The organism is Pseudomonas sp. P108 (genome assembly GCF_032613195.1).
In the GTDB taxonomy this organism is placed as follows: domain Bacteria; phylum Pseudomonadota; class Gammaproteobacteria; order Pseudomonadales; family Pseudomonadaceae; genus Aquipseudomonas.
The window spans coordinates 1-55,113 of the sequence record NZ_CP126692.1 but is presented as its reverse complement, the minus strand read 5'-3'; the positions used below and the strand labels follow the sequence as shown (position 1 = coordinate 55,113).

The 55,113-nt window shown below is 53.7% G+C and carries 62 protein-coding genes (1 of these 62 only partly in view); 21 read left to right on the top strand and 41 right to left on the bottom strand.

From position 1 onward, the window contains the following. The 4 genes from QOM10_RS29790 to QOM10_RS29775 form a co-directional block, all read right to left on the bottom strand. Window positions 1-272: the 5' portion of a hypothetical protein gene (locus tag QOM10_RS29790; RefSeq protein WP_316918489.1), read on the bottom strand. 226 nt of this gene lie to the left of the window's left edge; only the first 272 of its 498 coding nucleotides appear in the window; its start codon is at window positions 270-272; the stop codon falls past the left edge of the window. 325 nt (window positions 273-597) lie between these two features. Next, window positions 598-1,266 carry a hypothetical protein gene (locus QOM10_RS29785; protein WP_316918488.1) on the bottom strand — a complete coding sequence of 223 codons (669 nt, stop codon included), beginning with the start codon at window positions 1,264-1,266 and terminating at the stop codon, window positions 598-600. A 391-nt stretch (window positions 1,267-1,657) separates the two neighbouring features. Next, the gene (locus tag QOM10_RS29780) at window positions 1,658-2,161 is read right to left on the bottom strand and encodes a DUF6904 family protein (protein ID WP_410479238.1); all 504 of its coding nucleotides are present in this window, start codon (window positions 2,159-2,161) and stop codon (window positions 1,658-1,660) included. A gap of 420 nt (window positions 2,162-2,581) precedes the next feature. Continuing rightward, on the bottom strand, window positions 2,582-2,722 hold the full coding sequence (locus tag QOM10_RS29775) for a hypothetical protein (protein WP_165792949.1): 141 nt from the start codon (window positions 2,720-2,722) through the stop codon (window positions 2,582-2,584). 455 nt (window positions 2,723-3,177) lie between these two features. Between QOM10_RS29775 and QOM10_RS29770 the strand changes: the two genes are divergently transcribed. The 3 genes from QOM10_RS29770 (at window position 3,178) to QOM10_RS29760 (ending at window position 4,375) form a co-directional block, all read left to right on the top strand. Continuing rightward, window positions 3,178-3,672 (top strand): hypothetical protein, encoded by a 495-nt coding sequence (locus QOM10_RS29770; protein WP_057451376.1) that lies wholly within the window; start codon window positions 3,178-3,180, stop codon window positions 3,670-3,672. 34 nt (window positions 3,673-3,706) lie between these two features. Beyond that, window positions 3,707-4,009, top strand: coding sequence for a hypothetical protein (locus tag QOM10_RS29765; protein WP_057451377.1), 303 nt, complete (start codon window positions 3,707-3,709; stop codon window positions 4,007-4,009). 69 nt (window positions 4,010-4,078) lie between these two features. Next, the gene (locus QOM10_RS29760) at window positions 4,079-4,375 is read left to right on the top strand and encodes a hypothetical protein (protein WP_101165764.1); all 297 of its coding nucleotides are present in this window, start codon (window positions 4,079-4,081) and stop codon (window positions 4,373-4,375) included. Between the two features lie 225 nt (window positions 4,376-4,600). Here the strand turns inward: QOM10_RS29760 and QOM10_RS29755 are convergent, their stop codons facing one another. Then, entirely contained in the window at window positions 4,601-5,461 is an 861-nt protein-coding gene (locus tag QOM10_RS29755) for a hypothetical protein (RefSeq protein ID WP_057451378.1), read from the bottom strand. A gap of 112 nt (window positions 5,462-5,573) precedes the next feature. Here QOM10_RS29755 and QOM10_RS29750 point away from each other — a divergent pair, with 112 nt between their 5' ends. Beyond that, window positions 5,574-6,179: a hypothetical protein gene (locus QOM10_RS29750; protein WP_162893417.1), complete on the top strand. Its 606-nt coding sequence runs from the start codon at window positions 5,574-5,576 to the stop codon at window positions 6,177-6,179. A gap of 4 nt (window positions 6,180-6,183) precedes the next feature. Further along, entirely contained in the window at window positions 6,184-6,552 is a 369-nt protein-coding gene (locus QOM10_RS29745) for a hypothetical protein (RefSeq protein WP_057451380.1), read from the top strand. A gap of 377 nt (window positions 6,553-6,929) precedes the next feature. Here QOM10_RS29745 and QOM10_RS29740 read toward each other — a convergent pair whose 3' ends face one another. Beyond that, the gene (locus tag QOM10_RS29740; RefSeq protein ID WP_057451381.1) at window positions 6,930-7,424 is read right to left on the bottom strand and encodes a hypothetical protein; all 495 of its coding nucleotides are present in this window, start codon (window positions 7,422-7,424) and stop codon (window positions 6,930-6,932) included. A 186-nt stretch (window positions 7,425-7,610) separates the two neighbouring features. Between QOM10_RS29740 and QOM10_RS29735 the strand changes: the two genes are divergently transcribed. The 4 genes from QOM10_RS29735 to QOM10_RS29720 all read left to right on the top strand — a co-directional run bounded on the left by QOM10_RS29735 (window position 7,611) and on the right by QOM10_RS29720 (window position 11,162). Further along, window positions 7,611-8,345, top strand: coding sequence for an energy transducer TonB (locus QOM10_RS29735; protein ID WP_057451382.1), 735 nt, complete (start codon window positions 7,611-7,613; stop codon window positions 8,343-8,345). Window positions 8,346-8,537: 192 nt separating this feature from the next. After that, on the top strand, window positions 8,538-9,311 hold the full coding sequence (locus tag QOM10_RS29730; protein ID WP_082534438.1) for a S24 family peptidase: 774 nt from the start codon (window positions 8,538-8,540) through the stop codon (window positions 9,309-9,311). Continuing rightward, a complete protein-coding gene (locus tag QOM10_RS29725; RefSeq protein WP_234821207.1) occupies window positions 9,275-10,564 on the top strand; it encodes a Y-family DNA polymerase in 1,290 nt (429 codons plus the stop codon). The genes QOM10_RS29730 and QOM10_RS29725 overlap by 37 nt, the downstream gene beginning before the upstream one ends. A 52-nt stretch (window positions 10,565-10,616) precedes the next feature. Next, a complete protein-coding gene (locus tag QOM10_RS29720) occupies window positions 10,617-11,162 on the top strand; it encodes an RNA chaperone Hfq (protein WP_057451385.1) in 546 nt (181 codons plus the stop codon). On the opposite strand, the gene QOM10_RS29715 is transcribed toward QOM10_RS29720, so the two are convergent. Next, on the bottom strand, window positions 11,159-11,794 hold the full coding sequence (locus tag QOM10_RS29715; protein ID WP_057451386.1) for a hypothetical protein: 636 nt from the start codon (window positions 11,792-11,794) through the stop codon (window positions 11,159-11,161). The genes QOM10_RS29720 and QOM10_RS29715 overlap by 4 nt on opposite strands. 709 nt (window positions 11,795-12,503) lie before the next feature. Between QOM10_RS29715 and QOM10_RS29710 the strand changes: the two genes are divergently transcribed. From QOM10_RS29710 to QOM10_RS29695, 4 genes are read left to right on the top strand one after another with little or no spacing between them, the layout of a single operon-like run. Further along, entirely contained in the window at window positions 12,504-14,984 is a 2,481-nt protein-coding gene (locus QOM10_RS29710; RefSeq protein ID WP_316918486.1) for an autotransporter outer membrane beta-barrel domain-containing protein, read from the top strand. Between the two features lie 59 nt (window positions 14,985-15,043). After that, window positions 15,044-15,865 (top strand): alpha/beta hydrolase, encoded by an 822-nt coding sequence (locus tag QOM10_RS29705; RefSeq protein ID WP_316918485.1) that lies wholly within the window; start codon window positions 15,044-15,046, stop codon window positions 15,863-15,865. 37 nt (window positions 15,866-15,902) lie between these two features. Continuing rightward, window positions 15,903-16,355, top strand: coding sequence for a hypothetical protein (locus tag QOM10_RS29700; RefSeq protein ID WP_057451389.1), 453 nt, complete (start codon window positions 15,903-15,905; stop codon window positions 16,353-16,355). 23 nt (window positions 16,356-16,378) lie between these two features. Beyond that, window positions 16,379-16,927: an Arc family DNA-binding protein gene (locus tag QOM10_RS29695; RefSeq protein ID WP_057451390.1), complete on the top strand. Its 549-nt coding sequence runs from the start codon at window positions 16,379-16,381 to the stop codon at window positions 16,925-16,927. A gap of 1,096 nt (window positions 16,928-18,023) precedes the next feature. Here QOM10_RS29695 and QOM10_RS29690 read toward each other — a convergent pair. The 10 genes from QOM10_RS29690 to QOM10_RS29645 all read right to left on the bottom strand — a co-directional run bounded on the left by QOM10_RS29690 (window position 18,024) and on the right by QOM10_RS29645 (window position 24,494). Then, entirely contained in the window at window positions 18,024-19,109 is a 1,086-nt protein-coding gene (locus tag QOM10_RS29690) for a site-specific integrase (RefSeq protein WP_162893419.1), read from the bottom strand. A gap of 539 nt (window positions 19,110-19,648) precedes the next feature. Continuing rightward, window positions 19,649-20,536, bottom strand: coding sequence for a TonB C-terminal domain-containing protein (locus QOM10_RS29685; protein ID WP_316918484.1), 888 nt, complete (start codon window positions 20,534-20,536; stop codon window positions 19,649-19,651). A gap of 180 nt (window positions 20,537-20,716) precedes the next feature. Beyond that, window positions 20,717-21,040: a hypothetical protein gene (locus tag QOM10_RS29680; protein WP_057451395.1), complete on the bottom strand. Its 324-nt coding sequence runs from the start codon at window positions 21,038-21,040 to the stop codon at window positions 20,717-20,719. A 461-nt stretch (window positions 21,041-21,501) separates the two neighbouring features. Continuing rightward, window positions 21,502-21,897, bottom strand: coding sequence for a hypothetical protein (locus tag QOM10_RS29675; protein WP_156395688.1), 396 nt, complete (start codon window positions 21,895-21,897; stop codon window positions 21,502-21,504). 182 nt (window positions 21,898-22,079) lie between these two features. Further along, window positions 22,080-22,505: a hypothetical protein gene (locus QOM10_RS29670; protein WP_316918483.1), complete on the bottom strand. Its 426-nt coding sequence runs from the start codon at window positions 22,503-22,505 to the stop codon at window positions 22,080-22,082. A 109-nt stretch (window positions 22,506-22,614) separates the two neighbouring features. Beyond that, window positions 22,615-22,923, bottom strand: coding sequence for a hypothetical protein (locus QOM10_RS29665; RefSeq protein ID WP_101165783.1), 309 nt, complete (start codon window positions 22,921-22,923; stop codon window positions 22,615-22,617). 7 nt (window positions 22,924-22,930) lie between these two features. After that, window positions 22,931-23,155, bottom strand: a complete 225-nt coding sequence (locus tag QOM10_RS29660; protein ID WP_133125557.1) for a hypothetical protein — start codon at window positions 23,153-23,155, stop codon at window positions 22,931-22,933. Window positions 23,156-23,163: 8 nt separating this feature from the next. Then, window positions 23,164-23,340: a hypothetical protein gene (locus QOM10_RS29655; protein ID WP_156395689.1), complete on the bottom strand. Its 177-nt coding sequence runs from the start codon at window positions 23,338-23,340 to the stop codon at window positions 23,164-23,166. A gap of 262 nt (window positions 23,341-23,602) precedes the next feature. Beyond that, on the bottom strand, window positions 23,603-23,932 hold the full coding sequence (locus QOM10_RS29650) for a hypothetical protein (protein WP_133125558.1): 330 nt from the start codon (window positions 23,930-23,932) through the stop codon (window positions 23,603-23,605). Window positions 23,933-24,005: 73 nt separating this feature from the next. Beyond that, the gene (locus tag QOM10_RS29645) at window positions 24,006-24,494 is read right to left on the bottom strand and encodes a hypothetical protein (protein WP_133125559.1); all 489 of its coding nucleotides are present in this window, start codon (window positions 24,492-24,494) and stop codon (window positions 24,006-24,008) included. A 248-nt stretch (window positions 24,495-24,742) separates the two neighbouring features. On the opposite strand from QOM10_RS29645, the gene QOM10_RS29640 reads away from it, so the two are divergent. Beyond that, window positions 24,743-25,840 (top strand): DNA-binding protein, encoded by a 1,098-nt coding sequence (locus tag QOM10_RS29640; RefSeq protein ID WP_057451401.1) that lies wholly within the window; start codon window positions 24,743-24,745, stop codon window positions 25,838-25,840. 65 nt (window positions 25,841-25,905) lie between these two features. On the opposite strand, the gene QOM10_RS29635 is transcribed toward QOM10_RS29640, so the two are convergent. The 9 genes from QOM10_RS29635 to QOM10_RS29600 all read right to left on the bottom strand — a co-directional run bounded on the left by QOM10_RS29635 (window position 25,906) and on the right by QOM10_RS29600 (window position 33,222). After that, the gene (locus QOM10_RS29635; RefSeq protein WP_057451402.1) at window positions 25,906-27,216 is read right to left on the bottom strand and encodes a tyrosine-type recombinase/integrase; all 1,311 of its coding nucleotides are present in this window, start codon (window positions 27,214-27,216) and stop codon (window positions 25,906-25,908) included. Between the two features lie 255 nt (window positions 27,217-27,471). Then, entirely contained in the window at window positions 27,472-28,224 is a 753-nt protein-coding gene (locus QOM10_RS29630) for a prepilin peptidase (RefSeq protein WP_057451403.1), read from the bottom strand. 62 nt (window positions 28,225-28,286) lie between these two features. Then, complete coding sequence (locus tag QOM10_RS31440; protein ID WP_410479237.1) at window positions 28,287-28,718, bottom strand: prepilin peptidase; 432 nt, start codon at window positions 28,716-28,718, stop codon at window positions 28,287-28,289. Window positions 28,719-28,827: 109 nt separating this feature from the next. Then, window positions 28,828-29,217 carry a response regulator gene (locus tag QOM10_RS29625; RefSeq protein ID WP_162254886.1) on the bottom strand — a complete coding sequence of 130 codons (390 nt, stop codon included), beginning with the start codon at window positions 29,215-29,217 and terminating at the stop codon, window positions 28,828-28,830. 44 nt (window positions 29,218-29,261) lie between these two features. After that, the gene (locus QOM10_RS29620; protein WP_101165787.1) at window positions 29,262-29,699 is read right to left on the bottom strand and encodes a hypothetical protein; all 438 of its coding nucleotides are present in this window, start codon (window positions 29,697-29,699) and stop codon (window positions 29,262-29,264) included. Window positions 29,700-30,152: 453 nt separating this feature from the next. After that, window positions 30,153-31,277 (bottom strand): competence type IV pilus major pilin ComGC, encoded by a 1,125-nt coding sequence (locus QOM10_RS29615; protein WP_234821203.1) that lies wholly within the window; start codon window positions 31,275-31,277, stop codon window positions 30,153-30,155. 22 nt (window positions 31,278-31,299) lie between these two features. Beyond that, on the bottom strand, window positions 31,300-31,785 hold the full coding sequence (locus tag QOM10_RS29610; protein ID WP_101165791.1) for a hypothetical protein: 486 nt from the start codon (window positions 31,783-31,785) through the stop codon (window positions 31,300-31,302). Window positions 31,786-31,801: 16 nt separating this feature from the next. Next, a complete protein-coding gene (locus tag QOM10_RS29605) occupies window positions 31,802-32,776 on the bottom strand; it encodes an endonuclease (RefSeq protein ID WP_316918482.1) in 975 nt (324 codons plus the stop codon). A gap of 14 nt (window positions 32,777-32,790) precedes the next feature. After that, window positions 32,791-33,222 carry a hypothetical protein gene (locus tag QOM10_RS29600; RefSeq protein ID WP_057451409.1) on the bottom strand — a complete coding sequence of 144 codons (432 nt, stop codon included), beginning with the start codon at window positions 33,220-33,222 and terminating at the stop codon, window positions 32,791-32,793. A 10-nt stretch (window positions 33,223-33,232) separates the two neighbouring features. Here QOM10_RS29600 and QOM10_RS29595 point away from each other — a divergent pair, with 10 nt between their 5' ends. Next, the gene (locus QOM10_RS29595) at window positions 33,233-33,973 is read left to right on the top strand and encodes a hypothetical protein (RefSeq protein ID WP_316918481.1); all 741 of its coding nucleotides are present in this window, start codon (window positions 33,233-33,235) and stop codon (window positions 33,971-33,973) included. 298 nt (window positions 33,974-34,271) lie between these two features. On the opposite strand, the gene QOM10_RS29590 is transcribed toward QOM10_RS29595, so the two are convergent. The 4 genes from QOM10_RS29590 to QOM10_RS29575 form a co-directional block, all read right to left on the bottom strand. Further along, window positions 34,272-37,112: an autotransporter outer membrane beta-barrel domain-containing protein gene (locus QOM10_RS29590; protein ID WP_316918480.1), complete on the bottom strand. Its 2,841-nt coding sequence runs from the start codon at window positions 37,110-37,112 to the stop codon at window positions 34,272-34,274. 470 nt (window positions 37,113-37,582) lie between these two features. Then, window positions 37,583-38,617: a nucleotidyl transferase AbiEii/AbiGii toxin family protein gene (locus QOM10_RS29585; protein ID WP_057451412.1), complete on the bottom strand. Its 1,035-nt coding sequence runs from the start codon at window positions 38,615-38,617 to the stop codon at window positions 37,583-37,585. A 2-nt stretch (window positions 38,618-38,619) separates the two neighbouring features. Next, entirely contained in the window at window positions 38,620-39,213 is a 594-nt protein-coding gene (locus QOM10_RS29580; protein WP_057451413.1) for a DUF6088 family protein, read from the bottom strand. 176 nt (window positions 39,214-39,389) lie between these two features. Continuing rightward, entirely contained in the window at window positions 39,390-41,090 is a 1,701-nt protein-coding gene (locus QOM10_RS29575; protein ID WP_316918479.1) for a DUF4942 domain-containing protein, read from the bottom strand. Between the two features lie 311 nt (window positions 41,091-41,401). Here QOM10_RS29575 and QOM10_RS29570 point away from each other — a divergent pair, with 311 nt between their 5' ends. Next, entirely contained in the window at window positions 41,402-42,235 is an 834-nt protein-coding gene (locus QOM10_RS29570; protein ID WP_316918478.1) for a hypothetical protein, read from the top strand. Between the two features lie 34 nt (window positions 42,236-42,269). Further along, window positions 42,270-42,710, top strand: coding sequence for a hypothetical protein (locus QOM10_RS29565; RefSeq protein ID WP_057451416.1), 441 nt, complete (start codon window positions 42,270-42,272; stop codon window positions 42,708-42,710). Between the two features lie 148 nt (window positions 42,711-42,858). Here the strand turns inward: QOM10_RS29565 and QOM10_RS29560 are convergent, their stop codons facing one another. From QOM10_RS29560 to recA, 6 genes are all read right to left on the bottom strand, one after another. Further along, the gene (locus QOM10_RS29560; protein ID WP_057451417.1) at window positions 42,859-43,428 is read right to left on the bottom strand and encodes a hypothetical protein; all 570 of its coding nucleotides are present in this window, start codon (window positions 43,426-43,428) and stop codon (window positions 42,859-42,861) included. Window positions 43,429-43,450: 22 nt separating this feature from the next. Further along, window positions 43,451-43,672 (bottom strand): hypothetical protein, encoded by a 222-nt coding sequence (locus QOM10_RS29555; protein WP_316918477.1) that lies wholly within the window; start codon window positions 43,670-43,672, stop codon window positions 43,451-43,453. Between the two features lie 68 nt (window positions 43,673-43,740). Beyond that, complete coding sequence (locus QOM10_RS29550) at window positions 43,741-43,986, bottom strand: hypothetical protein (protein WP_316918476.1); 246 nt, start codon at window positions 43,984-43,986, stop codon at window positions 43,741-43,743. A 96-nt stretch (window positions 43,987-44,082) separates the two neighbouring features. Next, window positions 44,083-44,277: a hypothetical protein gene (locus QOM10_RS29545; RefSeq protein WP_316918475.1), complete on the bottom strand. Its 195-nt coding sequence runs from the start codon at window positions 44,275-44,277 to the stop codon at window positions 44,083-44,085. Between the two features lie 684 nt (window positions 44,278-44,961). Next, window positions 44,962-45,255, bottom strand: a complete 294-nt coding sequence (locus tag QOM10_RS29540; RefSeq protein WP_316918474.1) for a hypothetical protein — start codon at window positions 45,253-45,255, stop codon at window positions 44,962-44,964. Beyond that, complete coding sequence (gene recA, locus QOM10_RS29535; RefSeq protein ID WP_316918473.1) at window positions 45,239-46,294, bottom strand: recombinase RecA; 1,056 nt, start codon at window positions 46,292-46,294, stop codon at window positions 45,239-45,241. The genes QOM10_RS29540 and recA overlap by 17 nt, the downstream gene beginning before the upstream one ends. 174 nt (window positions 46,295-46,468) lie before the next feature. On the opposite strand from recA, the gene QOM10_RS29530 reads away from it, so the two are divergent. Beyond that, a complete protein-coding gene (locus QOM10_RS29530; protein WP_101166242.1) occupies window positions 46,469-47,179 on the top strand; it encodes an ERCC4 domain-containing protein in 711 nt (236 codons plus the stop codon). Between the two features lie 70 nt (window positions 47,180-47,249). Continuing rightward, window positions 47,250-47,909, top strand: coding sequence for a Crp/Fnr family transcriptional regulator (locus tag QOM10_RS29525; protein WP_316918472.1), 660 nt, complete (start codon window positions 47,250-47,252; stop codon window positions 47,907-47,909). A 12-nt stretch (window positions 47,910-47,921) separates the two neighbouring features. On the opposite strand, the gene QOM10_RS29520 is transcribed toward QOM10_RS29525, so the two are convergent. Both QOM10_RS29520 and QOM10_RS29515 read right to left on the bottom strand, forming a co-directional pair. After that, window positions 47,922-48,218 carry a hypothetical protein gene (locus QOM10_RS29520; protein ID WP_101166246.1) on the bottom strand — a complete coding sequence of 99 codons (297 nt, stop codon included), beginning with the start codon at window positions 48,216-48,218 and terminating at the stop codon, window positions 47,922-47,924. A 16-nt stretch (window positions 48,219-48,234) separates the two neighbouring features. After that, window positions 48,235-50,670 (bottom strand): hypothetical protein, encoded by a 2,436-nt coding sequence (locus QOM10_RS29515; protein WP_316918471.1) that lies wholly within the window; start codon window positions 50,668-50,670, stop codon window positions 48,235-48,237. A gap of 143 nt (window positions 50,671-50,813) precedes the next feature. Here QOM10_RS29515 and QOM10_RS29510 point away from each other — a divergent pair, with 143 nt between their 5' ends. Both QOM10_RS29510 and QOM10_RS29505 read left to right on the top strand, forming a co-directional pair. Beyond that, window positions 50,814-51,512 (top strand): cyclic nucleotide-binding domain-containing protein, encoded by a 699-nt coding sequence (locus QOM10_RS29510; protein ID WP_057451427.1) that lies wholly within the window; start codon window positions 50,814-50,816, stop codon window positions 51,510-51,512. A 199-nt stretch (window positions 51,513-51,711) separates the two neighbouring features. Beyond that, entirely contained in the window at window positions 51,712-51,987 is a 276-nt protein-coding gene (locus QOM10_RS29505; protein WP_316918470.1) for a hypothetical protein, read from the top strand. A gap of 388 nt (window positions 51,988-52,375) precedes the next feature. Here QOM10_RS29505 and QOM10_RS29500 read toward each other — a convergent pair whose 3' ends face one another. The 3 genes from QOM10_RS29500 to QOM10_RS29490 all read right to left on the bottom strand — a co-directional run bounded on the left by QOM10_RS29500 (window position 52,376) and on the right by QOM10_RS29490 (window position 55,044). Beyond that, window positions 52,376-52,963 (bottom strand): DUF922 domain-containing protein, encoded by a 588-nt coding sequence (locus QOM10_RS29500; protein ID WP_101166049.1) that lies wholly within the window; start codon window positions 52,961-52,963, stop codon window positions 52,376-52,378. Further along, entirely contained in the window at window positions 52,953-54,599 is a 1,647-nt protein-coding gene (locus QOM10_RS29495) for a tetratricopeptide repeat protein (protein WP_316918469.1), read from the bottom strand. Before QOM10_RS29495 ends, QOM10_RS29500 begins: the two co-directional genes overlap by 11 nt. A 160-nt stretch (window positions 54,600-54,759) precedes the next feature. Next, window positions 54,760-55,044 carry a hypothetical protein gene (locus QOM10_RS29490; RefSeq protein ID WP_316918468.1) on the bottom strand — a complete coding sequence of 95 codons (285 nt, stop codon included), beginning with the start codon at window positions 55,042-55,044 and terminating at the stop codon, window positions 54,760-54,762. Between the last annotated feature and the right edge of the window lie 69 nt (window positions 55,045-55,113).

Genomic DNA, 55,113 nt, shown 5'->3' with positions numbered 1-55,113 from the left:
ACAAGACTAATAACTATGACAGTCTTTTGGGTCTTGTCCGAAAGGTGTAGGGCACCCAGGCTTGTGAGCAAAAGGCTAGCTGCGCAGAGCGCGAACCCAAAGGCCATTGTGGCTTCGTGCTTCGACCAGACCTGGAAGGCCAGACCGAGTACAACCGCTGCCACCAAAAAGTGAGTTTTGCGCAGAGCCTTGTTCAGCTTACCGCCTGTGCCAATGTCAGATGCTGTCGGGGCAATGCCACCAGCGGTAGAGCGTTTGTTATCGGTTGTCATGACCTTCCTCGTTGGACATGGGCCAGCCATTCTGGCCCGCGACAACCTATGGTAACGGTTCAAGCTTCAAATTCGCATGATTTGAGGGATTAGAGGCTGTCTCAACTCTCTAATTAGGTTCTCGCCTGCACCGGCAGCGCAGCCCCTCCACCTGGAGGTGGTTCCAATGAATAAAGGTTGTCACATATGAACAAAGGTTGTCACAAGTCTCTGCCACCAGAAGTTTGTCGGGGCAGATGTGGGTAGCCATGGAGTATAAAAAACTGTCGGAGTAGCGGCGTGCAAGGGAAGCCAAGGCACCTCATGACTATTTCGATGGCCATGCTCAAACGGAAAAAGTGCGCTCGATAGCTAATACTGTGCAGTCGGTTCCATACACCACGCCGAACTGTGAGTTCAGCCACTCACGGAGAAACCTCGGCATCACCCCAACGGTTGGAACGGGTTTGAAACCCTCAAAAGTCGCTACCATTGCGGGTGCCCCAAATAGGCCAATGGTTGCGCCGGTTAGGTAGTCAATCATCTGGGTGCCACGTATGAACTTGAGCGAGAGGATCAACGATCCGAGGGGCGGTCTCTTCCCGTCCTTCGGGGTATTGATGTGAATACCTGGAGCACTGTCTGAAATCCTGGTAATCCCGGCTCTCATGTCCTTCATGGACAATTGTGACAGTGTTGATCTAACGCGTCTTTCAAAAGTCGGCTCATTTTTAAACGGCCCGCCTGTCTCAGTCGAAACGTGCATAACATCCATCACATCAACTGCATCATCGGCGATGAATAGGCCAATGCTCTTAGGCACATCCTGTTCGATAGCTGCGCGAGCAGCAGTAGCCAACCCCTTCCAGTCAACCTGACTGTAGTCAGTCAGCACTGGTTCACCGTATCTATTGAGCAGAAGCCCGTTTTCTGGCGAGTGGGGACAAACCAAGAAATGTAGTGCGCTTGGCAACGCCGAACGTTGAGTTGCGATTCGCCATTCATTGTCTTCCATTGAACGTGTGCCCCAATTTATGAATTGATCCCCACTTATGCTAACCCGCTGAACGCGCAGACCACCATTAACAATAGTTCTTATGGGCTCTCCCGTTCGTCGCTCGGCAGAAAGTAACCGGCGCCCTCAAGCCGTGCAGGCAGCGCGACGGCTGAGTTTTTAAGTCGGTCTCACGGCACCGCCCGAGTTGGTTTGCTTCGGAAAAATAATTAAGTCAGTCTCAACGGGCACTTGAAGATCACCGCCCGTCGCCGGCAGATGAACTGGTTTTGGAAGGCCCGATCTGGGGCCGACAGTGGTTTTAGAGAATTAAAACTTTCGCTACCTACTTCGCCCATCAGTTCAGCTCTAAGCGCCGACTCACCGAACAGTGAATAGGTACGACAAGAACTCACCACTTGTAAGGGGGATATTCAGACCAAATGTCGAACGGCTTAAACACCATCGACCTGAGAGGGTTGTTGAATGCACGGAATGTGAGAAGCGTATCCAAGATTGCGCCCAGCTCAGTTTTCCTTTTGGCGGGAGTCAACGTTAGAAAATAACTCGTTCTGCTATGGATTTTTTCATTGGCGCTCTCCCCACCATCTTGGGCAACCATGAGAGCGATTTTATATAAATTTTCGCTTGCCCCTGGCTGCATTTCCTCTAGGCCATCCAATACGGTATGTTCCAAATGGTACATAACCGATTGGTCATTTCTCGTAACGGTAGGCATGAAGGCCAAGCCTGCCCTCAATAAGCCCATCTGGATCAGCATGTTTGGCCATAAACAGTCGAACCCATAGATGGGTGTCGGATCGTCCCCGTACCATTTCCTTGTGTCCTTTTTCCTCATGCCATCGAAGGCGTGACGCACCTCATAGGCTAGCCCTGATAGTAGTGGGTCTTCTATTTTGAGAAGGGCGCTTCCTCTATGACACGGTGAATGAAAGTCCAGAGCGCTTTGAGTTCGTAAATATCACCCCAGAGCACAAGCCCGGCGTTACTTTTTCTTATGGAGTGCTGCATCGGAATCACCCTGTCAAGAATGGCATTTCTACAGCGTAGACGCTCAGAGGTAGTCGAGGGCGGAAGCTCTAACTCCCAGCGACGTTTTTAACTCTTTAGAAGCAGCAGCAAGACTGACGTTGTTGGAGTGAGACTGACTTAATTGTTTGTGGCCAGCCGGCGCCGCCGTCTTCCGTAGAGGAGAGATACCATCATAAGAAAATGGCCTTTTTAAGGGCACCCCGCATTCCTTCTGAAAGACCCTCTAAACCTTAAGGCCTTCTCGGTATTTCGCCCGTACCATTTGGGTAAAGCCACACCTACACTAATTACTCGCTTTTCTCTTCTGCGTGTTCTGCCCGAAACCTCGTTGGCGTTTCTCCGGCATCTTTTTCTCATTTTCTTTATGCGGCTCTGCCGCATATTTTTTCTTTCTTTGCTCTTTTTCTTCGCTTTTTTTCTTCAAGAGGGCGCCTGTCGTAAGGTTCGGGGTAGGAGTACGAACAAAGAATAAAAGCGGGTTAATCGGTACGGATGCGCTTTATGCATCGAGTTGAGGTGAAAGTCATGTGTTGAGCCGTTATAACTCTCAGGCCCAGGATTTGAGTGTGGGGCAGGGTGGATCAGGCCCAGAATTCAGTCGGGCAAGGTTCAAAGCATGCGGTATGGGTTGTACGGTTCTAGCAAGGCGAATAGGCGGCGCTGCTCTGGCAGGTTATCCAGAATGGGGCAGGCGACATTTGCGTCCTTACAGGTCGGCACAGGATTTCAAGCCAGGTGGGGAGGTGTATCACAGCCCCTTTCTTATGATGGTATCCTTTGCTTTGAAGGGACGACTCCCACCAAAGGGTGAATGCCCGCCAGTTAGGCTGGCGTATGTAGATTCCCAACTTTATTGAAACCCACTCAGAGGTGCGTCTGATGGCCAAGCAACGAACCGTTCTTCATGACCAGCTAGAAGCCCGTGCTAAATGGGAGAAATACCTGATCTCAGGTGCGGTTGAAGAGGGTGAGTTGGCTCTTCACTTCGCAGAATGTGCGGGCTATGGCGCGAATGAGAAAACGGCGCTGATCAAAAACGTTCGGGAGCTATCGAAGGCCTTTGATGAGGGTCGCAGTAACGCTGAAGCCGACTGGGCCATCAGTTTGCAGGAATCTGGAAGGGGGTTGAATTTTTGGTCGCTGAACTTCAATCTCCCCAAACTTGGAGAAATCTATCGGGGCAGGATTGTTCATGGTGACGCTGATATGGTTTACCAAACAGTCTTGATCAACGGTGATGAGGTGGTCATTGCGCACCGCATTAGCGAGCTGAGCAGCTTGGAATCGAACACATTCGCTCACAACTCGCTAGAGGTACATATCCAGTACATCGCCAGCGGTCTTGCAGTAGGTAAATTGGTACAGCCCTCTTAGACTGGCTTGGTTCTAAGTCACAACGGAATTCCCCATGAAGTTCATGTACGCAGTGACCCTGTTTTGCGCGGTGACCTCGGCTCAAGCGGCTGACGTGAAATCGATCAGCCTTGACGAGTTCGCAGGCGACAAGCGCGCTCAGAAGATCGAGAACTTAAAAACGACCGCGAACCAGTACGGTACAACGACCGTTGTGGCATTGCTCACCTACGCCGATGGTGAGCAGGAAACCTGCACTTTTGTAATGGTCGCAAATCTTGCCGAAAAAGATGGTGAAAAGGGGCTAAATGTTACGCCAAAGAGCCGCAGTTGCACCCCTGCGGCGAAAGCCAACTGATCACCGAAAGCGCCGCCCAGGTACACCACAAGTCCAGCCACCGCGCTGGTCAGCAGCAGAGAGATTGCTATGAAGTTTTTTGCCGGGCTACTGGATTGGCTCAGACCTTCTCCAGCGATGATCAGCAGTACAGCCAAAGATCAAGCATTGATCACACTGGCCCGTCACGGTTATCAAGCCCATTACTACACGCCGCATTCAGAGGTCGTGGACGGTGAGTTGTCCGCTGCGCTGCGCTTATTAGGTCGTTCAGGCTTTCTGATCACCAATCAAAATGGCGACCTAGTTGGAGCGGTAGAAACAGCTCATCCAGGAAGCGAGTCGCGTGCAAGGCAACTACGGGCAAAATTCAGGCTGGTAAAGTGATCTAGGAATGTTCCTGAAACACTGCATCTGGTATGCCGGCGCACCTGATCAGCCACTGCATCTAGTAAATGCAGTCCGACTGGTTTAAGTAAGAACTGTCTTACGGAATAAATAGGAAAACGCCGAAGGGCGCCTTTTTCTTTGCCTCCAAACGCGCTGCGAGGGGGCTGCGATGTTCCTCCCCCAATCGCATAGAAGATGAGTGCGGTAACCAATCCCGCTCGATTATGCTGCGCGGATCGAGGCCGGCACCAATGACCATTGGCAGTCGTACTCCAGCTCCGCCAGTGCGTGGGTACGAGGATTAAACATGCTCTGCTGGTGCTGGCCAGCTAACACGCCGTTTGTGAGCTTGTAGATCGAGTCAGGGAAGGCGATCACACTTGTACCATCGAAAGAGTCAGCGCCGGCCTGCGCACATGCATTAATGCGCTTGAGTGAGTTAACCCGACCAACGTGGAAGTAGCAGTTTCGGCGCCGGGCAACCTGTCCCCAAGCATTCATCGTCGCCAGCTTCCACTCGGTCGAACCCCCAAGGAAAATGCCGACCATTGGCCCCAGGTATTGGCGTACATCGTCGGGAGTCATCCCGTCCTGTACGGCGATCAGCAGCCGTTCTGGGAACCCTTTGAGGCGATCCAGCCATTGCAGAGACAACTCTAGGCTAGCCATCCCCCCGGCCACGATATCTGGCAAGACGACCCATTGAGCCCCCTCGCCAACCTTGTCGATCGCTCGCGAGAAAGCATCCTCGTCAAATGGTTTGCCCTGCTGAAAAGCGCTCCACGCACCGTTGTCTACACCCCATACTTCGAATCCCTCGGTACGAAGCACGCCGGCAGCGGACACGAGGATCGACCATCCCATATCCCGCATGTTCGCCAAGGTGGACTTGGTTCCAGTACGGCTTGCATAAGGGCGCAACAGGGGGGCATTCGGCACCACCAACTCATCGATAGCCAAGTCATCATCGCCTTGGCCATCTACGCAGTAGTAGGTGCTGTATGCCGCACGTCCCTGAGCCGCGCTGATACGGTGGCCAGCACTGTAGGCTGTGATCCAGTCAGGGGAGGTAAAATCGTTCATGTGCCGCTCCGTTTGTGATTGCCCATAGGCTAACGACGTGGGTGCGGTGTCATCGTGGTACGTGCAAAATGCCCGCGCCCGATTATTGGAGCCGGAAGTGGAGTGAAGGCGGTTGGCCGTTATTCTTAAACAGAACCCAGGCCTCGGGCCGCATATGGAGGACACGCAAATGGAAACCCCTCGGAAAACTGTTCCGACTCTGGCCCCGTTGGCTTTCTCTCTCAGCATCCGTTCTGAGAGCGCAGCGCCAGCCCTGGGCAGCAACTACCTCGATCCGACTCATCTGAAAACCTATCCAGCATTGATCGGCATCGGTGGCGCCGCTGCATGCGCTTGCCTGCTATACACCTTTCTGCCGCTCTGGTTGAGCATACCGCTTGCGGTTTGGCCGGGTATTCAGGCGTTCAAGTACGCCAAGCGCTACTTCCATGGTTCTTTTGCTGACGCACGCATCCAAGCTAACCGCTCAGTTCTGATTCAAGTCGTGGAAGCGCCGGACGTCTCAGTCTTTGCTGACGTAGCTGAATCCATCGTCAAATCCCAGTATGGGAACCAGCAGTGGGTAGAGAAGGCATTGCAACTGCGTGGGGCGAACGGCGATTCGTACCTCTTCCTCGCTGCGGTGTTTACTTTCGCGCCAGAACTCTGGCAAGCCTGCGCCAAACGGGTATACGACCGACACCTCTCAGGCGCTACACCACATGCATGGAGCAAGTAGCTACATGGCTCATGAACTGCACCAACTGCTGAGTGTTTACGAGGCGGCACCGGTTGAATGCGACGGTTTCGTCAGGCTTGCGCATACCGCGCTGGTCAATGCCGGCATACAGCATCGCTGCTTGTTCGGCAGGGTGAGTTCCAGTGATGGGGCAACGGTGAGCCCGGTTCACTTATGGATCGAGTTGGAGGACGGGAGCCTCGTTGATTACCGAGCACGGATGTGGTTGGGAGAGGTGACCACGGTTCCACACGGTATCTTCAACCCAGCCGACTTCCCTGAGTGGAGATACGAAGGTGTCCAGGTGGACGTGCCAGTGGCCAGTTCAGCCTTGGTCGCAATCCTCACCGCGCCGATGCCGGTATTCGCGTAGCGGCGTTACAAAAGGGAAATCTGCCAATTTGGCATGCCAGACATGAATTAAACTGCTGAATCGCCAGTGAATGTGCAACCAGCTATCCGTTAACCGATTCCACAGCCAAGATGGTGCCCGCTTTGTTTCAACGCGAAAACAGGCGCGGTAGGAATGAGATAGTTCGTTTGCTATCATATTGCCCAGCGAAAGAGAGCCCTCTTTCGACAACGGACTGGCACACAGTGACCAGACAAGGAAGCGATAAGCCCATTGGCTTACGACCCGCGAAGGATTGCGCTGTGACAGAAGGGAAGCACCTTGGCGAAGCCGAGTGCTTGATGTGAAGGGGGAGCGTTGGGGCTTTTTGTAGCCCCAACGGTTTCAACAGCACACCTTTAGCCAGCAGACGCCTCGCTCGGCGTGGCACTAGCATTTTCACCACTCTTTGCATCGCTGCCGTCATCAGCAGACGCTTCCGCGTGAGCAGCATTCTGGTCATGCGCTTGGGTTTCTGCGGATGCATCGTTCTTTGCCGGCGCAGAGCCGTCGTCAATTTTTTCGAAAAGCCCGTCAATGGCGTCGTTGATTTCCCGTTGGGTAGGCTTTTTCGAAAGAGCGTTACCCCCTTGTGCTGCACGGTCGGTGATCGATGCTTCGATCCGCGTGAGAACGGCCAGCGTTTGCTCCACCACTTGCCGATTGTGCTCTACCGTGGTTTCGATCTGTGCCGCACGCTGATTCTGCTCAGCGCCGCCCAGCAAGTTGTAGTAAGTGTGAAGACAGGCAGCGCTACCGATCACTGCGCCGACCAGCGCCGCGATCATCGTTTTCGCGTGCTGCGGCAGTTGGGAGTAGTTGCGTGGGAAATCTGAAGCTGGATTGTTGCTCATGCAGGAGACCTCTCTATGACAGTTGCCTCCAAGTTTCAATATTTAGGGAGTGCTTCGCCACCGAGGTCGATGCAGTTACTCAAAGCCGAGGGCAGGTGTGAGTAAACGCACTGGGTTGAGTTGCCCCAGAAGGGCTGATCGGAAAGACTGACAGCATCGTCATCCTACCGAGAGAAAAGGGGATTTATGGAGCAGCAGCAGGGCCAGGATGTTCAATCCAAGGCAAAGTCTTTCCTACAGGCAAAATGGTTCCCCGGTGCGATTGCGTCCCTCGCCCTGGCCATCGCGATTGGTGGTCACGCTTTCACCGCGATCAACTCTGTCGCCTCCGTAAAAATGTCCAACAAAATCGACAACCTTGAATCCTTCCAGGGGCTCACCGAACGCTCCGATGGCAATCAGGATCGACTGATCCAAGCCCTACAAGGTGAAGTGGTAAAACAGGCCCGCACAGTCCAGTCATTGCAAGCAGAGCTTGCAGAAATCCGCCGTGAGCAGGCCGAACACAAGAGCGAGTCGAAAACAAAGCCGGCAGGCTTTGAAACCGTCAATCAAGAAGCCCTTAAGGCCGCTGAACGAGCCAAGCAAGAACAGCGCCCTCTGGCGAATGGCGTTAATGCTCGCTTCGACCAACTGATTCGGTCACGCATGAAGCCGCAATGGGAAGAACCGCCACGCCGTCCTGGTGCCGAAAGCATGGATGACGAGGATGTTGTTGTGCTTCAGTTTGCGGTAGACCGGCAGGGCACGCTCCTGGACGTGCAGGTAGCCAACACCAGCGGCCAGATCGAGTTCGACAACAGCGCTGTGAAAGCTGCTTTGCGTATGAACGCTATTCCTGAAATCGCCCGCTTAAGCGATGAAGCTTACGCTCAGGTCAAAGTGTTCCGGTTGTCGATCACTCCCGGTCAATTGAAATGACCTTTGCTTGAAGGCAAAAAGGGCTCCTGCGGGAGCCCTTGCCTTATGCGATTCAGAGCCGGGCGCGGTCGATCCATACTGTGCATTTACAGCAGCCCGGCGATTCAAATTTGAGCATTTCGTCGAAGTGCAAAGCGCAAAACCATAGCCTCGGATTATACTGGACGTTTAAACAGTATTGGCGACTAGGCCATGAACATCGCGGTACATCGGCTCACTATCAGCCATCCCCCTACAAGACTGAGGTTTTTTACCGAAGTTGCCTGCGGCTGGCCGTCGCCGGCAGCGGACTATGAAGAAACACCGCTCTCACTGGACGAGCTTGTCAGCGTATCCGCCGCATCAACCTACTTAGTGCCGGCGACGGACAATTGCATGTTGCCGCTAATCGCTCACGGGGATGTGCTTGTGGTTCAGTGTGGAAGCGAGTCCTTCACCGGAGACGTGGTAGTGGCTAGCATCCATGAAGACTGGACTATACGGAGGCTCGGAGCTGTTCAAGGGCGCCCGGCCCTGACCTCGGACAACCGAACCACACCCCCTATTGTTCTCGGCGATGGTGAGTCTATCGACGTGTGGGGCCTCGTTTTATGGAACCTCCGCCAACTCTACAGACATAAGGATCTGAGCGACGGGGGATGCCAGTCTCTCGACGAACTCGCCAATGTCTCGACCTATTCCACCTTTCTCGTTCGCGCACGCGGTAAGTCTATGGCCCCGCTGATCCTTGATGGCGATGTGCTGGTCGTTGACCGGAGTATCGAGGCCGCTCATGGCGACATAGTGGTAGCGGTTTACCAAGGCGATTTCACTGTGAAGCGTTTGGGGGTCGTGACGGGACGGGTCGCTCTTATACCTGAAAATCAAAAAATGGCCCCGATCTTTGTCGGGGGTGATGAACAAGTTGATATCTGGGGAGTAGCGGTTTGGTGCCTTCACCGGTTACAGCGCAATCAGGCGAGATAATCGGACTTTGCGATGCCCATGCCTATTACGTGTCCTGTCATCGCCTTTTCGAACCCCGGCTGCAAAATATGCCTGTGGTTGTCTTATCAAACAACGATTCTGCGGTGGTCAGTCGATCAGATGAGGCCAAAGCGCTGGGCATCAAAATGTCACAGCCGCGCCATGAAATCGAATGGATGACCCGGCGCCACGGCTTGATCATGCGCTCGTCCAATTACCCGCTTTACCAGGATATCCACCGTAGGATGATCGCCGCGCTCACCTCAAAAGTCGGCTCCTGTGCGCCATATTCCATCGATGAGGCCTGGGTACGTCTAACTGGAATGCCTGGAGATTTAGCAGAGGTGGGCGCCAGCATTCGCAACCACGTTCAGAAAACTGTAGGCATACCAGTTGGGGTAGGTATATCCAGGAACTGCACCACTGCGAAGCTTGCGAACTGGGCTAGCAAAAAGTGGAAGCGGCAAACTGGATCTGTCGTGGTCATCACTGAGTCGGAGAGGCTACAGAAACTCATGGCCCTGGCAGAAGTGGGTGAGGTCTGGGGTATCGGGCGGCGACTGACTGACCACCTAAACAGTTACGGCATTACCACTGCACTCCAGCTGGCCAATGCCGATGCAAAGCATCTTCGCCGGCTGCACGGGGTCGGGCTGGCGAGGACTGTGCGCGAGTTGAATTGGGAATACTGCATCAGCCCGGATGAGGACGACAGCCCCCGCAAGTCGATGACTTGTTCGCGAACCTTTCCCGCACCAATCAGTAGCCTTTCTGAACTTGCGTCATACCTCGCAACCTTCGCTGCAACTGTTGGACGGAAGCTGCGTCGTGAGGGGATGCTTGCCTGCGCCGTAAGGATTTTCCTACAACCAAGCCGTAGTTCCACCGTGACAGTACAGGGGAAATCGGTAACAATTGGCATGGTTGTACCAACCAACGATTCGCGGATATTGATTGAGGCGTCCATGGATGCCTTGAAGGCGTGCTATACGAGTGGCGGTGCATGGATAAGGGCCGGTCTGATGGTGGTAGACGCTATCAGCGAGACCCATTTCATACCTGACCTTTTCGCTCCTGAATCGCGCCCACGCAGCCAAGAGTTGATGTTGACGCTTGATCGCATCAACCGGGTCTCTGGTGAAGGCACGATCCGGTTTGGATCTGAGCATCGGAAAATTGGCCAACACATGCGCCGCCAATATCCATCAAATCGATTTACAACCTCATGGATTGAGTTGCCAGAAGCAACGTAGAGTTCTTTTAGCCCGGTGCAGGCACTGATACACAGGGAAAAATGGTGAGTGAATGCCCGAGCAGCCAGTGACCCGAAAAAATACCAATAGGCCACGCTTCAATTACGCTATCGAGCAGATGGTGGACAGAACCGTTCGCGAACAGAATCGATTCCTGGATCACTGCCAATCTCACAGGGTTGAGTTAACCCTGTTTTCTGTTACAGGTGCTTCTTTCAACGGCATCGTCCACGCCTTCGACCGCGAAACAATTCTGTTCGGGGGCAGCGGCAAAAACGCAAATCCTCGCCTCATCATTAAGCGGTTTATTGCCCTGATCATCCCCCGCGATGCGGTGAATTTGTTCCATGAGTACAAGGGGCTGGGCACGGCACGCACGAAAAATCGAAAGCAACGATTCATTCAAGCAATTGAAAATCTGGGGCGTGGTTTCGACCTAGAACAGGATATTGCGGTGAAGCCTGCCGATGACTCGGCACGGGAAGTTTCGTTGCAGGTTGAGAGTGCTGGTCACGGACAGCCAGCAAGGCAGAGAAGGGCGGTGGTGACAAAGGCTCGAAGCCCCAGAGTCACGCAGCCGCCCAAAGATACAATTTAAAGCTCGTCGGGTACGTCGCTTATCAGGTAATGCCGGATCAAAAGCGACGAACTCGGCTTCACTTTAACACCTGGGCGGAACAGGGTTTTCGATAGCTTTCTCAGCGCTGCCGGGGTATTGGCACGACCTGCTGTGGTGGTCTCACCTACGAACACTAACTCTTGATCGTAGGCCATGCGGCGCATGAAAGTAGGGGAAATGCCGACAAGCTTGGCAGCCTGTTCGCGGGTGTGAGTAGTGGTTAGCTCACGGAGATATTCGACGAAACCGTTGACGGATTCTTGATCACGGCGCCGGGCGCGCTCGCGAAGCTCTGGTGTGATCTTTTCGGAGTCGAGGGATGTGACCGGCTTTCGTGACACGGAACGAGCAACAACAGCGGATGTGTGCTGTTTTTCCCGTCTGATGGCTGCGCTAGACAAGCGCTTGGAGCGACTTCCATCCGCGAAGCTGATCCCATGACGCTGCGCAAAATCACGCAGAAAAGGGATGCTCATCTTGTGGATGTTCGCCATTTGGCGAATCGTGAAGGTCTCGCTACTACCACGGATACGCTCAGCTACCTCGCGCTCGCGGATAGCCATGATATCGTCGGACGAAGAGAGTTGCGTCCCTAGCACTTGCTGATGCATTACCAAATTCCCCTTGGTTCAACACGAACACGGCCACCGTCATCCCGCATGCGATGCAGACTCGCTATGCACAGTGATCACGCTACGTTCGCTTGAGCTGTCATTTGTCTGGCCCGTACCCGAAGGCATCAAAGTCAGACTTATTCGTTAATTTCTCGATACCTAGACTGGGATTCGAGAAGTGCCACCATTTTGGCAGCACGCCGCCAGGATTACAACGCCAAAAAATGGTTCCCGACGAGTGACCAACGGCACCGCAGCGTAAGCCCTTGTTTTCCGCCGTGCAACGATAGAAAGGCGAAACGAGGCAGCTAGCCCTCAAAACGTAGAAGGTTCGCGGTTTTACCCTGACCGTCGCCCATCAACGACATTTTGCAGTGGGTTATAAGCGCTCTACAAAACGTCGGCGGAGGAAATATCGGGAGGAAATGTATCAACTTGAGTGGATTCCCGACACGCGGTCGTTATTATCTGTCCCGCATAAGAAGTACGCCCCGCACAACCCACCCGATGCAGGGCGAAATCGGACGATAGAGAGAAGGAAAATAACACCGTGGCGAACATCGGCAGAAAGACCATCCTGGCACTGGCCATCGCAGCAGCAACCTCCGTTCAAGCAGCACCTACCAACCAAATCGACGTAACAGGCAATGCAGCGATCCAGGTGCCTACAGGCTCCTTCGACAGCATTACCCTTTCTGGTGCCGCTGTGCGCCCAACAGGTCTGGATGGTATCGATTTCGACGGCCCACAGATTACTGGCGACTTCACCAACAACGCCAACTTCAACCTGAATGGCAATTACGTTGACGCCATCGGTATCGACGATGATTCGGTCAAAGGCGTGATCGGCGGCAGCTTCGTCAACAATGGCACCATCACCGCCAACGGCTACAACGCGTCAGGAATCAACATCGCTGACACCGAAATCGGCGTCGATGGCGGCAATGACTCGAATGGCAACGTGGTCAACAATGGCACCATCAACGTCATTGACCAGTCCGGCACTGCTCCAACCGAGGAACAGGCCGCGATCATGCTGGAGAACGTGCGCCTGCACGGGGACTTGATCAACAAGGGCACTGTGAACGTTACCGCCACCAACGCGTGGGGCATCAAGGTTGACGGCCAAGACCAGAATCCGCTGGACACCTTCAAGTACGCTCGCATCGACCGCGACGTTACCAACGACGGCACCATCAACGTGGCCGGCGCCAGCGCTCGTGGGATCGAGCTGAACAACGTCAACTTCGGCCAGGACGTGGAGAACCACGGTACGATCAACGCTTCCGGTGCCAATGCAACCGCGCTGCGCATGGATCGCACTGACTACAACCGTATCATCAACACCGGCACGATCAACGCAGCTGGCTCCCATTCGGTAGGTATCGAAGTACGCGAGTCGTTCGGCAACACTGTTCTGAACCATGCAGCCTCCACTACCACCGGACAAGACCCGCAGTATTTGATGCAGAACGGTATTATCAACGAAGGCACCGTCAAGGCTGACGGGGTTGGTATCAAGATCACCAACGACCTTGTGAAAACCGGGCCGGGTGAAACCAGCAACGTTGATAACTTCTACCGTATCACCCAGAACAAAGGCACCATCAGCGGTGGCGAAGCAGCAATCGACGGTAACGGTCAGGCCAATCTGTACCTGAACGGCGGCACAATCATCGGCAACATCGAAGGCATCCGCGCTGCATTCGTAAACGGCAACGTTGCGATTTCGTCCAAGCTGATTGAAGCCAACTCGTTGGAAGTGGCCACCGGCAACCTTTACGTTGCGGAAGTAACCAACGTGACCGGCGACATGATCATCCGCAATGGCGCTGGTGTGAGTTTGTTCGTAAACAATGCGACCGACCCGAACAAAGCAATCGCTGCTGTAGCCGGCAAGCTGACATTGGAGCAAGGCTCTGTGGTCGGTGTCACCACCAATCCAGGTTCGTTCAACAAAGCAACAACCAAGTACGTGCTGCTGTCGGCTGGCGAACTTGTAAACCTGGGCGCACAGGTCAAAACCTTGACCCCACTGCTGGCCGTTACCAACGTAGCGGTCGAGAACAACAGCCTGACCGCAAACATTGGGCTCGCCTCTGGCGACCAAGCCGGTAATGGCCTCTCGGCCATTGGCATCGACCGTAACGGCCTCGCTGCATCGAAGGCATTCATCGACGGCGTTCTGTCGAAGCTGCCACCGAATAGCAATCTGTACCAGACGTTCATCAACGCCAATGACGCACAGTTGCGGCGTCTGGCAACCCAGCTCCAGCCGGAAACCAACCGTGCTGCTCAAACCGCTTCGCTCTCGGCAACCGGCTTGGCTGCATCGGCAATCGGCAATCGCGCAGCTTCGGTCGGCGCAAACTCCGGTGACGCGCTGATCGAGACCGGTGCATGGGTAAAAGTGTTGCATGGCAACAGTGATCAAGGCTCGCGTGGCGGCATCGCTGGCTATGACGCGAACTCCAACGGCTTGATCATCGGCGCCGACGGCAAGCTCAACGAGCAGACTACCCTCGGCCTCGCATTCAGCCATGTCCGCACGGATGTGTCGGGCGACAATGGCAATGACACTGATGTGACCACCAACCTGCTGAGCGGCTATGGCAGCTGGGAGCAAGGCCCGTACTCTGTACTGGGCACCCTGTCTGTCGGTAAAGGCGACAACGAGTCGAAACGCTATGTGGCCGGTGAACGTGCCAAGGGTGACTACGACTCCACCGTCCTGGCTGCTGACCTGAGCGCAGGCTACACGATCAAGCTGAATGACAACCTCAACGTCATTCCGACCGTAGCTACCCGTTATAGCAAGGTCAAGATCGACAGCTTCACTGAGAAGGGCACCGATGCGGCACTCCGCTCCGGCAGCCAGTCGCTTGAAGTCTTCGACTTGGGCGGTGGTGTGAAGCTGGAAGGCCAGTACGGTAATTTCAAGCCGACTGCCCGCCTGATGGCGTTCCACGACTTCGCCCAAGACAACGCCAACAGCACCTCGTCGTTCTCGCTGGGCGGCAACACCTTCGTGACCACTGGCGCCCCAGCGACCAAATGGACTTACGAGACCGGTGTGGGCCTGGACTGGACGAAGGGCAACTACACCGTCGGCGCCAGCTACGACTACACACGTAAAGCGGACTTCAACGCCGATACCTTCACCCTGAAAGCTCGTTACGACTGGTAAGAGTCGGCGATGAACAAACCCGCCCCACGGCGGGTTTGTTTTTAACGGAGGAAACCACTATGAAACGCACCTCCCTGCTCTTGATACGCGCCGGGGTGATGGCAGCAATCACGCTGTCCACCGGATGCTCTATGAAGCCGATTGACTTGGAAGCACAGAGCCGTGGATCGAGCCTTCGCCCGGTCGCAGTCAAGACAAGCCAATTCACTATCCAAACGCTTCAACCTGATTTGGTGAAAACGAAAGTGCTCCGGGTCTACATCGAGGGCGACGGCAGGGCATGGATCACCAGCCGCACCGTCAGCGATGATCCCACCCCACACAAAAGCATGGCTCCAGAATTGGCTATTGATGATCCGGGGCCAGCTGTCTACATGGCAAGGCCTTGTCAGTTCATCCTCAGCGCAGCCTGCAACCGAGGATTTTGGACTACAAAACGGTTTAGCCAAGAGGTGATCCGTGCAGAGAGCGAAGTGCTGGACACCCTCAAATCCCAATATGGGCTTCAAGGTTTCGAGTTGGTTGGCTACTCAGGCGGCGGCGCTGTAGCCCTTCTGCTCGCCGCGCAACGAGAAGATGTGGTTCAGGTGCAAACAATCGCCGGCAACATCGATCCGCAGGCGTGGACAGCCTTGAAGCACTTACAACCCCTCACCGACTCGCTGAACCCTGTGGATTTCGCAGATCGGCTGGAAAAAGTGCCGCAACGCCATCTGATCGGTATGAACGACACTGTTGTTCCAGCTGAGGTGGCCAAGTCCTACATGCTTAAGGTGCAACCCGTCTGCGGCGAAACGGTGTTCGTCCCGGCTGACCACTTTTCAGGGTACGAACTCAGCTGGAAGGCCAACCGCAATAAAACAGTTGCCTGTGACAAATAGGGCCTTGGGTGGATTTATGGGTAGAGTCAGACCAGACATGAACGCAATCCGCAGCGTGCTGAACAAGCCGAGAGGGGAATGGCCAGATAGCTTTGAGGTGCGCTGGGATTTTTCGCCCGAGAATTTTTTCCTCGCAGAAGACGGTGCCAAACCAGAAGATTACGCCGAGGCTGAGTACATGATCGGTGAGGCCGACCTGGAGGAAATCGATTCCAAACTCCATGGTGCAAGTCGCAGGGATTCCACCCAACTTTGGGCCGTGGCAAGCAGCAAGGTTGCAGGTGCAATTCTGCACTGGAGCGGTGGCGGGCTGATGACGCCACCACATCTAGAAATCGCCATGGGCCATCTGGTAATCGTTGGCGGCAACAACCGCATGGCGGTGTGCCGGGCCGATGGGCAGGTTCGTCTTCCATTCCTATATCCGATTAGTCAGACAGCACTGTTTGCCGCCAAACTCACTACATTCTCACCCCGCGCATCTGTTTGATGCAGCTCGCTTGAGAGGCTGATATGAAAGCTTTAACCAACCCAATCGCCATTGCCGCGCTACAGCGCGTCATCAATGACGCAGCAAAAGGGCCGAAGATACGGCCAAAGTATTCAAGCCGTACAGCTGACAAGTACGTGCTCAGAGGATTTGATGAGGTGTTTTCCGAGCTTGAGGCTATTGGACGCCATCAAGGGCGCAGCATGAACTCAGAGGTCGTAGCCGCGATCCTGGAAGCTCTGGATGGCTACAAGATGAGTTGCGGGATGCTAGCGATCCTGAAATCCCACCTTGGCCGCAATGTTGCCAATGAGGTACTGGATCAGGTGCCTGACTTCGATTTGAACTTGTGCAGCAAGCCGAGGAAGTTTGTCATCCGTTTCCCCACGAGCGTCCGCGACAAGATCAGAGACGGCGTGCAGACCGTGCTCAGCGAGGACGGTGGAAAACAGAGCATGAACACCTGGATACTGAATGCTGTGGTGGAATGGATCAAGTTTCAGCGCCAGCAGTACGCCCTGTTGTCCACCTCGATCACGATGAATCAACTCCTTCTTACCAAAGCCGAGTAGGGCGCCTCATGAAGATGAAACTAGCGATGCCAATGGTGCTCGCCATGTCAGTCAGTGGGTGCGATGCAGTTCAGGATCTGGGGCGCAGTGTAAGTGACGTATTTGGGTTAAAAGCCCCGGATACGTTAGTCATTAGGCCCGGAACGACACTAAGCGCTGGCGGGCAACTACTTACCGTCTTCGGCGTTGACCCATGCCCTACGAAGCCGGAGGGGGTAATGGAGGCGATATTCGGCCCCACCCCGGAAATAGTTGATCGTGATTGTGTTGTGATAGGCCCTCTAGCCACACAAGTGAGGGTTATCCTGGGTGTAGACAGCCAGCGGGTAGACGAACTTTGGTCGGTAGAGCGAGAGGCTGACCGTATTCGGCTACGCCGCGCTAACGGCGAAATGCTGATGCCGGCACCTTGAAGCGAGAAAGAAAAAAGGCGCCCATTCAGGCGCCTTTTTACTGTCTCCGAGTTTTCTACATCATCCCTGACCACTGCCCGGAGACTGACTACGCAAACGCGTGTGATCATTTTCGGTGATTTTGGCGTATCTGGCAATCAACCCCTCCAACTCAACAGCTCGGCGGCTACCGAAGCCTGTAGCAGTGCGCCTTGAATCGAGATTCCACGCAGAGGTTCGAGCTTGTATGCGAGCCCTCGGCGTTCACACTGATCTTGGCTTGGTCACCGGGTGAAGCTGTGACGGCGCCGGATACCTGAAACACACCTGCCGATGTAGTGACGGACGTGGAAGTCGAAAAGGCGGTTTCATGGAGTTGAACCGACTCGACTGCGCCTGCGCTCTGATAGGCGACAGGAGGCGGCACGTAGGGTTCCTTTTTCGATAACACCAAGCTGAGTAGGACGGCAGCCCCGCAGACAGCTGCGCATATTTTTATCCGCCGCTTCACAGCCTTTACCATCGCATCGCAATCCTGAACAGTGCCAACCTCACTGACCATCCTGGGATCGGGATGAAGTCCGATGGTGAACGGCGTATTGCCAAACAGGCGGAGGAAAGCCCTGTTGCGTCGGTTGAGTTTCGTGTCCTGCATTCGATGCATTATATCCCCTTCATTTTTTACGAGAGCGTCGTCAGCGCAATCACTCATCGCCGTTTTGTATGGTGTAGCTGCCTTGAACAGTTAGAGCCTGCACCGAGTCCTTAGAGTCTTGCGCTATCGCGATGGGCGAAGGATTCAGTGCAAGAGCACCAAAATCCTTCCGCGATGGGATGTAACGCTGAGCATTCTCGACAGATTTCCAACCGACGTGCTCCATGAGCGTTTTCAAATCCCACCCTGCACGTGTCGCCCAGTCAGCAAAGCCTCTGCGCAAGGAGTGCGTAGTGAACCGGGGCTCGTTGGGAAACAGGTTGGCCGATACACGATTGAGAATGTGCTCAATGCTTTGTTTGTGAATACCTTTAGCCGACAAGCGCCCCCAGCGCGTGATGCCCCTGAAAGCCAGTCCCTCAGTTATTCCAGATACTTGGAGCCAGTCGAGGTAAGCGCTGGCCGGGCAGTAAGCTCTCAAGGCCCCCATCACATACCGTTTACCCTGAACATTCCGATCAGTCTTGCTGTAGGGAAGGAAGATCGAGATACCCTCGTTCCTGTTGGCCTGGACATGGCCTACATCAACCCGACTGAGTTCATCACTTCGGAATGCTTGCCAGAAGCCCAACAGAATGAGCGCTAGGTCTCGATGGGTGCGCAGAATGGCTTCATGCATACCCAGGTTTATCGCTTCCTGCTTTTCTGCTTCAAGCTTGTCGCATATCGCAAGCAGGTGCTGAAAAGTGAGCGGGTAGGCCTGTTTGGGCATGCTCATGTGATTCTTCGCAATCCCACGGATCGTGTCAGTGACGATTGCTGACTCAGTTGGGTCAGGGAACCCGAGCTTCCGGTGCCACTTCGAAATCCCTGCAATTCGCTGGCGAAGCGTACTCACCTCAAGGGATTCGGCGTAGGCTGCAAGGTAATTGCAAATTGCCTCACTCGTCGCCGGAAGCATTCCTCCATAGTCGAAACGAAAGTGCTTCACTGCTGCGCTGTAAGCACGTTCGGTATTCTCCGACCTGCCGTCCTGCCTGAACTGTTCGGCTTTGGGTGACAACCCGCTCGTGGTTTTTGGAGCCACGCGGTGCGCCTGGCTATGAGCCGGTTCAGTGTTGTCGTCGTGGTTCATGGTCATAGCCGCAGAGATTCGAGCCATCAGTATAACGGCGGGGTTGGCTAGGTAATTTCAGTTCACGCCTAAATGAGTCTCACCACAAAGCGAGCTGAGCAAGGATGATTCAAGCTTCGCAGAAGCTGTAAATCTACAGTTTATTCAGGCAACCACGCCTGAACAGGTAACCACCTTCAAGGTGGCCACCCTGTCAATGTCAGTGTTTGCGGATCAAACGTTACTCTGGCTTCCAATAGTTCCCGTCCGCGCAAGCCCACCACCTTTGAAGGGGCCATTAGCACTGTCACTGATCCTCCGGCATCCACGTCTAGGTGGGCGCCACAGTGGTCGCAATCCTCTGGCCGGGATGCGCACCGCATGTCCCTAGCAACACTGATCTGCGTATCAATGGGTGAATTGCAGTTAGGGCATTCGATGCGCATGGTTGAGCCAGCGGGCCATTCTGCGTTGTCGTTGTGGTGCATCGTTGTTCCTCGTCACAATCCGGGGCTCGCACCCTCAAAACCAAACGTGGGTCATGAGGAACACCGCGGTGTTTAGCTGCCCATCTGGGGTGTGAACTGTATGGAGCGGACGGCATAGCCTTTTTTGAAATCCGCATCACTTAACCGCTTTACTTCTTCGATAGCGCCGATGGATTTGAGGGCGCTGATCGCTGAGTTGTCAAAGGCGGTGTTCCCAGAGGCCTTCGTCAGCTTTACTCCAAACACCTTCCCGTCCCGAGCCATTTGCAACTGGACAATGGCGCTCAGGCCATCAGCAGCTCCAGCGGGTTTGTACCAGCTTTCAGAGATTCGTTTGCCCAACACCGCGTCTACCTGCTCGATGCTGAGTAATTCAGGCGAATGCGAGTTAGAAGCGACGGTGAGCGCTGCCGGTGCCTCGTTGGAATCAGCAGGAGTCGCGAATGGATTGTCGGCTCCCAGAGTGCTGGAAATAGCCTTGGCCTCGTGGACAGTGGTCGCTGTGGTTGCGGCAGTGGACGCTGCAAGCGGAACCCGCTGATCCGAGCTTACGGAAGTTGGCGCCCCCAACACACCCTGACCTGCGATATTTGGTTGCGGTGAATGGGAAGACTGCGACACCTGGGTTACAGAGGCAGATGACTGTCGCGAAACCAATTCTGCCTTGGCGCTTCTTGCAGCAACAATGGCCTTGGCCAACTCAGCCCGATCTACCTTCAACACAGTCGCTATCCCAGTCAATCCTACATCCAGCTCGTCGATCCTCGCCCGATTTTGGCGCTCCACCTCAAGCTGCTGCGCGAGACTCGCGTTGCTCAGGTTGAGCGTTTCCACTTCTGCGGCCAGGGCGTTGATGCGGGCGCTATTTGGCAGAGCGCTAAGTATCGTGGATGCGCCGGTTACGGCGACAGCCGCGATTGACAATGTGAGCGCGACATACGTCTTTTTCAGTTCTTTCAAGGTGAGCGTCCTCCGCATCGTGATCAAGCCACTTTACGCAGGTAAGCAACTGTATTCATCCGAACTGGATGCAGTTGCTGAGCCCCCTTCGCAGACTTGTTCGTAGAGGTAGAAAGCGCCCGCTCTTGGTCTGGAGACCGGCAAAAACGTCCGAGATAAGAAAGGGTGCTGAGCTTTGCATCATTCCGGGATTAGTTCCAAAGGATGGCGCTCAAGGAGCCGCCAAAACTTCGTTTGACCGTTAACAATGCCATCGGAGGTCAACCAACGTTCGGTTTTGACGGCGTTCTCTTTCCAAATTGGTTGAGTCCATTCATCGACTAGGGCGTAGGTAACTGGTCGCTCGATTCGACTCTCAGGAACAAAGCCACAGCACGCATGCTGTGCGAGAACAACCTCGCGGTATGTCACAGCATCCTGGATCACTACCGGCAGGTAGCACACTACTGCTAGCGCAAGAAGGGCATAAAGTACACTGCAATGCAGTTTGTATTTGAAACACATGATGATTCCTGCTCGATCTTAGGGTGCGAAAAGCAACTTTCTACTTCTTCATCTGACTCGGGTCAGTGTGACTGCTGGGCGTGGGCATTGCTGGTCTACTTTTTATGAACCGAGTACAACGAAGCACTGCAAAAAGGCCCTATCGGGCCGGTGGTGTGCAGCGTTTTTCCCGTGCTAGTTCCGCTGGTCTTCGGTGGCCGTGTTTCTAGATGCCAGTCCGTCAACACCTTTCCCAAAACCATCACCTGCCCATGGGATGGCAGGATGGGTTGGAAGGTCAATGTGAGCATGCCGGACGAAACTCGTACCCTTTTGGCAAGTGCCAAGGATTCATGGCTGTACATGCCCGCCGAATGGCCTTCAACTGTTCTGCAATCGGTTTGTTTTACATGATCTTTTCCCCTGAATCTTGAGTTGGGAGCCGGCGTCAGCCTTACTGGCCATCAGTAGAACAAACAGACTCAAAGATCAACCAGTCCAGACTTTGTTGCCTTCCAATAGAGCAACGCGACAACACCACCTGCCAATAGAAGTATTGAGAGAAGAAGTTTCGCGTAGATCAGCGCTGCTAAGGCGCCGAGCAAAGCGCCGCCTGCGACCGTTAAATGAAAACGTTGAGCGCGGAATCGCTTTTCACGGCCCCTTGTGAGTATTTTTGGCACTTTGAAAAAACTCCTTAACATCACCTTGATCGGCGTTGGCAACCAGAGTGGCGCTGGCAACACCGAAACACATAAGCCAAGCGTAGAGTATTCCAACAAACCACATAAAATTCCCCTTCTTAGGTTTATCCGAGAACAAGCGCGTTCTGGTACTGCCAAAGGCCCAATAAAGGGCCTGTGGCATGCAGCAATCATGTCATATCATTTTGCAGATTTAGCGACCGGAGGCAAAATTTTGGCTTGCTGGCACCATCAAAATTTCTCCGAACATCAAAATAATCGCGTTCCCACGTACTCGATCAATGGCGCGAAAGCCGTGCCTCTACTACGAGATTAGCCTGTGATTGAGAGACATGGTGGCACAGCGACTTCCCGTGCTATTCCGGCTTTCTGGGTTGAGCCTCCGACAGGAGAAAACCGTAAGCAATTACGACCACTGCCGGCATAACCCAAAAAGAGAGCTGAGCCACCAGCCGTGCAAAGCCATCAATGTTGTTCTGCATGTCGATGGGAGCGCTAGAGACAGAATCAGCCGTAAGGTTACCTAGACCGATAGAGCCTACGGCTATGATTGCAACCGCAAAGAAACCTAAATACTTAGCGCTGCTTTTTCCTTTCGACAATTTCCACAGTATGGCGCTAGTGACAAAGCTGCCGAAAAAGTAGCTGAACCCAAAGAAAGACACCCCAATGGACTCTGCACCTTGACGGAAGAGTTCGGTCTGAAAACAGATGAAGGCCACCACAAACGAGATGAAAAATCCTGCAAGTACACCTGCGCCAACTTGGTTGATAAAGCTCATTCTTCTCATCTAATCCATCTACCTATGATTTATTGGCGCAGATATTGCGCCGCTCCTACGCGCTTGGCCCGCACGGGTTGGGCATGTGTGTGCAGCGACTTCCTCGTGACTACTTCGTCGGTACACATGACTGGTGAATCATCAGCCAACCTGACCGATTCGTTGCATCAACAGTTTTTGCCCGTTGCATGGTAAGCGCGCACTTACGATCCAGGATCACGACGTTGAACGTTGCGATGTCACCCTCGATTATCGGCTCATCCATAACAGTAAACATGGTCATCAAATACTCAGAGGCGAATTCTTTTGCCATCGCAACTGTTCCTGGCTTGGCGTCGCTATGGCTTGAAAATAACAGTGGTAATGGAAGGGCAAACGCCACTAGAACCGCTGCGATAAACTGCTTGGTTGTATACATCGTTCCCTCAACTTGGCAGAGTTGGATATTTACGCCAGATTCTGGATGTGAACGGCTGATCCCAATGGCTTGCGCCTGAGCGATGCCTTGCCTCTGCTTCGGGGATACCTTCGGCGATCAAGCCCTTGGCAACGTGAAGGTGCCGGAGACGACGCTGAGCATCCAGCGCGACTAACAACCCGACCAAAAACCCTATGAAGCCAACGGCGAACAGAGCTGCTTTAAATGACATACATTTTCCTATGAGCGCAGGCGGATACAGCTTGCAATAGCATCGGTGCCTTCAACTGTTGCTTGGGTGTAACCATTGAGCCAAGTGCTGTAAAGGATAAGGCCTGCGAAGATGACGAAAACCACCGCCGCGCAGATTGCCTCCTTCTTTGTGAACTCGATTTCGATGTAGTCAGAACCTGCCATTGCAGCGTTCTCCTGCTTGATTGTGTAGGCCAAAGCGGCCTGTTCCTACTGACAATGCCCGCGCAGGGCGCGCCATTCAAAATCGGATGTATCTGGGGCCTTAGCCCCACAGTTTACGGCAGGGGTTAGGCATACTTGAGCGGACATTCCGTGCATCCATGAACACCGGGCAGAGCTTGCTTGCTGAGTATTGCGACTCCCACAGTCAGTGATGATGCGGTTCAGAACACCGGCACTTTTGTAAGAAATCCTCTTTTTGCATTTAGAACGTCTGTTCGAACGAGCCGTCTTGCTGCCAGTAGTATTCACTGTTGAGTTGATTCTTTGCCCAGTCTTCAACCAACGCTGCCATTAGGCGCTCTGGCAGTGTTATCCCCCACTGCATCAAAACAGGTGCAAATTCGCTAGCCTGCTGAGCGTGGCTGTACTCCAGGGTGAACAGTGAATTCCACAAAGGGGTAGTCATAGGCTCGGTGGAATCGAACACGTAGCAGAAGAAGTGCGGCCCCTTCATTCCGTTGTCATAGCCGACAACGACAAGTGCTTTACCCGCAGCCGTTGTGGACGGCAGTTCTATGGTGTGACGCGACATGGTTGTCCTTATTGCTTTGATCAATATCGTTGAAACCAACACGCTCGGTTTCCATCGAGCTGATGATAACGGCTCATCGTCCCGAATCGACCTCCGTGCCGTCGCTGTTCCACCATACCTCGCGGTCAACCACGTCGTTGTCATAGTCCTGCTGGAGCGAAAGCTTGACGGTCTCTGGCAGCGTGATACCAAACGAGGCAAGCTTCGCATCGAATCCATTTACACACTGCACACTGTCGTAGTGTGTGTCGAACATCGATGCCCACACCGGCTCAGCGATATGTTCAGCGCTCAATGAGTCGCTGACATTAAGGAAGAAGTGAGTGAAGGGTGCTCTGTCGTAGCCGCAGACAATCCCCACGCTGCCGGCCGCCAGGGCAGCAGGAAGAACGATGTAATGTCGTGACACAGTTGATCCTCTTGTTGCCGGCGCTTGATTCCATGCTGACCAATCGTCTGCGCCACCATTAAACAGATGGTCGATTCGATTCCTGTAAGGCAGTACGCGATTGCTTCGCAAGCCAAGTCCCCAAGCGTCTAGCCATAGCGGGATGAGCAGCATCAATCCGCCATCACTACCCCTCGATCCACTCTTGCAGCCATACGATAACGTCGTTACAGCCGTTACTCCACCGATCCAACCTCTTTTCTACATATCCCCCTATCTCGGGCGGAAAACCGCTCTAGCATGGGATATGGTTTCTTATCGCATGTGAAATCCCAAGCTTGGCTCTCGCTTTTCTCAACGTGTTACATGATAATTACTCTGTGACGTAACGGTGTAATTTTTAACTATTTAGAGGATGCCCAATGGCTCGCGAAAAAGGGATAGGCCGCGCTGACGTATTTGCCGCGATGGAGGCCTTGCTTGAACGCGGCCTTGAGCCCTCTACACGGGCTGTGCAGCAAATTACTGGCGGCTCGAACACCACCGTTGCTAAGTACATAAAGGCCATCAAACTCGGTGCCGAGACGCCTGAACGTCAGCTGGAATCCCTCCCAGAACAGATCGAAATCCCGTTACGGCAAATGCTGGCGGCAATGGACGAGTTGGCGGATCAACGCACGGCAGAGAAAAGCGAAGCCCTGGATAAACGCCGGCAAGAAGTCGAGGCCCGATGGAGCGGGCTGTTGATGGAGAAGGAAGCTGCCGTCCAGTCATTCGAGTCGGAGCAGCGGAGCAACGCTGAGTTACGCCTACGGCTAACTGCCGAGACCCAGAAGCTTGAAACGGCAAACGCTGAGCTGGGGGAGTGGAAGGCACGAGCAATCAAGGCGGAAGCACTCAACGATCAACTAAACTCTCGACTCGTGGAGTCGAGCCGGCGCGTGGATGAAATTGAGGCGCAACTCGACAACCTGGAGCGTGCAACGGAAGTACAGCGCCAGCGTGATAGCGATGCGCACAACGCTAGGGTCTCGCAGATGCAGCAAGTCATCGATACAAGTCACGGGAACGAGTTGCGCTTGACCGAGCAACTTGGCCAGTTACAGCGCTCTTGCGAAAAGCTTGAGGCGAGTCTTCGAGAGGCCACTCGTAAAACAGCGGATGCGGAAGCTAAACAGGCAGAACTTCAAGCCCTGGTTGGTGATTTGTCGATTGCACAGACTGAAAGCGAGAGGCGGGCTACACGCAACGAAGCCCAACTAATGGAAGCCGTGGCCTCGCGGGACGCGATGAGCGAACGCCTCAATGCCGCGCAGGGTAGCTTGATTGCTGCACAAGAGCGAATCGAGCAACTGAGGGATAGCGGAAGCGCAGAAAGCCGGTCTCTGATCATCAACCTGATCGAGCACTCGCGCAGGGTTTTCACACACGCCCAGGGCCTTGCCAAAAAGACCGACACATATTTCCAGGAGCTGGCCATCGCCCAGCGAGAGATTGAGCGCCTGTTTGGGGACAAATAGTCACTCGCCCTTTCGAGAAAAAGGAACACTCCCGGCGTTTGGCCGGGGAAATAAGCGGGTAATGGTTATCGCCGAAGGGACAGGTTGGCTACCTCGGAGCTGCGCTCGTCGTCGAGAGCGTGGTAGTAAATGTTCTGGGTGGTAGCCAGACTCTTGTGCCTCATGTCTGCCTGCAAATGCTTGGGGTTTCGGAACGGCGCATCGAACGTGGCACCGGTATGGCGAAGCCAGTGCAAGCTGGCAGACCGCAAGTTTCCGATTTCGTATTCTGGGAAGTTGGCTTCCTTCATCCTTTCGACTGTGCGATCCAGTACCAACTGCACATCGCTTCGAATGAGGCGAGAGGTCAAACCAGCGCGGCCATGAACTGTGGTGAGCAGCGGCAGGGACTCGCCAGGGGCAGGGTAGTCGGAAAGGCCTCGGGATCGACGATACCGTATCAAGTAGCTAATGCAGTCTGGCTTTACTGCGATCTTGTCTTGAACATTGCCCTTGCCGATGACGTGATACCACCACGCATCACGGTCACGAACGAATGACCCCATGGCAGGCATCCACTCACCATTACCGGCCAGATCACTTACGCGCAAGTAGCAGCCGAACATCATCACGATGCAAAAAAGTGTGCGCTCGCCCGACCGGGGCGATTCCGTGGCCATCAGCTCGGCGGTTTCAAGCAGAAACTCCCACTGGAGTTTGGACAAGGCCTTCTGTTTGGGAATTTTGAGTACCTTGCTTGCGTTCTTACGATTTGCGCGCTTGATCAGCACGCAAGGGTTACTGTCCATTACGCGGTCGGCAGTGCAGTAGCTGAACAGTGAGTTCAAGACTGCGTACACCTGCTTCAAAGAGCTGTCTGCCATGTGGAAGGACGGCGCCGGCACATCGCGGTTGTTTTCGAGCGCGCTCTTTGCCGTTGCCTTCTCCGTGCGCATGGTAAAGGGGCGCCATTCGATGTTCGGCTCATATACCCCATTGGCCAGCACGAACCGGCTCTTGATTGAAGTGCTCACCCAGGACGGATCGGGCTTTTTGCAGAACGCGAGAAAATCCTCAACATCACTGCGCAGGAATGAAAGGAACGATTTGCCTTGCTTGTTCCATGCCCACAGCATCAGTCGCTCGACCTGTGTCCGGTAGTTATTGAAGGTCGTTTTGGTGTCCTCATGTGACTTGAGGAATTTACGCACCGCATCGTAATCGGAACGGGCATCAAACCTGTCACTGAAACGCGCCAGATACTCAGTGATAAAAGGCCGGTCGTGCTCGTAATCGGCTGCATTCGACCGGGTGACTGCCTCATGGGTGTCAAACAACGGGATCAGTCGAAAGGTGGATTTCGAGGACGGCAAAGCGCTCGGGCTTTTATCTGCCATGCCCGTCGCTCGGGATCGTTGGGACATACACTTACAGGCCTCAGAAGGTGAGTTGAAGCCAGTATAAGCGCAGGCGAGGGGGAGGGTAGAGCGGTAATCCCGCTACAAGGAAAATTTTCTGAAAATGACGATCTGATTCGGAGAAATTCTTAAAATGGAAGGTTACACCCAACACAGCGTTGGGTTGAGAATCGGGAATGGGAGGGATTCCAACTCAAACGAACCGAGAGCAGTTACCCCTTTGGCCCGCACGGACTAGTTGCCGGCAGCGATCCCTAAATACCAGCCGGTAATCTGATCGCCCCAGCAGATGCTGATAAAGCCCGCTAATGCGAGATACGGGCCGAATGAAAACGGCTCAGAGTTTCCTCTTAGGCTTGCAGACCGCAGCTGGTGAAAGCCTGCGATCACAACAGCGGTGACACTGGCTAGCAAGACAGTCAGACACAGGATTTGCCAGCCGCCCCAGGCACCGATCACAGCCATCAGCTTCATGTCACCCCCGCCTAGCCCTTCGCGACCGGTGATAAGTTTGAACCCCCAATACGTGAGCCATAACGCGCTGTAACCAGCGATAGCCCCAAGCACTGAATCGTGCAAGCTGACGCCTATACCTAACAGACTCACCAACATGCCGCTCCAAAGGAGTGGGAACACGATCACATCGGGCAACACCTGATGCTCTGCGTCGATGAGTGACAACAGCACCAATGCCCAAGATAAGCCAATCAGGCAGGCAGCTAGATAGGTGCCACCGTAGCAGCCGGCAACAGCGAGGGAGGCAGCTGCTGCGATTGGTGTTGTCCAACGCCACCGATCAAAGCCCTTGTTGATATGCACTGAACCTACAGCATCAGGATCAAGCGCAAGATGCGCCACGGCGTCTCGATGCCATACGTCGAAAAGCCAAGCTGGCAACCTTGAACCAATCAAGCCAATGATGCGCCCTGCGCAAGCTCCTATGCATGCCGCCGCGATCATCAGGATTGGCTGGTCAACGATATACATAAAATCTCCACTTTGGCCAAAAAAAAGGCAGGCGTGAGCCTGCCTAAAGTTGGGAATATCTACTATGCGTAAGCGCTAAACCCCATCATCGTGAGGACGGCTTGGGCAGCAAAAAGGAGTACGAATGCATACCCGAACATGGGAAGCATCCGTTGGGTTTTGCGGTAAATCCAAAACCCACAAAAGGCGATGGCCATCATTGGCAAGGTGAGTACGCCAGCCAGATACAGCCCTTCGAACCAAGCATGAGCGGCGAACGTACCCGCGAAAAGCAACTCGACTGCGGGGTACGTCCAGCTGATCCTGCAAGAACAGGAGGCACATTTTCCACGAAGCAGGAGCCACCCCAAGACTGGGATGTTGTGCTTAGCCTTGATCGGAGCTGCGCAGCAGGGGCAAGCGGAGCGGGGCACAGATAAATTGAACTTCCCATATCGCTTAGTTAACTCTTGCAGTGCGTTGCCGTCCGCGTAATCCGGGCCGAGTCTTTTCATGATCGGGAGTCGGTAGCAAACAACGTTTACGAATGATCCAATACAGGCCCCGATAATGCCGAACCACAGAACGATGACCCAGCCACTCGGCAGTTGACTCAAGTCCATATCAAACCCCCGCAGCGATGCATTCGGGCAGTAGATCAGCCAGCACGAACTCCAGCTTCTCTACGGTAATTGGTTTGATGATTACCGCGCTGGCTCCCTGTGCTCGCGCAAAAGAGTGCAGTGCAGCGTCAGTAGAGGCCGTGACAACGACAATGGGGATGAGACTGGCCGCTGTGTACTGCTCCCTTACAGTCGCCAATTCACCGATGCCGTTGTGGAGGTCACCGATATGAATGTCCATGAGGATCAAGTCAGGCAGAGGCTCGATCCGCAGCCCTGAATGAAACTCCCCCGGCGTTCCGTGTACCACCACCTCGGGGAAAAATCTCTGCGCAACCTGGGTGGCGAGGAATGAGTCTGTGCGCGAGTCGTCGAGGATCGTTACTTTCATCATGGGCACCAAAAAGCAGGCCGAAGCCTGCTCCAAGAGGGTGGTTAGTAAGGAGAAAATTTCGCTTCGATTACACGCTGCTCACGGATGTGCTGCTCATAGGTCAGCTCTTTATCCTGGAGTTTGTGATCGATCACCTCAAGTGCCTTGCGCTTCTCACGTTCGGCATAGTCTTTGGTGCTCCAGTAGTTGCGCTCTTTGGCTGCCAGAGCAGCATCTGCCGGCATCCAGAGGGGGCCGAGGAAGGGCCAAGTAAGAACACTGAATGTCGCTGCTACGGGGTGGCCGGTGTATGCATAGCCCGCAATAGGGAGGATGCCAAGGCCAGCGGCAAGCGCAACGCTCTTTTCCTGCTGCTCTAACCCCTTGGCCTTGTAAGCGTCATATTCACGCTCCTGGCCGGGGGAGAGGTGGGTCACGCAGCCCGAGGTCAGCAACGTGGCGCTGATGATTGCTGCGATGGTGATTTTCTTGAACGTCATTTCTGATGGTGCCTTGAGTTGATAATGCTACTGGTATAACGGCTGAATACGCTAAACCGCGCCTCTCGCCGTTCAGCTTCCCAAAATGCCCAGCCCCGATACTGGGAAGCCGCAGGGCAGGGAAGCAGTACCTCCGACCACACTAGCCACAAGCGGGGCCGGATTCACCTCAACACGGTGCAGTTACTCAACGTAGCGACGTTGTTCTTCCTATTCACACTTCAATAGGAAGAATAAAACCTTATAGATCAGCAGGTTATGCGAGCCACAAGACTGGCGAGAGTTCGGCATCAGGCAACGGTTCCGTGGATTCGAACGAGACAAATTTCATGCTTACAGGCGTGGCTTTTAGGGTCAGCCCCCGTGGACTGGGTAACTGGTGTTGACGCTCGCGGAAGCGGGCAAACGTAAGCGAAAAAGTCAGCAGCAGTTAGGCAGATCATATTGAAGCCTTTAGTTCACGCACTGAACGGTGATGACGGTGTTAGGAAGCGAATTACCTGGACGGTTGTAATCGAATCCCGCATTAAACTCTGTAACCAACCCGAATGTGTAGCCCTGCGTTTTGCAGTATCGTGAGCCACATACGGTCTGATATCTTGGGTAGTCATAATTAAGCACGTTGTAAGTATCCCAGCCGTCATAGGTGCAAGCAGGAAAAACAACTCCTGTTGTAAGCTCGAAGGTTCTTGCCGCTGGGGTTCTTGTCCAGACTCCTTTGTAACATGAGAGGGTCATACCATCAGCGTCTCTTGCCACAGCACCCACAGAACAATTCTTAGCACCTTCAACTACGACGTGATCTAATACTATCCCTTGTTTGAATGTAGCTTTTCCTGAAAATTGAGACTCACCTTGCACACCTAGCGCGCCAGCGATAGCTGCCATTTCCTGGACGTTTAATGTGCGAGTTTGTACACCGCCCGAAAAGGAGCCGCCTACCGCATTGATGGTATTAACTTCGTTTATATTGTTGCCCCCGAGGTAAAGCGTTGTACGCATCCTGTTAAGCTCAGCGTTGCCAGTGGCAATTCTGGAGAGCTTCGCGTCCAGCGCTGGCTCAGAGCCGGGCACACCAATGGTTGTCCTTATCTGGTAAACGTCCGGCGCCACTATTTCTGTGCCTGCTATCAGATTCACAAGCAACCCGTCATAGTCCTTAACCGCATTTTGATCGAGGCTGAATGTCTTGGCAGTGCATGAGGAACTATATGGGGAGTTATATTTGTTCATGACTGTAATTCCAGCCAGATAGGCCGGAGTAGAGTTGCGAAGCACGCTTATAGCATCAGAGCATGTAGCATTTCCGGGCCATGCTCCTTTATCTATTCGATAAGAACGAGCCGCATCCATTATCATGGTAGTCTCCGCCGCCGTTAGCTCAGCTCTTCGCTGATTGATTTCGGAGATCATGTTAGGCGTAGTTAAAGCTGCAATAATGCTGATAATAGCCAAAACCACCATCAGCTCCAAAAGAGTAAATCCACTTTGCCTTTTCAAACCTACGCCCCACCATATTGTTTTAGTAGATTTTCCATTTATTCGCCTCCCAATAAGAATTCCTTTTGCTTGGTACACATTTGTGTCGCGTCGAAACCCATCAACAACTGACTTTGAATTTCTGCTCAACCATTAGCCAATCACCTTTTGGATCGTAGAGTTCAAAGTTAAAGCACACCACGTCTAAAGGCATTCGTTTGAATGCTGGATCGCACTGGTGCGGATCGAACACCGCAATGTCAAATTCTGGATGCCTGAACGCCACTACCCAGTGCCAGCGCCCCTCAGCCCCTCGCCAGTCGTCACGAACCTTTAGTACCCCCAAACCTTGGAAGCTATCCCAACCCGACCATCGCCGCGTACTGACCACAAGCCCTGACAACTCGATAGCCATCCTCATTTCCCAGCTTGCGGTTGAGTAAGCCGGGCGGGACTTGCGTCGAATGCCGAAACCGTGCGCGTTGAAAATCACCCTCGCGGCCTCATAAGAAGAGCCGGTGACCATAGCTAGGCAGGCGACACCGCATCCATACGGATCGGTCTGCCTGATCTTCTGGATACCACATTGATTTTGCCAATCCCCCATGGTGCAGATCCTCCCGTTACGAACAGTTGCCGGCTTTACGGAAGCCAGCAGCGATTGCCTCAGCTTCCGTAGCGAACTCCTGACGGTTCCTCTCGCTTAGCCGCTCATAACTCGGACAACCCTGTGGGAGGTGGTACACACCGCTGCGCCTGTTAGCGCGTACCGGGGCGCTCGCATGCGACGTCACGTTCTGATGTACAACGATTGGCACAGCTGCACTCAAGCTAATGCGTCCTGCTGCCGGCTCGACGCCTTCTCCCATAGGCTTGAATCCAGGAACCCACTGGCGCTCTCCGGTAACGAAGGGGTTGTGATGGCCCATTGAAAAGGAGATACGTCGGTCACGTTCGATTTCCCAAGGCGAAACCGGATATGCCCGATCCCAGGCCATTAGGACTCGTTGCTGTTGATCACTGAGACGAATGCTGTACCGATCTGCCATGTAAAAGGTGATGCGTGCAGCTTCTCCTTTCACCTCGTTACGTGGCTCTACAGCACGGACACTGGTTCCAATTTTCGTTATGCATGAACCAAGGGGGACAGCTGGGCCTGAGACCATGCCGTAGTTGGTATTTGAGCGCAGGGCATTCGCCGTACCGATGCTTGGCGTAAGGTTGAACATATCGGCTTCCATCCGGTTGAACACCGGATCGGTACGTTGGCAATTCTGTCTACCACCATCGCGCCAGCACTGCCGCTGATTCGCCACAGCACTTATAGCCATGACGTGTTCCCACTCAAGCCGGTCAGCACGGTCGGCCATACTGTCGGCCTGGAAACCGCAACTCGTCTTTTCCATCCGTCCACCAGACTTGCCAACCCACTGCCATTTGCACCCGCAATAAAAATCGCCAGAGGCGGACTGGTTTTGGTCGAAGTAAACGTGTTCACGAAGCAGACGCTTCGCTTGGGCAAAGTCTTCGGGAGCGGCATTCGCAGAGATTGAAAACCCGAATGTCAGGCACACTGTTAACAGGATCAGAGGCTTCATAAAAGTTGATATTCTCAGACCGAGTTGTCGTCGTAATCGTCTTCCGACGAGCCATAAAGATCCTCATACGCCTCACTGACAGCCTGAGCAGCTGCACGCGAAATGGCTTCCTCCGTCTTCAAGTGGAAGCCGGACGCCATCAGCAGCACGCGGGCATCAAAGACTGAGAGTTGAGCGCATTCTCGAACCACGTCCTGATACAGCCTGCTTTCCCACTGCTCGAAAATCTGGCTGTAGGGCACCTTTGCTCTGATCGAGTCAAGAACATCACACGCAGACGTATAGGCACCTGAATGCCAGATCGGTACTTCGCCAGCTCTGCGCTGGTCGAAATCGTTCGAGCGCTTGGTGAGGTCATACAGAATGAAATCGCACCCTTTGCCGGTCGCGTTGGCCAATTCTTGAAGCCATTTCTGGTCTTCCGGTGTGAGCAGCGAGCGTTCCATTGAATCCTCCATGCACGATTCAAAGGAGCATATCGTTGAGCGTGATTGGAATCAGCCGAACTGCTTGCAGTTACTCATCACAGCCGCTATATCAAGCAACACCTGCGTTCGTAATCTCACGAATGCACCTCAATCTATAGGGAAGAAAATGGCACGTAGCCTTACCGACGACTTGAATCCCATCACAACCGAAAAACACATTCCCTCTGTGGTGCAGGAAGTCTTCACCGCTATGGTGATGCATATTGAATCAACCGGGTGGGGCGGAGCCTGCCATTCTTCATCCGCGATCATGCACATGCTGCTCAAGGAAAAAGGCGTTGATTCCACTATTAAAATCGGTGAGGTAGGAGGCGGCGGATACTGGTTCGATCACTCATGGATCGAGATTGATAACCTGGTATTCGACGCTGCCGTCGCATATCCCCAGGTGGGTGGAAAACGATTGGGCGGGCCAGTTTTTGCCGGCATTGACATCGTGTCAGGGATCGAAACCACACTTACCTATGGCATTGGTAAAAAAGGCGGTCTCGAAGAAGAAGCCCAGCAGATTGCTTTGCTTTCACTTGGTGCGTACTTTCAGTTTGCTGACCAGCACGCACTCGTAGAAGCAATGGGCAATGGCGAACAACCACCACCAGCCCTTTGGGATCGTGCCTCTTACATTGGAACAGATTGCGGGGTTCACAGGTCTCCCGCAGAGTTGGCTCGCGAATACTTCGAGGTACGGCGTGCAGAGACCTACGCCTGATTGAAATGGCGCGGGTTGAGGCTCGCGCACCTTACCCCTCCAAATCCCATACACCCTATTCTTCCTATTATTAATCTAATCGGAAAAACGGCGGGCCTGTCAGGCATCAGACCACTACCCCGGTGGCGCCTGATAAAACAGGATTGACCGTCTGGGTGTCACTCTTCCTGGTCAGGTGCAATCCAGAAGATCAGACCCGTACCCGAAACGGATCACCTCAAGATTAAATATGGGATTTGAGAACGAACAGGCTAATGACTGTAGGAATGAGCCCGTTAAGGGACGGGCTCATTCGCGTTCAAAACTCGTATCGTAATTTAGCTGTAACGGTCTCGGCGCGATATCCATCACGCTGAGAATTATCGTAAGTGGCACCTACTGACCAAGCATTGAGCTTGTAGGTGAGCCCTACGCCGGAAGAGACTGTGTTCCGTGAATTGACTCTGCCGGTAGTTGTAAACGGTGTGTCGCCTTGTACAAACGTTGACGTGGTGCGTGAATCATCGCCAATGAAATCGTGCCAGTTCATGAGTTTCAGCTCTGGCTCAAGTGTTCCTCGCCCGATATCAATAACACTCGCCAGCCGAACGCCTGCTCCCAATTCCGCGAGTTCGTATCGCTGCCCGTCTACATGGAGCGCCGCAGAAGATCCCTTTTCGGTTAATGAATCAATTTCAATAACAGAGTAACGAGCACCAACGCTAGGCTCTACGACAACACCTTCTGATGGTCGGAAAGTATAGCCACCTACAATGCTGGCACCGACGTTTCTGCTATCGTATGAAGCTTTAGCCATAGTCCCAGCGATGTATCGCTTAGAATCGTTATTATTAAAACCTAACAAAGCAGAACCATTAACAAACCAACTACCCTGCTCCCAAATCCCATAAAAGGTTACAGCTTGGCCATCAACATCGAGCTTGTTTCCGCTATCCATTCCGATATCAGTTCGCAGCACACTGTAGGCGACACCGACCGTAACCTCATCGTTGAATTTAGCGTCTACGCCAACAGCCACACCATTACTGCTAGCACTGTAACCATCAACATTAGCACGCAAATCTTGATCAACCTTGGTGTGAAGAGATTGCGCCCAAACGCCACGATTCAAAAGCTGATCGCCAGACGAAAGACCAGACCGCAACGCTACGGATCGAGCGTTTAAGGCATCATTGACCAGTGCTTGGCTGTTCAAAGCCTCAGTACGCAAGCCGTCAGACATATCAGGCTTTAACTGCTCGGAAAGGGCCGCCAGACGACCTGGGGTGTTTGCCGTTGCGAATGACTGGAATACAGGATCTTTTACGTCAATATTCGAAAGCACCTCCTTGGCCAATGGGATAAGTGCATTCGCCGCGTTCTTGGAGCCTCCAGCTGCAACAATTTCGCTGATTATTTGCACGTCCGGTTTTAGGCCAATCGTTATTCCTCCACCATTGCCACCGCTTGGCGGAACGGGAGTCGGGTCAGTCGTGACTGGCGGCGTAACCGGTGGTGTGACCGGCGGTGTAACTGGGGGCGTGACTGGTGGTGTGACTGGTGGTGTGACTGGTGGTGTGACTGGGGGCGTAACCGGTGGCGTGACTGGGGGCGTGACAGGTGGTGTGACTGGTGGTGTGACATGTCCCAGGTCTGCGACGATATTGTTACCATCGACACCGAATGCGCGTACCTCTAGCAAGGCCGAGCTGGAACCGACCTTTACGTTATCGCCCCCGACGATATTAGAGGCACTTACGAGCGTATAGCGACTAGGCGAGGGACTGAAATTTGTTGGAGTCGCCATCAACTCGATTTCAGAATTGTTCGCAAACGACGCCTGCCCAGAAACGTTGAGTATCGCTTCATCTGGATCTGTGCTCTCTGAAATGTACATTTGCATCAGAGAGTTTGAAGCCATCGAGAAGTCACCAACAATGTTGGTGTGGTCGGCATTCAATTTAAACACGCCGGAATTTACGTTGACTGATGCTGACTGAATTTCCTTTCCGTAGAAGCTTGCACTTCCATTTATAGCAACTTCTGCCATATCAAGGATATCACCGTAAATGTCGCCTTTAGACCAATCCAGTGTTGTAGTGCCGCCCCCTTTAATTGCGGCAACACCACCTATGATAGATCCACCATCCTGATGGACAGTGAAGGCGCTACCATTTGGGTCAACATTTATCGCAACATTATCTGCCGAGATTTTACCGCTGTTAAAAATACCATCTTCAAAGATTGCGGAGTAAACCTGCACTCCTACAGCCCCATCACCAGAAGCCGAAATCACACCGGCATTATTCAAGGACTGAAGTTTTGACTCAGTAATGCCTACCGCAATTGCTGATTCACCACTTGCGTCGATAGTGCCAGTATTAAAAATCCTTCCTATTGCTCCAAGCGTACCACCTGAAACATCAATGGCCATAGCTTGATTGCCGGCAACACGGATCAACCCATTATTGATAATCGATCCATTTTTTTCTTGAGCGTCAAGAGACCAAGCCTGTATCGCTTTTACGCCATCACCTTCGGCAATAATGCTCCCTATGTTAATTAATGCTCCATATATACCAACAGACTGCATGCTCAACGCAATTGCGCGCCTACCAAACGTATAAATGTCGCCTTTATTTATTAAATCACCCTCGATAGTTGAGCCCATTACGGATAGGCCTGTCCCTTCCTGACCTGGTGATAATTTTCCAGTCAAGATTAGACTGCCTTTGAGGGTTGAATCCCAAAATGAAATTGCTGTGCCCCCTACCCCCACAATATCAATATCACCGGTATTAACGAAATCACCAGCAATAACAGTTGGCTTATATACGCACCCTGGCACTCCACCACAGCGGCGACTCGACACAAGCAATCCATCAATGTAATTGCCGGTCATGTTTAAGTCAGCGTCGTTAGTAAGGGAACCCTCTAATTGCATATTCCAGAAATCGAGCGCACGCCTTTGATTGCCCGTAGAACTAGCCGATGGCAATTCACCCAAAAGATAAACATCTTTGTAAGTTGCGCTGTTAAGTAAAACTGCGCCAGAGCCAAAATCGAACGTTTTGTTCTCTCCTGATGCAGCAAGAACAGGATTACTGACAGACGCAACTGCTACGAGCGTAAGTACGTATTGCATTTTTGATGTGAGCACTACTATCTCCGCTGAGATTCCCCCTAAAGCTCAGATATATGCCAGAGCAGCCTTTTGGATTCCACCGAACCCATAGCACTTCCCCTCCATCCGGCCCGCGCTCGATGGTGCTCATTATTTTTCAGGGACTTACGCTGATCATGACCACGAGTGGTAGACGTAAGCGGCCACCTCTAAAAGTGCTTTGCCTTCGTCTTAAGCGAAAATTGATCTTGCGCTGCGAGGCAAGAGGTCTCTTCCTTGAGACCCCTACACCTTGAGGGGCATCGAATTCGGCTGAACTCGTGTAACTGTGAACCTGGGAGGGTCAAGATTTAGCCTCGCCCCGCCCTTACCGCCGTGCTCAGCTCCACTACCTCACGCCGCGTGAATAGGGGGAAACTGAGAAGAAGAACATTTCTGCCCGTTGGCCGGATTGAATGGGCTTCATGTGACGCCTGACAAACAGGTTTGACCGCCTGGAAAAAATCCTAAGCCTCAGCCTTCCTACCCAACGCCAGCTGATTGACATGCTTCTGGAGTGCCGTGAGGTCTTCCATGATTCCACCGAGCGGGTAGACGTGCCCATTGAGCATGCCGGAGCGCTCCATGGCGTAGTAGTCATTCTCAAGCCTTGCGAAGTTTTCGTTGTCGGGTATCAAATTCAGATCGCCCGTATTGCACCGCCCATAGTGGGCAGATCCGCTATTGTAGAAGACGGATTTTAGTGCAATCACATCATCAAGCAGTTCGAGGTCGTCCTGAGCTTGAACACCAACTTCATGCTGTAGGAGCATAGCGAGGTCATACCAATGCCGAGAGATTCGATCCTTGCCTTCTGGGATTGGCTTGTTGCACTGAGCATGGATCAGCGTGACCTTTTCCCAAAACGTCCTGGCCGGAGATAGAACCACTACGTTCTCAGCCTTGGGAAAGGAAACGCCCTCGAACAGCCCGGATACGTCTGGCTCAATTGTGTGAACAGCATTTGGGTCGATGATGTTTCGTCCGCCAAACTCCACCAGGACGTGATCACGCAAATACCCCTTCGCGTCAGCAGCCATAGCTGGGTAGAAAATGTGGATCGACTCGCCATCTTCACTTACGGAAAGCTGGCATTCCGAGGCACAACCGAAGCTTTGGAGCTTTGCGTTTAAATATGGCATGACCGCTTCACGCGTATAACGGCCAACCTCAGCAATCAGCGCATCGCTGACCTTTCTACGCTTAGCCCCAGACAGCTGTAGCAGTTCTGGCACGCTGTGCTTACAGCCTAAACCCCTATAGTCAACGGTAATGTCAACGTCCTCAGAGAAACGTTTGATCACGCCATGAACTTTCGAAAGGCTTGTGCCTCCTTTGAAGGCCATAGCCTTCTTTTCGGGCATTGCGAAGAGTAGCTGGAGGACAAGTGTCAGCCATATGTCCTTTTCGATCACGCTTGGAGAGCGGCCAGTTTCGGCATATGCCTCACTTAAGATTTCGCGTTGGCCCGCCTGGGGGAGTTCGAAATATGACTTTGACACGCTTATTCCTTAGCGGCACATACCAGTGCCGACCGCATCCACTCAGGCATTTTGCAGGCCATGAGCTTGTTAAACTCTTCTTTGCTGAGGGAGCTAGCCACCTTGCGAGCCGCCAATTCCGTCAGCCCCTCCTTACCTAAATACAGCAAAGCTGTGAGCGCTACACCGATCTTAGTACCGGCCTGCTGGAGCCGCAGGCGAGACACATGTCGAAGCCGTACCACAGCGCTTCCAATCCTGATTTCACGGGAAGATCCACTGGTGTAGTAAGTCGGTAGCACCTGCATCTGGGTGCTGAGACCCAGCCGGCGCACGGCCTCTGCCCCATGCACTTGGATAGTCTCCCCTCTTACCTTGGCGACCGCTTCCATAACCGCAATAGGGTTGGCACGAACTCTTTTACCTGTGTACTCGCTCTGCTTGGGACGCATATAGACCCCACGAGCCACACGCTCCAGCGAGCCGCTGAGCACCAACCGCGATAGCGCTTTGTCTACCGAGGCACGGGAGCCAACCTGCGCAAACACCGCGCCAGCAAAGGGGCGGCCCTTGGGCATGTGCTTGATACGGTTCGAGATAGACTCTGCAACAGACATGGGAGACTCCGTTTGTGTCAGAAGTTTTGTGGAAGATTCCTGACTCAGATACCTACTATAGCCCTTATGTTCCGTGGCTTCCACTCATTCAACCGTATACTGACTGGTGAAACCAGTCAGCTATCCCTTCAACGCTGGATTCGATCACCACAGCTGGCGTAAATGGTGGCACCAACTCAAGCAGCTTCCTCCACCGCAGCACCCGACCGCTGAGCTGCTGCCCTCACCCACTTCGCAAACACGACCGAAATGCTCGCGTCGTTGAAACGTCTCCCCAGCGGCTTTGAATACACAACATCGATTCCGTTGACCGAAGGCATTTTGCGTACAGCCCCCTCGGGAAGAATCGCACCAATGACGCCGCCTTCGCGCACGAATTGCACGGCATGTTCAAAGTGGCTTTGCCAGACACGTCCTGCATACGGTGGATTCATGAGCACAGCATCAGCTTCGCCGTGAAGGTCTCCCGGCTTTAGGCTGAGGAAGTCCGCCCGTGTTACTTCAAACCCCATCTTGTCCAGGGCCAAAGCACGCAGCCGATCAATCTCCACACAGTGCGTCTGGAGCGGCATATGCTTTGCGATCCCCCCCATGCCGGCTGAGGTCTCATAGCAAATATCGGCCTCACTCACGCCAACCCAACCCACAAACTCTTTGGCCAACTCAGCGGAGGTCGAATAAAACTGGTGGCTTACTTTTTCCGGCACCTCACCAGTAGCGACAATTTGTGCGACCACATCCGCAGGCGGATAGTCGAACAGGTGGCCATCACCGTCCCGAACACCACCAATCTGCGCCAAAACGTCATCTAGCATTGATCTGATCGCGCCTCCCAGCCGCTTGTTGTCGATGAGCGAGTAGGACGGCAGCCGCAGCTTCCAGAGCCCGTTGTCGGTCTGCTCCTGATAGATGTTTCGCAGGTAGCTGCGAACTTGCCGTGGAACCACAGACTTAATCAGCTCGCTTGAACCGAAACCCGACTTCCTGAGTGGTTTCTTGAGTGTCGCCTCGTCGGGCAGTGCTTTAGGGTGGATGTACGCTAGGGCAATGTTGAGCTTGTTCGCGATCACCGGATGAACCTCCACATGAAGAGTGCCCACCATGAACGCTTTGATACGAAGCGCGCCCTCCATGACTTCAAACCATTCGCCGCAGTGATGCTTTCGAGCATCCTCCAGAAAGCCATTGGCATCGGTGAATGGGTCATCTGCACCCGTCATCACGGTAGAGCAGACATTGATCAGGTCTTGCACAACACGAACCTTGTCGTGGTTTGTGCCTCCGCCCTCGCTAAATACATTGTTGAGGATGAAGCGTTTATGAAATATGCCCCCCCAATTTGTCTTGTGGCATCCACTAAGAGAGCGCCATAGCGCATCGGTTCTCATCGAGAAGAAGTTAGCCCGATGGGCCTCTATCAAGGACAGTACGCCGTATACGGTTGAATGATCAAAGCGGGGCATACCCACAGACTGAGCGCCGTCCTTAGCTGGTTTGCGCCACGCCTTGAAAGAGTCGTGCCATTGCTCCCACAGGTCAGCTGGAAGGATGTAGGTTAGCCCCAGAAGATCAAATAGCTTGAACCACCAGCATTCCTGGCGGGCATTGATTCCTCGCGAAAGGTTGAACATTTCCAACAAGTCCATAGCCCAAAAGGCGCTGATATTGCTGGACTTGTACACTTCGGCGCCGTAGGCAAACGACGCAAGTACAGGACGATTTTCCTTGCTCATGAGGTCTGCATGAAGCCGGCGCATTTCTGCCTCACCATGCTCATACTCACGGATCAGATCATCGATAGCCGGCGTGCTCAATGTGGGTAAAAATTCCCGGTATTCCTCTGGGATATGAGCAACTGGAAAATTGAATTCGAACATGCGGCAAGCTCCGTTAGATATGGAGCCATGCTCCCACCAGGCCGGGCGTGTCATTGCCTTCATCGAGCCGAGGAAGTGAAATCGTCACCACCCATAATCAGAAACCACGACGATTCTCGCAGGAGTGCATTTTGTAGGGCGTTATGAAGCAATTCAGAGCAAGCCGCCCAGCCCGGCAATGACGGCACAATGAGGTACAGCCAGTAACTGCATTGAGTTGAGCGGTTATAGCCCTGCACGACCGTTAAAGTAAGGGCATCCATCTAGCTACCGGAGCCTCGGCGTTGCATTCTTCCCATGAGCTACAGACCATGGCCACAAAGGTCGCAGACGCCGTCACTTCCCTAGTCAATGCACGGACGGCCTCCCAGGAAAACAAAGCGCGCCGGCAGCATTCACTTATCTTCCGGCTGTACTACTGGCTGTTTCCTTTACATACCGAACGGCTGGAGGCCTCAGCCGAATCAGCACTTGAAACCGCGAAAGCCGATGGTCAACGAGTTGCCTCGGACTGGATCAAGGCAACAGCCCTGCACTACTTGAATAAAAACGGATCTGATAGGCACCGACGCGCTGAGCAGCTATCGGAAATCAGCAAGCTACAGCAGCACATCGGACTGACTGCGGACTTGCTTCAACTCTCCCAGAGTGCAATGCAACATTTAACAAATGCCGCGTATGACTGCGATCTAGCGTGGGCCGCAGAGTTAGTCGATCTGTTCAACAAAAACAAGACGATTTCGCTTGATTCAAGAATAAAGAATTCCATTGCTGCGGCTTCGGTACGAAGTGCAAACGCATCGGTTCGCGCCCTTTTAGAAGCACTACAGAATCACAGTTCGGCGACCATGGAAGCTGAGCCGGGCGACGCCCTTGAACTGGCCGTCGATATCGCGTTTGATCCGGGTATCGACGTGCTGAGTTGGATCAACATGCCCACAGTGCAAGAAGCAGCTGTGGAATGCCGTCGCATTGCGGCGCGACTTGCACTAAGCCATGATCGCTTCGAGCGTTTGACCAAGGATTCCCATACTCGCTTAGGTCATGCCACAGAGGTGCTGAGGAAGATAGAGCTACCCTACCTAGCTGCCGCTGCCGAGCACGTCCCCACACTGATCAAGAGCGCATTACCGACACGCATCTAATGGCTTGCATCGAACCGCAAGCTAGGAATTGAAAATGATCCCGAAACCAACTGCTGAATACAATCGCTACCCGTTCGACACCAGCTACACCTTCACGGTGGACAGTGGTATCGGTAGGTACATGTCCTCCCCGCTTGATGAGGTTTACGAACATGAGCCCGGCGATCAGGTTGCCATGGGCAGTCTGCCTCCAGAGGAATTCGAGGTTCGCGACCATCTACTGCTTGCGTGCGCGTTGCGCTCACGAGTTTCTGGATTTGAATTTTGGTGGAGTCAGTTCTTAAAGCCCACTGAGGCATATCGCAAAAGCGCTGCCGCGTTTGAACGCTTAGGGGCACTCGCAGCTCGCTCACCAGAGCATCGAGCTGCTTTCGTTAGACTCAGCCGTTGCAGCGCAGTCGGAAAAGTAATTCAGCTTGAATTGACGCGGATGGTAAACCGAGCCGACCGTAGCAAAACGGTTGTGGCGGCATAGCAAGCGAATAACCGAAGGATTCACAATATAAAAAGCCCCGCGTGCGGGGCTCAGTGTGCGTGCCTCACGACTCAAAGAGCCACTTAGTCCGCGTTTCCCATTGGCACGGGGTGGCAGCGGCGCCAGCACGAAAATACCTCAGCAAACCCTACCCTACAAGCCCAGCATCAACCTGCCAACGGGAGAGTGGCGCGCTCCAGGGGAGCGCAGGTTGTTCTCTCAACAGAGTGAAACCGTGGCCGTCGAACGAGTATGTTTTGAGTTGATCGAAGCAGCGCCAATTCCCATCCAACTCGAACGTCACCAACATCACTAGCAGCGGCTTATGCACGCCGTGCCAAGCGGCCCTGATCTTCTCTAGATTGACTTCATGATGACCTGTCGAGCTGTACCCGATATAAGCGCATACGTCGCAGTCAGAGGCGGCGGCTGCAAGCTTTGCTATCTCCCCTACCCGATTGTCCCGTGGTTCTTCCCACTCCCACTCAAGCTTTGCCCAAACCTTTCGATTGGCAAACTGCAATTCGGCGTCTGTACGGCCACCTGACTCAAAGCAGGAAAAAAGCCCCATCAGGCTCGCGACCTGACGCACTGAGGTAGCGATATGCGTAGTCCAATCGGCACGTTTGGCGAAGTCGATGCCACTCAGGGAAACAGGGAAGTCCCTGTACCAAAATGCGTTGAACAGCGTAATGAAATCATTGACCCGGTAGTCCATTGAAGCTAGTGCTCCCAGTGTGTCATGCGTTACTCAAAAGCGGGTGCGGTCGAGATAGCTGGACAGTGCTGCATATGCCATCCAGGAAGGCACCCTCATCTTCGTCGTACAGGGCACGGATGAAAGCTCGGGCGCGGTAGTAAGCGGTCAACATGGCATGCCTATCAGCGGCGAAGAGGATTTTGTTTATTTCCAACGTTGAGCGGAATATGGCGGTTTGAGGAAGCTTTTCGTTAGTGATCATGGCTCGATTCCATAATGGTTTCCCCAGCCTCTTAGTGGTGTACCCGGGCGGCAGATCCGCCGCGATTCCTACCTGTTTTCTTTCTGATGCTTTGCCAGAAGATCCGCCGTCATTCGATCAAGCTCCCGGCCTTTATGGTCATCCGCAGCGCCCATAAGCTTGCTCACAAGGATAGGAAGCAGGGTGACAAGCACCGATACCGCAACCCGGTAGGGTGTGACGGTGTAGCTATCATCAAACACATAAAAAGCAACTTGGGATACGCCAAGCAGCGCGGCCAAACTGATCATCCCAATCTGCATGATGTTGCCCATTTTCTGCTCCTGCTAATGGACGCGGACACCGCGCCTCTCTTACGGCCCCGCCCCCGCGTTTAGGCGGGGCTTGGGTAGTTGTCGGACTTTTCCCTCTTATTCGACTGCTTTGCGTTGAGATGCTTTCGCTGCCTTGGTCGGCCTGACAATAAACCAAAAAAACAATGGCGGAGTGACCAGCACAATCGCTAGATTCAACAGGTCACGCAGGGTGCTCCCCCAGAAAGCGACAGAGCCAAGCACCAGCAGGACCAACGCGGTTGCGGCCAGAGTCATGCGAGCTTTCAACATGGTTAGTTCCTTTACTGCACACCGGCCTATCCGGTGGGCTTCTACTGACTCAGCCCCGACGTAGGCCGAGGCTTGGGGTGCAGCTCATCGATTTCCGTTAACTGGCTGACTTGCTAGTAGATCGGTTTTTTGGGCATCACACTTTGGACAGCGCGCTGTCTTTGGTGCTGAGCCGGTTGTGCTTGACGTAGTGGTCACGTGCCCGCAGTCCAACAGCACGTCATAAAGCAGGCTCCAGCGATTACCAGTTTTGTCAGCCCTAACCACTGCTCGTCTTTTCATACTTTTTTCCTACTTGCTTGCGTGTTTCTGTTCAGTGTCCAAATATTCAAGGCCACAGGTTGGATGCAATCCGGTAGTGAAGCTATCTCCATCGAGCTGAACATAGAGAGAGCCGCCGCAGGCACTGCGAATTGTGCCGAATCGTGGAGCCCTGTTCTCAAACGTGAAGCGCACTCGTTGACCCCGCTTTGCAGGAACACCATGGGTATTGCGGATTGCTTTCATGCTCATCGGCTTTTCCGTGCTATTCGGGCTTGTTAGTCTGAGCCTCAATCGAGGCCAAGAATGCGCGTGCGCCTGGGGATGGGGTTTCGATACCTTCCATAACCATGAAACGGGCCAGCGACTCAGGGGGCACACGGACGCTGGGCAGGCGCAGCGCCCATACTGCTTGTGAAATCTTCATGGCTTTACCGTGTCCCCTGCTCGATCCTGTAGGCCAAAGCAACCTGTCGCTTCAAGTTCTGCCGTTGGGATGCCTACGCGCATGTACGCGGCCATATCGCCCATCTGCTCGACGATGGCAGCCTCGCTTGCTTCGTGCGCGCCGCTGATCTTGGCTTTCATTCTCAGGCACAAACCGCAATCGACGTGTGCCCAGTTGCTGGTGCCGTTGCTGGCTTCACCGAGCCAAGTGCCGCATGGCGCCTGCTCGGCTTCATCGTCGTCAGGGTAGGGATCAAAGTGCGTTGCCATCGTCGTTTTCACTATCCTCATGTGAGACTGGATGATTCCCAGCCGAGGGTGCTCGGTTGAACAGTTTTTCCCGCAAGAGCGTATCGACCTCTGCCGCGATTTCTTCATTGTCAGTGAAGAACTGCGCCGCGCTCTTCGCACCCTGCCCGATCTTGTCGCCCTTGTAGCTGTACCACGCGCCGGACTTCTCGATCAGCCCATGCTGCACACCCAACTGCACCAGTTCTTCTTCCCACCAGAACCCGATGCCGAAGCGATTGATGACCTCTGCAACTTTGAACGGCGGAGCAAGCTTGTTCTTCACAACTTTGATCTTGGCCTTGCGGCCAATCGCATCGTCGCCTTCTTTGATCGTTTCCGTGCCACGGATATCAAGGCGTACCGAGCTGTAGAATTTCAGGGCGTTACCACCCGTAGTTGTCTCGGGGCTTCCGAACATGACACCGATCTTCATCCGAATTTGGTTGATGAAAATGACCAGCGTATTGGAATGGCTCACATGCCCAGTCAATTTGCGCAATCCTTGGCTGAGCAGTCTGGCCTGGAGCCCGACATGCATATCCCCCATTTCGCCTTCGATTTCAGCTTTCGGCACCAGCGCAGCCACGCTGTCGATGATCACTACGTCAACTGCATTGGAGCGCACCAACATATCGGTAATCTCCAAAGCCTGTTCGCCTGTGTCTGGCTGAGACAGCAGAAGATCATCTACAACCACGCCGAGCTTCGCTGCATAGTCTGGGTCGAGGGCGTGTTCCGCATCCACGAATGCACAGGTATGCCCCAGTGCTTGAGCCTGTGCAATAACCTCCAACGTCAGTGTCGTTTTGCCAGATGACTCCGGGCCGTAGATTTCGACGATACGCCCACGCGGTAATCCACCGATACCAAGCGCTTCATCTAGACCTAGCGATCCGGTTGGGATTACATCGATTTTCACTCGCTCATGGTCGCCCATGCGCATCACCGCGTTTTTGCCAAATTGCTTCTCGATTTGCCCGAGAGCTGCTGCCAGGGCCTTCTTCTTCTGGTCGTCCATCATTCATCCTCATGGATTAAAAATTCTGGAGTAAACGATAACGACCATCTGAGCGTGTCATCGCTTGCACGCCATAAATCGTCGATACGCAGGATAGGAAGTGACACGACTTCGGTGGAGTGGACGGCGCCGGTCGTTATATTCATGGGATAGCGCACGAATCAAGGAAGCCCCATGTCTGAGGAAAACATTGTCACCATCCTGGCCGACGTAAGCGAGGCTGACTCGCCCGTCCTACGCAGACTTCAATCACTGGGTGCTCACGTTCGCGTTGGCGACCTTGAAGCAGCCAACTATGTAATCAGCGGCGCCGTCGCCGTGCTGCGCATGAATGCGGTTGAGTTCGTGCAAGGGGTAGTTGATGGGAAGCTGTTCCACAAGGCTGGCAAGATGAAACTCAACTTCGACCGTTCGGTTTTTATGATCGACGGGGACATTTACTCTACCCGCGTCCCGATTGCCCGAGAGGCCATTGAGGGTGCCGTTGCATTCCTCATCTGCGTGGAGGGAGCCTCAGTGCTCTACGTGCGCAACCCCTCGACCACGGCTGATCAGCTGTTTCGTCTTGCAAAGCAGGCGCAGAAGAATCTCGGCTTCGAAATGGCCTTCCAGCGGGCCAAGGTGACAAATGAGCGGGACGAAGCGCTGTTCACGCTTGAAAGTGTGTCGGGCATTGGCCCATCTACAGCGCCGAAGGCCCTGGAGCATTTTCGGTCAATCTTTGCATTCGTGAATGCCGGCGTTCAGCAGCTCATGGGGATTCCCGGAATCGGTCAGAAAAAGGCTGAGCGGATCTACAACAGCTTGCGATGGGAAGTACCCCATTCAAACCAACTTGAACTGGAGCACCCCGCGAAGCCAGATACCGCAAGGGCTGGAGAGTAAGTACAAGGGATTGAGTTGCTTGAGTATGGCTTGTAGCTAGGATGGGTTATCCCAATTGAACTATAAGGCCATGCAAAATACACTCCCTTCCGAAGCCCTCACAGCTGACCCCGGCCTAGGAGTTCGCGCCACAATTCAACGTGGCCAATCCATGGTGGGGATGATCGATGCAGGAAGTGATGAGTTCGTCGTGGTCGAGGGTGGCGCCATCCTGCTCTACGCACTGAACAGCAACGGGGAGCGTTTCTATCTGTCTATCATCGGTGCAGGCTACGTCTTCACGCCTCAAAGCATCGCACTCGCGTTGCATCACAAGGATCGAATCAGCTCAGAAGCGATTAGCAAGGTAGACCTGCGAAAAATATCGAAGGCGCAATGGGACAGCGTGAATCGCAAAAATCCCAACTTGTACAACTGGGTCATCGATCAAGAGTCCCACCAACTCCAGATTGTCCAATTCCACCTTGCACAACACGTCCAGCGCTCCAGCCTTGATCGAACGCGCTTCGCGCTATGTTCGTATGCGCGGAGCATCGGCATGTCGTTACCGTGCGGTAGCAAGTCAATCAGGGTCAGTCGCGCTGAGTTGGCCAACTGGATTGGCGTTTCGAGTGACCGGATGTGCCGCTTGATCCGGGAGCTTCACGCAGCCGGCGAGGTCACGATTAGCGGACGGAGCATCAAGGTCAGCACAGGGTTGATGGCCAGCTTGTTTCCGACTCCGGCTTAACCCTCAGATAGCTCAGCCGAAACATCCCCTCGGGCACGTTAGCCAATCCATCCCGTGCGAGCATATGCCCTCGTCACTGTTCTTCGCATCGTCCTCAGCTATTTGCTCTGGCGTGAGGTAGTCATATTCTTCACAAGCATACTCGTGTGCCGCCGACCCTTCGGCGCTGTAGGGGTCGGGAAATGCTTCAAGAACCTGCTGACAGAAATCCCGGTGTACCACAGTTTCATAAGTAGGGTGGCGAGCCACAGCAGCGCTGTAGAACGAGTCGATTTGCTGCTGAATTTGTCTTTTCTGCTCGGGCAACATCGTGGGCTCCTGGTGCTTATCTACGATCAATAAAACTGCCGGCGACACCAGCGATTCTTGTGGACGCTTTGAGGCGCTGAGCGCCTTCCACAGGCTCTCTCGCTATAAGCCAGTAGCAGTGCTTGCGTGCTCTGCTGATACCTATGTGGGCCAAGCGATACAACTCGTTCTGCTGGATAACGTCGAATGGAGACTGGTCATCGGTATCGACTGTTTTCGCCGCACGGAAGATTTGATTCTTGGCCCACGTCGAGGTGGCCGCCACGAAGTCGCCCAAGATGAAAACACAGTCGGCTTCAAGTCCCTTAGAACGCTGCGCAGCCCGTACTCTTACTTGCCGATGAACGGAGTTCTCGGAGCGATCCCTGTCTACGGCTACGTTGACGAATGACTCACTCTGCTTGTAATCATCGGGGTTCGCCGCAAGGATTAGGATGCTGTCACCATCGGCGTAATGCATGTCGAAAAGGGACATGAAAGTAGTAGCCGACAATTCCAGCACCTCAACCGGGGTGGACTGTTCGTTGGCAGCACTAGCCGGCGCCAGCGAGCTGATAGCTGGGATACCCAGCACCAGACTCTGAGCGGCGTAGATGATCCCTTGCTGGGATCGGAAATTCACACCAAGCAAGTTCAGCTTGTATCCACGGCTTGGGAAATGGAACTTGAAGTCGGTGAGGTATCGCGGGGTCGCCCCTTGCGTACCGTGCGCAGTCTGAAAATCATCGCCGCAAGCGAACACGGACATTCCCGCTGACGTGAGCCCTTCCACCTCAATACGGTATCGGTTCTCAGCCATGCAAGCTTTGATGAATTCACCGGTATGGACAGTCACGTCCTGCAACTCGTCGGTCAATACGTTGCGCATCGCCTTGAGGCTTTCCGTGGGTACAGCTTTAAGGTTGCGATGCCCTTGCTCGCCAAAAGTGAGGAACAGGCGATTTACCGTCATTATGGGGGGCTGAGCTGCCAATAGATGGGACTCGAACATGGGCCAAAATTTGGCTGCGCAGTCAAAGAACAACGCGTCCGGGTCATGAGGCATGAACATCAAGTCTGAGATTGTTTTGCCTGGGTCAAGGCCTAGGGTTTCGATAAGCGAGCCCGTCTGGTAAAGGCATTCATCAATCCACATCGGACGTTCGAGGCCTTTTACCCTTGCTTTAAACCGTGGGGCTGTATCCTCCAGTCGCATTGCAGAATCGACAATGGCTGATAGCTGCTCTGACGAATCGCACCAGATGATCCGCTGCATTGAGAAACGCTGGAGGAAGGCCCGCTTCGCAAGACACTCATCGTACAGGGGCAGTGAGCAGCCAGTACGGCAGTAGTCGCGAGCCATTTCTTTCGGAAATCCTAGGACTACGTGCGCGTCGAGTTGAGGTAAATAACCGTTCACATGCACTCGCTTGCCCATGATGGTAAGCGCCAGCATTTGAGGCTCTATCTCAGGAATTGGCCACTGCCCGGCACCATGCCAAGCACTGGTGACTGCCTTGGTCAGCAGCTCATCTTCTACGATCCGTAGAGTTCCTTGCTCGCTGTAGCGGGTCAAGGCTGCGCTATCAGGTGTTGCGCGGGGTAGGCACACTGTTTCAGCAAACAACCGCTGAACGCTTTGCGCGAACAGACTACTTCGCTTGTAGGCTGCGCTATACGCTTGCTCCACGCATTCAGCCTGGGCAGCAGTAAGACGGGGGTCAAATGGGCGTCCGTCTTCGTCGCCAGTATCGAGCAGCCCAAGCAGCTCGAACGGAACCACATCATGCAGCGGTGGCACTGAACGGATGATGCTTAGCAATGCGCCCCTAGGCGTTTTGACTAGTTCCAAACTCTGCTCTTGCGTAAGCACCACCCCCCAGCGTGAGAGCAAGTGGCAAAGCTCTGCTATCACGTCGTATCGGCAGTCCTTGGTGACTGCCAAGATCGTCATTTCCGAGAGCGGGATCTCAAGGTAACAGTGCATGAGCACTGCACGCATCATCATCACAAATGTCTTGCCGGTGCCTGCGATACCAATTGTGACTGCGCTAGTTGTAGGGGACAGGATTGCCTTCCACTGTTCATCAGTGGGTTGGTGATCCTCCCCGAGCTTGGCTAGGGCGTCGGCCTTGAACTGTTTTGCCGTCGCTGGGGTGATGCTCATACGGCCATCGTCGAGCAGCAAAGCATCGTATTTCACAGCCGGAGCATTGTTGCCCCTCGCATCTTCGAGTCTGACGGCAACCTCTCTGGTGATGATCTTCGGTTCGGGTTGAGTTGACACAGGTGCCTGCCCACGCCCCTTCGCATACCCCTGACTGAAACCGAGGCGGAACGACTCACGGTGCTGGCCCTTCACAGCAGTCAGAAGACGCGCCAACACAGTGGCGAGAAGGCCGCTTTCCACATTCGAACCTAAATCGTGCGTTTTATCGCTCACCGCTGTCCCCTTGAGTTCTTGAGCTTTCATCGATGATGGCTAAGGGTAGTCAGCAAAACCACCGAACTGATTGCAGTTGCTGTACGACGAAGTGTTTCAAGTTGAGTGGAATTCACTCAGCCATTTCCATAGCTTTGCCGGATCAACGACAACTTTGGAACTGGGGATAGGGTGTGGGCCAAGCTCATGTGTCCGATGCTGTTAGCGCACTGCAAAAGCTGCTCACGGCATGCAAAAAGAAACGGACTCTCAACAAGCGCGAAACGATCATTCCGTACCTGGAAAGCCCTCGGTGCCTCTACTTGGTGACGAAGGGAAGCTTGCGCATTTTTTTGAGCAATACCGATAGTGATGGGGTGGTCTGCATTGGCCATCTTATCCCCGGCGACATATTCGCCGAGCAAGGGCTGTTCGGTACTGCACCTATGCCTCTGTCCACTGCCACCTTCCAGGCGAGAACTGACGTGCAGCTGCTCTGCGTGACGCACGTCGAAATACAGCGTGCGGCGCTAGGAGCACCAAGCATTTACGCCGACCTTTCTGCTCTGATCAATCAACGTCTTGGGGACACTACAGAGAAGCTTTTACAGTTGGTTTTCGAAGACTTGGAGCAACGCTGTTACGCATCATTGGTAGAGCTGACTCGCCTGCCAGATGCGCTGACCCATCCGCTTGGAATGCAGATTACGGTGACCCGAATCGAGCTGGCCCAGATGACTGGTTGTAATCGTGAAAGCGCGGGGCGGGTGCTCAGAGTTTTACACGATAAAGGTCTGATCGAGGCGAACGGTAATGGCAGTCAAATCGTTGTGCTCGGAGTACGCCATGGTTTGCCAGCTTTACTTCGAGAGGGAGTCGCAGAATGCATTTAACCCAAAAAGCTCAACGTTTCCTGGGCATTGGACTTTTGTGCATCGCAATGACCGCAGTGTCATTGGGTTTTGCGCTTGTCGCCCACCAATCCGAGGCGGTGAGTAGCATGAAGGTCTTATGTCTGTCATTGCTGCCAGCATTATCCCTGGTCACAACAACCGCAATCGCTAGTCAACAGCGCAAACTGTCGAGGACATGATGTTCACACTTACCCTGCTCCGCTTCACCCCCATCAGCAAGGAATCGCATCTGGTTGCAGTTATTGTGGCGTTCTTGGGGTATCTGGTGGATGCGTTTGCAATGCCGACATCTACAACAATTACCAGTTTTTCGACCGCCCTTATCGCCGCCATTTGCTGGTATGTGTACAAAGTGTTCGACGGCGTAACCTACGACGGCGCTGAAACCGCCTACGCGTCGATGCTGGGTATCGCAGTGGCCATCGGCATCTGCTCCACCTATTTCCTTATTTAAAGGCTGGAGCGCGCCTCTCAACAACCAAACAGGTCGAGGACGATAATGAATAGAGATCATCTGAAGGTTCTTCGCGAAGGGAGACTGCTGGACGCTACACTGACAGCTCGAACCGTACCCGCTTGTGAAGTCGGGCCTGCACATAAAAAATATTTCTACGAGATTGACGGACGCTCGCTTAGCTTTGAATACACCAAGCGCAAAGCATTAGACCGCCTAATAACCGAAGCCAACGAAGGCGGATGGAAGGTCTTTCAGCCACTGAATTGATCAAGGCATTGACCGGGGGGCTGCCAGCTTCCAACGTCGGCAGCACGCTCAATCAGAGCCATGCAGCAAATTTACCAACTCAGTGAAAACCCGCGCATGCGCGGAGAATTCCCCGCCACTATCGAAATCCAGGGCGCAAAAATGCCCCTTGGCTTTTGCCGTGCTCCGTTTGGGCATCCAGCTGCTGATCCCAGACTCCCATGTTGTGAATCAACTGGTTCACTGCTGCGTCAAGCTTGCTGCGCAACTGGTCGCAAGGTATTTGCGATTTGAAATTGTATAGCCTGCCGGCCACGGTCTCAGCCGTATATTTCCCGTTGTTGGCATGCATCATTTCATGGGCACGCAGAGCGCCTATGTATCTTTCCCACTCGGCCAGCACGGGCGCACTCTGTCCGTTGATAACAAGGCGAGGGAGAGTGATTTTGCTCTCCAGAAAAACCCTTACGTTTTTCACCTCGCACCCGCCGCTGCTTGTGCCGAATGAAGAGTAACCGGTGGTGAACCTGTTCTCGGTGATCGCTCCGTAAGGGGAGCCTTTGATCCGTATAGGCGTGCTTCTGAAAACAGACGACCGTATCTCAGCCGTCGTGGCGCCCACCACGTCGTAATAGCGAATATCGAAGTCGATGGTCGGTTCCGGCTGTGCAGTAGCCACTGATGCCGCCGAAAGAAGAGCTACAGCCATAATGCCGTTACGCATCATCGCGCTGGGCCTGATTTTCGTATCGGACGCGCTTGCTGATCGAGAACTGGATATCTTTCAATTCACGCTTGAGTTTTCCGGCCTTCCCAAACCCACATTTCAGCATTTCATTGCAGAGCCAATACGCCGAGTTCAAAGCGGCCTGATGGTTTTTGCTCCAGGCTGCACGAAGGGTTAATACTGCTCTTTCATAATCACCGGCTTTGATCTGCGCTTCGCCCAGGCGGAATGCCGCTTCGGCATCCCCCTGTTCCATCGCTTGAATAAGAAGCCTCTGCCCTTCTTCGACTTCGCCAGAATCGATCATCACGACTCCAAGGTCAGCGAGGGCTGGCGCATACCCCCCTGACACAGCGGCACGGAGCATGCTGAGAAACACCGACTCAGAGCCACTGGCCAGCGCCTCATGTGCGATGTAATAGGCGCTCATCGGATGGCCTGCACCTATAGATCGGTACAGGGTATCGGCCTTGCTTTTCATCGACTTGGTTCCGACAGACTCATAGCCACGGGCCAAAGCAAGGCCAGCCTCTACCATCCCACCGGCAAACGCTTCTTCGAGTAATTCGATACACTCGACACGCTTCTTTTCTTCCTTAGTGAGGAAGGCGTTGAAAGCCAACTTCACCCGTGCCGCCCATGGCACCAGCTCGAAGTTCGTTTTCGGCATGGCCTTGAGTAGTGGTAGCCATAGGTGGCCAACGACGTTGAGCACCTTGGTCGTCGGGCACTCCGACAAGATCAAACCGCTACCGGGATCGATGGCCATGTTCCCGATTAGGCCGATTGGGCAGCATTGATTGAACGACACACCTGGGATCGCCTCGCCGAGACTCCAGCTGCCCGCAACTGAACCTTCCAGCTTGTACAGCGCCATCGCAGCACGGATCAGTGCCCAGTCTTCTTGCGTCGATGTAATCGATGATGGCTGTAAGCGTGTCAGAACAGCGCCCCAACCTCCTTCGATACCCACGTCAGCCGTGGAGATTCCGAACCGATTGATTGATGACTTGCTCAGGCGCGAGTTGGCAATCTGTGAGTTCAGCCAACCGAACTCCAGCCCGTTGCCGGCAATGCCATGAGTCTGAATGAGGGCGTCCAATTCGTTGTACATGCAGGCGTAAACCGGACAGCTCTTCGAATGCAGCGCCGTAACAAGTTTGATCTGGGCAGCGCTCTCTCCCGCTTCAATCGCTGGATGCACCCACACAGCCAAATCCCATTCTAGGGAGTGAGCTTCAAGCAGGGATATTTTCTGATACGGTTTAAGACCAATACCCCGCCCCGCCTCATAGAGGCTGGAATGAATAGCCTCTCCAAAGGTCGAGAAAAAACTCACTTCGCTCGCGCCCGCCAACTCGGCAGTGAAGTTGAGCCACAACCCTTCATCCATCGCGGAGACGGGCTCATCGCTGATTAAAAGCACGTTAATAGGTCGTTCCAGCGCCAGCCGCTCAAGCAATATCAACTGAGCTACAAGCGCAGCCGGCGCCAGCAGCGATGCGGCGCCATCTATACCTGTTTTGACTGGCGTGACGATGCCAGCTTGACGAAACCTTTCCTCAAGGATGGCGTACCATTTTTTTGCGATCACGCCCAGATTCGCGGCGCGAGTGAATTCTTGACTGAGGTTCACTAGAGACTCCCATCGAACATACCGACAGCATATCGATTGTCCGTATGGCTCTCACGTCAACTTGAAGCAGTTCGCGAAGCCGGCCAATGGGGTGCAAGACAAGTCTTGGCCAGCTACCTGCAACTGTTGCCTAAGACATTCTCGGCGCTGAGCAGTGTCGCTATCTAGAGTTTGCCCCTTTTTCGCTGGTCACAGACCCTTTAAAAACACCAAGCGCAAACACAACGAGGCCACTCACGGCCACCAGGTAACCGGCAACCCCAAGCTGATCAAAAATCCCCCCATAACCGTCCCACGGCAGCGTTAACGATATGCCCAATATAACTATCAAAGCCCCGAGAACTTTCAGGGCGTTGACGGCATATTTCCAAACAACAATCCAAAAAGGGAATGCCACAATCATAAGTAGGAGGATAGACACCTTGATAAACTCAGATAAAACCATTACTGACCTCCAGATTTTTAAAATACGTTGGAATGTTCTGAACGTGTTAGCTCGCTATATCGAAGGCTA

What these genes read in the sequence shown, in the direction of transcription:
- QOM10_RS29755 (WP_057451378.1), bottom strand. Translation starts at nt 5,461, where the DNA reads ATGAACGATTTTACCTCCCCTGACTGGATCACAGCCTACAGTGCTGGC.
- QOM10_RS29715 (WP_057451386.1), bottom strand. Translation starts at nt 11,794, where the DNA reads ATGCATCAGCAAGTGCTAGGGACGCAACTCTCTTCGTCCGACGATATC.
- QOM10_RS29595 (WP_316918481.1), top strand. Translation starts at nt 33,233, where the DNA reads ATGCACGATTCAAAGGAGCATATCGTTGAGCGTGATTGGAATCAGCCG.
- QOM10_RS29620 (WP_101165787.1), bottom strand. Translation starts at nt 29,699, where the DNA reads ATGACGTTCAAGAAAATCACCATCGCAGCAATCATCAGCGCCACGTTG.
- QOM10_RS29500 (WP_101166049.1), bottom strand. Translation starts at nt 52,963, where the DNA reads ATGATGCGTAACGGCATTATGGCTGTAGCTCTTCTTTCGGCGGCATCA.
- QOM10_RS29545 (WP_316918475.1), bottom strand. Translation starts at nt 44,277, where the DNA reads ATGTTGAAAGCTCGCATGACTCTGGCCGCAACCGCGTTGGTCCTGCTG.
- QOM10_RS29525 (WP_316918472.1), top strand. Translation starts at nt 47,250, where the DNA reads ATGCAAAATACACTCCCTTCCGAAGCCCTCACAGCTGACCCCGGCCTA.
- QOM10_RS29660 (WP_133125557.1), bottom strand. Translation starts at nt 23,155, where the DNA reads ATGTCATTTAAAGCAGCTCTGTTCGCCGTTGGCTTCATAGGGTTTTTG.
- QOM10_RS29505 (WP_316918470.1), top strand. Translation starts at nt 51,712, where the DNA reads ATGTTCACACTTACCCTGCTCCGCTTCACCCCCATCAGCAAGGAATCG.
- QOM10_RS29785 (WP_316918488.1), bottom strand. Translation starts at nt 1,266, where the DNA reads ATGGAAGACAATGAATGGCGAATCGCAACTCAACGTTCGGCGTTGCCA.
- QOM10_RS29550 (WP_316918476.1), bottom strand. Translation starts at nt 43,986, where the DNA reads ATGGGCAACATCATGCAGATTGGGATGATCAGTTTGGCCGCGCTGCTT.
- QOM10_RS29735 (WP_057451382.1), top strand. Translation starts at nt 7,611, where the DNA reads ATGGAGCAGCAGCAGGGCCAGGATGTTCAATCCAAGGCAAAGTCTTTC.
- QOM10_RS29765 (WP_057451377.1), top strand. Translation starts at nt 3,707, where the DNA reads ATGAAGTTCATGTACGCAGTGACCCTGTTTTGCGCGGTGACCTCGGCT.
- QOM10_RS29600 (WP_057451409.1), bottom strand. Translation starts at nt 33,222, where the DNA reads ATGGAACGCTCGCTGCTCACACCGGAAGACCAGAAATGGCTTCAAGAA.
- QOM10_RS29770 (WP_057451376.1), top strand. Translation starts at nt 3,178, where the DNA reads ATGGCCAAGCAACGAACCGTTCTTCATGACCAGCTAGAAGCCCGTGCT.
- QOM10_RS29650 (WP_133125558.1), bottom strand. Translation starts at nt 23,932, where the DNA reads ATGTCGCGTCACACCATAGAACTGCCGTCCACAACGGCTGCGGGTAAA.
- QOM10_RS29490 (WP_316918468.1), bottom strand. Translation starts at nt 55,044, where the DNA reads ATGGTTTTATCTGAGTTTATCAAGGTGTCTATCCTCCTACTTATGATT.
- QOM10_RS29700 (WP_057451389.1), top strand. Translation starts at nt 15,903, where the DNA reads ATGAACGCAATCCGCAGCGTGCTGAACAAGCCGAGAGGGGAATGGCCA.
- QOM10_RS29680 (WP_057451395.1), bottom strand. Translation starts at nt 21,040, where the DNA reads ATGTGTTTCAAATACAAACTGCATTGCAGTGTACTTTATGCCCTTCTT.
- QOM10_RS29745 (WP_057451380.1), top strand. Translation starts at nt 6,184, where the DNA reads ATGGCTCATGAACTGCACCAACTGCTGAGTGTTTACGAGGCGGCACCG.
- QOM10_RS29640 (WP_057451401.1), top strand. Translation starts at nt 24,743, where the DNA reads ATGGCTCGCGAAAAAGGGATAGGCCGCGCTGACGTATTTGCCGCGATG.
- QOM10_RS29730 (WP_082534438.1), top strand. Translation starts at nt 8,538, where the DNA reads ATGAACATCGCGGTACATCGGCTCACTATCAGCCATCCCCCTACAAGA.
- QOM10_RS29580 (WP_057451413.1), bottom strand. Translation starts at nt 39,213, where the DNA reads ATGTCTGTTGCAGAGTCTATCTCGAACCGTATCAAGCACATGCCCAAG.
- QOM10_RS29760 (WP_101165764.1), top strand. Translation starts at nt 4,079, where the DNA reads ATGAAGTTTTTTGCCGGGCTACTGGATTGGCTCAGACCTTCTCCAGCG.
- QOM10_RS29675 (WP_156395688.1), bottom strand. Translation starts at nt 21,897, where the DNA reads ATGATTGCTGCATGCCACAGGCCCTTTATTGGGCCTTTGGCAGTACCA.
- QOM10_RS29670 (WP_316918483.1), bottom strand. Translation starts at nt 22,505, where the DNA reads ATGAGCTTTATCAACCAAGTTGGCGCAGGTGTACTTGCAGGATTTTTC.
- QOM10_RS29720 (WP_057451385.1), top strand. Translation starts at nt 10,617, where the DNA reads ATGCCCGAGCAGCCAGTGACCCGAAAAAATACCAATAGGCCACGCTTC.
- QOM10_RS29695 (WP_057451390.1), top strand. Translation starts at nt 16,379, where the DNA reads ATGAAAGCTTTAACCAACCCAATCGCCATTGCCGCGCTACAGCGCGTC.
- QOM10_RS29560 (WP_057451417.1), bottom strand. Translation starts at nt 43,428, where the DNA reads ATGGACTACCGGGTCAATGATTTCATTACGCTGTTCAACGCATTTTGG.
- QOM10_RS29705 (WP_316918485.1), top strand. Translation starts at nt 15,044, where the DNA reads ATGAAACGCACCTCCCTGCTCTTGATACGCGCCGGGGTGATGGCAGCA.
- QOM10_RS29665 (WP_101165783.1), bottom strand. Translation starts at nt 22,923, where the DNA reads ATGTATACAACCAAGCAGTTTATCGCAGCGGTTCTAGTGGCGTTTGCC.
- QOM10_RS29690 (WP_162893419.1), bottom strand. Translation starts at nt 19,109, where the DNA reads ATGAACCACGACGACAACACTGAACCGGCTCATAGCCAGGCGCACCGC.
- QOM10_RS29515 (WP_316918471.1), bottom strand. Translation starts at nt 50,670, where the DNA reads ATGAAAGCTCAAGAACTCAAGGGGACAGCGGTGAGCGATAAAACGCAC.
- QOM10_RS29570 (WP_316918478.1), top strand. Translation starts at nt 41,402, where the DNA reads ATGGCCACAAAGGTCGCAGACGCCGTCACTTCCCTAGTCAATGCACGG.
- QOM10_RS29625 (WP_162254886.1), bottom strand. Translation starts at nt 29,217, where the DNA reads ATGAAAGTAACGATCCTCGACGACTCGCGCACAGACTCATTCCTCGCC.
- QOM10_RS29520 (WP_101166246.1), bottom strand. Translation starts at nt 48,218, where the DNA reads ATGTTGCCCGAGCAGAAAAGACAAATTCAGCAGCAAATCGACTCGTTC.
- QOM10_RS29605 (WP_316918482.1), bottom strand. Translation starts at nt 32,776, where the DNA reads ATGAAGCCTCTGATCCTGTTAACAGTGTGCCTGACATTCGGGTTTTCA.
- QOM10_RS29655 (WP_156395689.1), bottom strand. Translation starts at nt 23,340, where the DNA reads ATGGCAGGTTCTGACTACATCGAAATCGAGTTCACAAAGAAGGAGGCA.
- QOM10_RS29575 (WP_316918479.1), bottom strand. Translation starts at nt 41,090, where the DNA reads ATGTTCGAATTCAATTTTCCAGTTGCTCATATCCCAGAGGAATACCGG.
- QOM10_RS29540 (WP_316918474.1), bottom strand. Translation starts at nt 45,255, where the DNA reads ATGGCAACGCACTTTGATCCCTACCCTGACGACGATGAAGCCGAGCAG.
- QOM10_RS29630 (WP_057451403.1), bottom strand. Translation starts at nt 28,224, where the DNA reads ATGTATATCGTTGACCAGCCAATCCTGATGATCGCGGCGGCATGCATA.
- QOM10_RS29565 (WP_057451416.1), top strand. Translation starts at nt 42,270, where the DNA reads ATGATCCCGAAACCAACTGCTGAATACAATCGCTACCCGTTCGACACC.
- QOM10_RS29740 (WP_057451381.1), bottom strand. Translation starts at nt 7,424, where the DNA reads ATGAGCAACAATCCAGCTTCAGATTTCCCACGCAACTACTCCCAACTG.
- QOM10_RS31440 (WP_410479237.1), bottom strand. Translation starts at nt 28,718, where the DNA reads ATGAAAAGACTCGGCCCGGATTACGCGGACGGCAACGCACTGCAAGAG.
- QOM10_RS29555 (WP_316918477.1), bottom strand. Translation starts at nt 43,672, where the DNA reads ATGATCACTAACGAAAAGCTTCCTCAAACCGCCATATTCCGCTCAACG.
- QOM10_RS29610 (WP_101165791.1), bottom strand. Translation starts at nt 31,785, where the DNA reads ATGGGGGATTGGCAAAATCAATGTGGTATCCAGAAGATCAGGCAGACC.
- QOM10_RS29635 (WP_057451402.1), bottom strand. Translation starts at nt 27,216, where the DNA reads ATGGCAGATAAAAGCCCGAGCGCTTTGCCGTCCTCGAAATCCACCTTT.
- QOM10_RS29645 (WP_133125559.1), bottom strand. Translation starts at nt 24,494, where the DNA reads ATGCTGCTCATCCCGCTATGGCTAGACGCTTGGGGACTTGGCTTGCGA.
- recA (WP_316918473.1), bottom strand. Translation starts at nt 46,294, where the DNA reads ATGGACGACCAGAAGAAGAAGGCCCTGGCAGCAGCTCTCGGGCAAATC.
- QOM10_RS29530 (WP_101166242.1), top strand. Translation starts at nt 46,469, where the DNA reads ATGTCTGAGGAAAACATTGTCACCATCCTGGCCGACGTAAGCGAGGCT.